38 protein-coding genes and 3 pseudogenes are annotated in these 42,896 nt (G+C 72.6%); 24 read left to right on the plus strand and 17 right to left on the minus strand.

The window, feature by feature from the left end:
- Nucleotides 1–165: 165 nt before the first annotated feature.
- Together D3105_RS06160 and D3105_RS06165 are read right to left on the minus strand one after the other, a co-directional pair.
- Entirely contained in the window at nucleotides 166–567 is a 402-nt protein-coding gene (locus D3105_RS06160) for a PPOX class F420-dependent oxidoreductase (RefSeq protein WP_118900734.1), read from the minus strand.
- A 31-nt stretch (nucleotides 568–598) separates the two neighbouring features.
- Nucleotides 599–1,411, minus strand: coding sequence for a TetR/AcrR family transcriptional regulator C-terminal domain-containing protein (locus tag D3105_RS06165; protein ID WP_118900736.1), 813 nt, complete (start codon nucleotides 1,409–1,411; stop codon nucleotides 599–601).
- A gap of 129 nt (nucleotides 1,412–1,540) precedes the next feature.
- On the opposite strand from D3105_RS06165, the gene D3105_RS06170 reads away from it, so the two are divergent.
- The 3 genes from D3105_RS06170 to D3105_RS06180 all read left to right on the plus strand — a co-directional run bounded on the left by D3105_RS06170 (nucleotide 1,541) and on the right by D3105_RS06180 (nucleotide 4,055).
- Entirely contained in the window at nucleotides 1,541–2,542 is a 1,002-nt protein-coding gene (locus tag D3105_RS06170; protein ID WP_118900738.1) for an ATP-binding cassette domain-containing protein, read from the plus strand.
- Complete coding sequence (locus tag D3105_RS06175; protein ID WP_118900740.1) at nucleotides 2,539–3,411, plus strand: ABC transporter permease; 873 nt, start codon at nucleotides 2,539–2,541, stop codon at nucleotides 3,409–3,411. Before D3105_RS06170 ends, D3105_RS06175 begins: the two co-directional genes overlap by 4 nt.
- An 86-nt stretch (nucleotides 3,412–3,497) precedes the next feature.
- The gene (locus D3105_RS06180) at nucleotides 3,498–4,055 is read left to right on the plus strand and encodes a GNAT family N-acetyltransferase (RefSeq protein WP_118900799.1); all 558 of its coding nucleotides are present in this window, start codon (nucleotides 3,498–3,500) and stop codon (nucleotides 4,053–4,055) included.
- Nucleotides 4,056–4,078: 23 nt separating this feature from the next.
- Here the strand turns inward: D3105_RS06180 and D3105_RS06185 are convergent, their stop codons facing one another.
- Nucleotides 4,079–4,543 carry a MarR family winged helix-turn-helix transcriptional regulator gene (locus D3105_RS06185; protein WP_118900742.1) on the minus strand — a complete coding sequence of 155 codons (465 nt, stop codon included), beginning with the start codon at nucleotides 4,541–4,543 and terminating at the stop codon, nucleotides 4,079–4,081.
- 151 nt (nucleotides 4,544–4,694) lie between these two features.
- Between D3105_RS06185 and D3105_RS06190 the strand changes: the two genes are divergently transcribed.
- From D3105_RS06190 to D3105_RS34470, 3 genes and pseudogenes are all read left to right on the plus strand, one after another.
- Nucleotides 4,695–5,342, plus strand: a complete 648-nt coding sequence (locus D3105_RS06190; protein WP_118900744.1) for a hydrolase — start codon at nucleotides 4,695–4,697, stop codon at nucleotides 5,340–5,342.
- Between the two features lie 44 nt (nucleotides 5,343–5,386).
- Entirely contained in the window at nucleotides 5,387–6,106 is a 720-nt protein-coding gene (locus D3105_RS06195; protein ID WP_118900746.1) for a class I SAM-dependent methyltransferase, read from the plus strand.
- Nucleotides 6,105–6,218: pseudogene (locus D3105_RS34470) on the plus strand (DUF4259 domain-containing protein); the annotation flags it as partial. The gene D3105_RS06195 and the pseudogene D3105_RS34470, both read left to right, overlap by 2 nt.
- A 13-nt stretch (nucleotides 6,219–6,231) precedes the next feature.
- Here the strand turns inward: D3105_RS34470 and D3105_RS06200 are convergent.
- From D3105_RS06200 to D3105_RS06235, 8 genes and pseudogenes are all read right to left on the minus strand, one after another.
- Nucleotides 6,232–6,604 (minus strand): annotated as a pseudogene (locus tag D3105_RS06200) (Uma2 family endonuclease); the annotation flags it as partial.
- Between the two features lie 195 nt (nucleotides 6,605–6,799).
- Entirely contained in the window at nucleotides 6,800–7,918 is a 1,119-nt protein-coding gene (gene serC / locus D3105_RS06205) for a phosphoserine transaminase (protein ID WP_118900749.1), read from the minus strand.
- 97 nt (nucleotides 7,919–8,015) lie between these two features.
- Nucleotides 8,016–9,245: a cytochrome P450 family protein gene (locus D3105_RS06210; protein ID WP_118900751.1), complete on the minus strand. Its 1,230-nt coding sequence runs from the start codon at nucleotides 9,243–9,245 to the stop codon at nucleotides 8,016–8,018.
- Nucleotides 9,242–10,504 carry a cytochrome P450 gene (locus tag D3105_RS06215; RefSeq protein ID WP_118900753.1) on the minus strand — a complete coding sequence of 421 codons (1,263 nt, stop codon included), beginning with the start codon at nucleotides 10,502–10,504 and terminating at the stop codon, nucleotides 9,242–9,244. Before D3105_RS06215 ends, D3105_RS06210 begins: the two co-directional genes overlap by 4 nt.
- The gene (locus D3105_RS06220) at nucleotides 10,501–11,175 is read right to left on the minus strand and encodes a GTP-binding protein (protein ID WP_118900755.1); all 675 of its coding nucleotides are present in this window, start codon (nucleotides 11,173–11,175) and stop codon (nucleotides 10,501–10,503) included. The genes D3105_RS06215 and D3105_RS06220 overlap by 4 nt, the downstream gene beginning before the upstream one ends.
- A complete protein-coding gene (locus D3105_RS06225; protein ID WP_006126640.1) occupies nucleotides 11,156–11,527 on the minus strand; it encodes a DUF742 domain-containing protein in 372 nt (123 codons plus the stop codon). The genes D3105_RS06220 and D3105_RS06225 overlap by 20 nt, the downstream gene beginning before the upstream one ends.
- Nucleotides 11,524–11,943, minus strand: a complete 420-nt coding sequence (locus D3105_RS06230) for a roadblock/LC7 domain-containing protein (RefSeq protein ID WP_030709614.1) — start codon at nucleotides 11,941–11,943, stop codon at nucleotides 11,524–11,526. Before D3105_RS06230 ends, D3105_RS06225 begins: the two co-directional genes overlap by 4 nt.
- Nucleotides 11,940–13,556 (minus strand): sensor histidine kinase, encoded by a 1,617-nt coding sequence (locus D3105_RS06235; RefSeq protein WP_118900757.1) that lies wholly within the window; start codon nucleotides 13,554–13,556, stop codon nucleotides 11,940–11,942. Before D3105_RS06235 ends, D3105_RS06230 begins: the two co-directional genes overlap by 4 nt.
- 262 nt (nucleotides 13,557–13,818) lie before the next feature.
- Between D3105_RS06235 and D3105_RS06240 the strand changes: the two genes are divergently transcribed.
- The gene (locus tag D3105_RS06240) at nucleotides 13,819–16,767 is read left to right on the plus strand and encodes an FAD-binding and (Fe-S)-binding domain-containing protein (protein ID WP_206272662.1); all 2,949 of its coding nucleotides are present in this window, start codon (nucleotides 13,819–13,821) and stop codon (nucleotides 16,765–16,767) included.
- A 35-nt stretch (nucleotides 16,768–16,802) separates the two neighbouring features.
- Here the strand turns inward: D3105_RS06240 and D3105_RS06245 are convergent, their stop codons facing one another.
- On the minus strand, nucleotides 16,803–17,687 hold the full coding sequence (locus D3105_RS06245) for a LysR family transcriptional regulator (RefSeq protein WP_118900761.1): 885 nt from the start codon (nucleotides 17,685–17,687) through the stop codon (nucleotides 16,803–16,805).
- 152 nt (nucleotides 17,688–17,839) lie between these two features.
- Here D3105_RS06245 and D3105_RS06250 point away from each other — a divergent pair, with 152 nt between their 5' ends.
- Nucleotides 17,840–18,796: an EamA family transporter gene (locus tag D3105_RS06250; RefSeq protein WP_118900763.1), complete on the plus strand. Its 957-nt coding sequence runs from the start codon at nucleotides 17,840–17,842 to the stop codon at nucleotides 18,794–18,796.
- A gap of 153 nt (nucleotides 18,797–18,949) precedes the next feature.
- Here the strand turns inward: D3105_RS06250 and D3105_RS06255 are convergent, their stop codons facing one another.
- Together D3105_RS06255 and D3105_RS06260 are read right to left on the minus strand one after the other, a co-directional pair.
- Entirely contained in the window at nucleotides 18,950–19,177 is a 228-nt protein-coding gene (locus D3105_RS06255; RefSeq protein WP_118900765.1) for a CopG family transcriptional regulator, read from the minus strand.
- Nucleotides 19,178–19,232: 55 nt separating this feature from the next.
- Nucleotides 19,233–19,948 (minus strand): annotated as a pseudogene (locus tag D3105_RS06260) (NUDIX domain-containing protein).
- A 191-nt stretch (nucleotides 19,949–20,139) separates the two neighbouring features.
- On the opposite strand from D3105_RS06260, the gene D3105_RS06265 reads away from it, so the two are divergent.
- The 8 genes from D3105_RS06265 to D3105_RS06295 all read left to right on the plus strand — a co-directional run bounded on the left by D3105_RS06265 (nucleotide 20,140) and on the right by D3105_RS06295 (nucleotide 29,144).
- Entirely contained in the window at nucleotides 20,140–20,361 is a 222-nt protein-coding gene (locus D3105_RS06265; RefSeq protein ID WP_006126649.1) for a mersacidin/lichenicidin family type 2 lantibiotic, read from the plus strand.
- A gap of 32 nt (nucleotides 20,362–20,393) precedes the next feature.
- Nucleotides 20,394–20,630: a mersacidin/lichenicidin family type 2 lantibiotic gene (locus tag D3105_RS06270; RefSeq protein WP_010071700.1), complete on the plus strand. Its 237-nt coding sequence runs from the start codon at nucleotides 20,394–20,396 to the stop codon at nucleotides 20,628–20,630.
- Between the two features lie 88 nt (nucleotides 20,631–20,718).
- Nucleotides 20,719–24,033 (plus strand): type 2 lanthipeptide synthetase LanM family protein, encoded by a 3,315-nt coding sequence (locus D3105_RS06275; RefSeq protein ID WP_118900770.1) that lies wholly within the window; start codon nucleotides 20,719–20,721, stop codon nucleotides 24,031–24,033.
- Complete coding sequence (locus D3105_RS34475) at nucleotides 24,027–24,539, plus strand: hypothetical protein (RefSeq protein ID WP_165890970.1); 513 nt, start codon at nucleotides 24,027–24,029, stop codon at nucleotides 24,537–24,539. The genes D3105_RS06275 and D3105_RS34475 overlap by 7 nt, the downstream gene beginning before the upstream one ends.
- Complete coding sequence (locus D3105_RS06280) at nucleotides 24,536–26,683, plus strand: peptidase domain-containing ABC transporter (protein WP_240646820.1); 2,148 nt, start codon at nucleotides 24,536–24,538, stop codon at nucleotides 26,681–26,683. Before D3105_RS34475 ends, D3105_RS06280 begins: the two co-directional genes overlap by 4 nt.
- Nucleotides 26,684–26,735: 52 nt before the next feature.
- Entirely contained in the window at nucleotides 26,736–27,239 is a 504-nt protein-coding gene (locus D3105_RS06285; RefSeq protein WP_240646821.1) for a multidrug transporter, read from the plus strand.
- Nucleotides 27,240–27,312: 73 nt separating this feature from the next.
- Nucleotides 27,313–28,266 carry an ABC transporter ATP-binding protein gene (locus D3105_RS06290; protein ID WP_118900772.1) on the plus strand — a complete coding sequence of 318 codons (954 nt, stop codon included), beginning with the start codon at nucleotides 27,313–27,315 and terminating at the stop codon, nucleotides 28,264–28,266.
- Complete coding sequence (locus D3105_RS06295) at nucleotides 28,263–29,144, plus strand: ABC transporter permease subunit (protein WP_118900774.1); 882 nt, start codon at nucleotides 28,263–28,265, stop codon at nucleotides 29,142–29,144. Before D3105_RS06290 ends, D3105_RS06295 begins: the two co-directional genes overlap by 4 nt.
- 79 nt (nucleotides 29,145–29,223) lie before the next feature.
- Here the strand turns inward: D3105_RS06295 and D3105_RS06300 are convergent, their stop codons facing one another.
- Complete coding sequence (locus D3105_RS06300; RefSeq protein ID WP_118900776.1) at nucleotides 29,224–30,015, minus strand: AfsR/SARP family transcriptional regulator; 792 nt, start codon at nucleotides 30,013–30,015, stop codon at nucleotides 29,224–29,226.
- Nucleotides 30,016–30,662: 647 nt separating this feature from the next.
- On the opposite strand from D3105_RS06300, the gene D3105_RS06305 reads away from it, so the two are divergent.
- The 8 genes from D3105_RS06305 to D3105_RS06340 all read left to right on the plus strand — a co-directional run bounded on the left by D3105_RS06305 (nucleotide 30,663) and on the right by D3105_RS06340 (nucleotide 41,049).
- Entirely contained in the window at nucleotides 30,663–31,469 is an 807-nt protein-coding gene (locus D3105_RS06305) for a TIGR03084 family metal-binding protein (RefSeq protein WP_118900779.1), read from the plus strand.
- Nucleotides 31,466–33,202, plus strand: a complete 1,737-nt coding sequence (locus tag D3105_RS06310; protein WP_118900781.1) for an acyclic terpene utilization AtuA family protein — start codon at nucleotides 31,466–31,468, stop codon at nucleotides 33,200–33,202. The genes D3105_RS06305 and D3105_RS06310 overlap by 4 nt, the downstream gene beginning before the upstream one ends.
- Nucleotides 33,199–34,797 carry an acyl-CoA carboxylase subunit beta gene (locus D3105_RS06315; RefSeq protein WP_118900783.1) on the plus strand — a complete coding sequence of 533 codons (1,599 nt, stop codon included), beginning with the start codon at nucleotides 33,199–33,201 and terminating at the stop codon, nucleotides 34,795–34,797. Before D3105_RS06310 ends, D3105_RS06315 begins: the two co-directional genes overlap by 4 nt.
- A 7-nt stretch (nucleotides 34,798–34,804) precedes the next feature.
- Nucleotides 34,805–36,817 (plus strand): biotin carboxylase N-terminal domain-containing protein, encoded by a 2,013-nt coding sequence (locus D3105_RS06320; protein WP_206272663.1) that lies wholly within the window; start codon nucleotides 34,805–34,807, stop codon nucleotides 36,815–36,817.
- Nucleotides 36,814–37,983: an acyl-CoA dehydrogenase family protein gene (locus D3105_RS06325; protein ID WP_118900787.1), complete on the plus strand. Its 1,170-nt coding sequence runs from the start codon at nucleotides 36,814–36,816 to the stop codon at nucleotides 37,981–37,983. The genes D3105_RS06320 and D3105_RS06325 overlap by 4 nt, the downstream gene beginning before the upstream one ends.
- A 146-nt stretch (nucleotides 37,984–38,129) precedes the next feature.
- Nucleotides 38,130–39,722 carry a 4-coumarate--CoA ligase family protein gene (locus D3105_RS06330; RefSeq protein ID WP_118900790.1) on the plus strand — a complete coding sequence of 531 codons (1,593 nt, stop codon included), beginning with the start codon at nucleotides 38,130–38,132 and terminating at the stop codon, nucleotides 39,720–39,722.
- Nucleotides 39,719–40,453 (plus strand): enoyl-CoA hydratase family protein, encoded by a 735-nt coding sequence (locus D3105_RS06335; protein ID WP_118900792.1) that lies wholly within the window; start codon nucleotides 39,719–39,721, stop codon nucleotides 40,451–40,453. Before D3105_RS06330 ends, D3105_RS06335 begins: the two co-directional genes overlap by 4 nt.
- Complete coding sequence (locus D3105_RS06340; protein WP_118900794.1) at nucleotides 40,441–41,049, plus strand: TetR/AcrR family transcriptional regulator; 609 nt, start codon at nucleotides 40,441–40,443, stop codon at nucleotides 41,047–41,049. Before D3105_RS06335 ends, D3105_RS06340 begins: the two co-directional genes overlap by 13 nt.
- A 42-nt stretch (nucleotides 41,050–41,091) precedes the next feature.
- Here the strand turns inward: D3105_RS06340 and D3105_RS06345 are convergent, their stop codons facing one another.
- Nucleotides 41,092–41,493 (minus strand): DUF4440 domain-containing protein, encoded by a 402-nt coding sequence (locus tag D3105_RS06345; protein WP_206272664.1) that lies wholly within the window; start codon nucleotides 41,491–41,493, stop codon nucleotides 41,092–41,094.
- 136 nt (nucleotides 41,494–41,629) lie between these two features.
- Nucleotides 41,630–42,868: a serine hydrolase domain-containing protein gene (locus D3105_RS06350; protein WP_118900797.1), complete on the minus strand. Its 1,239-nt coding sequence runs from the start codon at nucleotides 42,866–42,868 to the stop codon at nucleotides 41,630–41,632.
- Nucleotides 42,869–42,896: the final 28 nt, after the last annotated feature.

Below are 42,896 nucleotides of genomic sequence, written 5' to 3' on the forward strand. Positions count from 1 at the left end.
GCAGGGGCGGTGCCGGGCTCGGGGCGGCGATCGTCGTCGGGGCGGGCGTCCTGTGGTTCGCGCTCCGGCGGAAGCGGGGGCAGGGGCAGAGGTAGGCGGCCGGGGCGCCGGCTTCCCTCGGCCCCGGTTCACCTTGGCCCTGTTTCCCCTCGGTCCTGGTTCCCCTCAGTCCTCGTCCGTCACCGGCCACACCTCGTAGTGCAGCGTCCGGTCCCGCTTCAGCCGGTGTGCGAGCGGGACCAGTACGCCCTGCACCACCGGGTACTTGCGCGACAGCATCCGTGCCGCGTGCGTGTTCTCCTTCGTGCCCGGCCGCAGCAGCCGTGCGTGCGCCCTGATCTGCGGTCCGGTCGGGACACCCCGCACCGTGCAGGGGGCGAGCTCGACCCGCGGGTGGTTGCGCATCCGCTCGACCTTCCAGGCGGACGAGAACGTGCGGATGAACGCGTGATCGCCCTCGACGGCGATGTTCACCGGTGTGCCGACGGAGGTCCCGTCCTGCCGGTGGGTGCTCAGCAGGACGGCGTACTGCTTGACGAAAGGAGCGAGCTCCCGGCTGGCGTCCATATATCCATTGGGGCACGGTCCTGCCGCCCTGTCATGTGCGGGGCGCTTCCCGTTCCGCCGCCCGCTCCCCGACCAGCGCGTCGAAGCCGGCGATCAGCCGTTGCAGCCCGAACTCGAACTGGTCGAAGTCGGAGCTGAAGGTGTCCTCCGCCATGCCCGCCATCACCGGGTACGCGCCGCTGAGCATGGCCCGCTCCAGGTAGGGCCGCTGGTTCTCCCAGAACGCCTCGTCGCTCAGCCCGGTCTGCGCGACCGCCTCCGCCGCGTCGGCCTGGGTGCGGGCGAGGCCCTCCACGAAGCTGTTCACGGTGATGATCACGCCGATCAGTTCCGGGTCCCGCAGGCCCATGCCGCGCAGGCCCGTGAGTGCGAGCTCCAGTCCGCGCAGGGCGCTGGGGCCGAGCACCGTACGGGCCTGGTTGATCTTCAGCAGCCACGGGTGGCGCCGCAGATTGTCCAGGTGCCCCCGGGCCATCCGGTCGATCGCTGCGCGCCAGTCCGCGGGCGGCTCGTCGGGACGGACCGCGAACGGTTCGCCCTGTACCCGGTCGAGCATCAGGTCCAGCAGCTCGGCCTTGCCGGGGATGTACCGGTAGAGCGACATCGTGCCCGTGCCCAGTTCGGTGGAGAGGCGGCGCATCGAGACGGCGGCCAGCCCCTCCGCGTCCGCGACGGCGACGGCGGCGGTGACGATCCGGTCCGGGGAGAGGCCCGGCTTGGGGCCGCGGCTGGGGCGTTCGCCGGTGCCCCACAGGAGCTCCAGGCTGCGCGCGATGTCGCCGCTCCCGGTGGCCGCCCCGTCCGCCTTCGACGCTGCCCCGGCCGTCGTTCCGTCGTTCGTCATGGCCCCAGCGTAATGGGCCGCGAAGAAAGTGGGTACACCGTACTCGTAATCGGGTACGGTGTACCCAGTTCGATCGGTGGATCTGCGGTCGATCTGTCGGTCATCCAGCGGAATCAGGGGGGTTGTGCCATGTCCGCATCCGGATACGCGGTGCTCGCCGAGGGCGTCGTGAAGCGCTACAGGGGCACGAAGGAGAAGGGCGGCGGGAAGCGGGCGCTCGACGGGTTCGACCTCGCCGTCCGCCCCGGCACCGTCCACGGCCTCCTCGGCCCGAACGGGGCCGGAAAGACCACCGCCGTGCGGGTCCTCGCCACCCTGCTGCGGTACGACGCGGGCCGGGCCGAGGTCGCCGGGCTCGACGTGGCCCGCGAACCCCGCCGCGTACGGAGCCGGATCGGGCTCACCGGCCAGTACGCGGCCCTCGACGAAGGCCTCACCGGGCGGCAGAACCTGGAGATGTTCGGGCGCCTCTTCCACCTGGGCAACCGCCGGGCCCGGCAGCGCGCCGGGGAGCTGCTGGACCGGTTCGGCCTGACCGAGGCGGCCGACAAGGCCGCCAAGGAGTACAGCGGCGGCATGCGGCGCCGGCTCGACCTCGCCTCCTCGATGATCCTCCAGCCCGACGTGCTCTTCCTGGACGAGCCGACGACCGGGCTCGACCCGCGCGGCCGGGGCGAGGTCTGGGAGGCGGTCCGGGCGCTGGTGGCGGGTGGTACGACGGTGCTGCTGACCACGCAGTACCTCGAGGAGGCGGACCGGCTCGCCTCGCGCATCACCGTCATCGACCGGGGGCGGGCCATCGCCGACGACACCCCGGACGCGCTGAAGAACCGGGTCGGCGGCGACCGGATCGAGGTCGTCGCCGCCGACCCGGGGGACCTCGGCGCGGTGGCGAAGACCGTCGACCGGGTGGCCGGGGGCGGGCTCGTCGTCACCGACACCCCGGCCCGCCGGGTCCACGCCCAGGTCGCCGACCGGGTGGCCGCGATCACCGAGGTGGCCCGGAGCCTGAGGGACGACGGCATCGCGGTGGAGGACATCGGGCTGCGCCGGCCCGGCCTGGACGACGTGTTCCTGCGGCTGACGGGCCACGGCACCGAGAACCACGAGGCCCCGGAGGTGGCGGCATGACCGCACGGGAACGCAATCCCGCGACGACCGGCGTACGCCGCCCCGGAGACGGATCCGAGCGCGGCTCCGACCGCGGCCACCGCCGCGCCTACTGGGCCGTCTCCGACTGCTGGAACGTCACCCGCCGCACCCTCACCCACTACCAGCGCCGGCCCGTCGCGATCGTCTGGCAGCTCGGCTTCCCGATCCTCTCGCTCCTGCTGTACGGCTACGTCTTCGGCAGCGCGATGAAGGTGCCCGGGGGCGGGGACTACCGGGAGTTCCTGATGCCCGGCATGTTCGCCATGACCATGGCCATGGGCTTCATGAACACCGCCGTGGCCGTCGTCACCGACGCCTCGAAGGGGGTCGTCGACCGCTTCCGGTCCATGCCGATGGCCCCGTCCGCCTTCGCCTCCGGGCGCGGGGTGGCCGACCTGGCGGTGGCCGCCGCCGAACTGACCATCCTGGCCGTCACGGCCCTGCTGATCGGGTGGCGCGCGGACGGGGGTGCGCCGGGCGCGCTCGGGGCGTTCGGACTGCTCCTGCTGCTGCGGTTCAGCCTGATCTGGGTCGGCGTCTGGTTGGGCATGCTGGTCCCCACCCCGGAGGCGGCGGGCGGGCTGTACGCGGTCGCCTTCCCTCTCACCATGATCTCCAGCACCTTCGTCTCGCCGTCCCTGATGCCGGACTGGCTCGGCTTCGTCGCGGCCTGGAACCCGATCTCCTCGACCGCGACGGCGACGCGCGAACTGTTCGGCAACCCGGTGGCGGGCGGCGGGACCTGGGTCGAGGAGCACGCGCTGCTGATGGCGGTGGTGTGGCCGCTGGTGATCACACTGGTGTTCCTGCCCCTGGCGGTCCGCCGCTTCCAGGGGCTGAGCCGGTGAGGGGCTGAGCGGCTCGCGGCGGCCGGGACGGTGAGGTGCGGAAAGGGGCGGTCGGGGCGGTCGTGGGCCGCGTAGGGTCGGGCATCGTGCCGACGACCACCGCCCCGCTGCCCATCACCCCGCCGCCCTTCACCACCGCTCGCCTCGACGCGCTCCCCCTCGAACCGGCGTACGCCGAGGAGATGGCGGCCGTCCTCGCGGACCCGGCGCTGTACGGGTTCACCCGGGGCGAGCCGCCGGCCCCGGACGCGTTGCGGGCCCGGTACGAGCGCCAGTGCGCCGGGTCGCCGGACCCGGGGGAGCGGTGGTGGAACTGGGTGCTCCGGGTCCGCGCGCACGGGAACGGGGAGATGGCCGGGGAGCTCGCCGGATACGTCCAGGCGACCGTACGGGGGCCGCGCGCGGAGATCGCCTGGGTCGTCGGAACGCCGTGGCAGGGCCGGGGTTACGCGAGCGAGGCCGCGCGGGGCCTGGCGGCGCACCTGGCCTCGGCCGGGGGCGTGCGGGAGCTCGTCGCCCACATCCACCCCGACCACGCCGCGTCCGCGGCGGTGGCGGTGGCGGCGGGCCTCGGCCCGACCGAGGAGTGGGAGGACGGCGAGCGGCGGTGGGCCGCGAACGTGACGCTGCCCCCGATGCCGTAGGCGTAACCCGGGGCGGGTTCAGGTCAGTCGGGCTGCTTCTCCAGGTGGGCGAGGACGCGGTTCGAGATCCTGCCCAGGGCGTCCAGCTCCTCCTGGGTGAGCGCGTCGATGAACAGTCGGCGGACATGCTCGACGTGCACGGGCGCGGCCTCCTCGATCGCCTCGCGGCCGGCCGGTGTGGCGACGATGAACGCGCCGCGTCCGTCGTCGGGGCAGTCCTCCTTGCCCACGAGACCGCGCTTGGCCATCCGCGCGACCTGGTGGGACATGCGGCTCTTCTCCCACTCCACCAGCTTGGTCAGGTCCATGAAGCGCATCCGCCCGCCGGCCTCGGTGAGTTTGGCCAGCACGATGTAGTCGGCGGGGGACATGTGGGAGTCGGCCTGGACCCGGCGGGAGAGCCGTCCGATGAGCTTCTCCTGCATGCGGATGAAGCCGTCCCAGGCGGCCTGCTGCTCCGGGTTCAGCCAGCGAGGCGTCGCGTTCATGCGAGGAGCGTAGCGAGGCCGCCCCGGGCGTCTCCATCGGAGGCTCGGCCCGGCGTTCGCGGCAAGTCCCCCGCGCAAGGCCATGGTTGACGCATCAACCACCCGTGCCTAGGGTGGATGACACATCAACCACCTGTTGGAGGGGATTCCCGTGAGCGCCCAGAACAAGGCCGGACTCGACGCGCTGCTGACGCCCGAGGAGAGCGTCGTGGTGCTGATCGACCATCAGCCGTTCCAGATCGCCAACCTGCACAGCCACGAGCCGACGATGGTCGTGAACAACGTCGTCGGGCTCGCCAAGACCGCCAGGGCGTATGGGGTCCCGACCATCCTGACGACGGTGCTGGCGGAGCGCGGCGGCCGGCTGATCCAGGGCGTCCAGGACGTGTTCCCGGACCAGAAGCCGATCGACCGGACGCTCATCAACACCTGGGAGGACGAGCGTGTCGTCGACGCCGTCAAGGCGACCGGCCGCAAGAAGCTGATCCTCGCCGGGCTCTGGACGGAGATATGCCTGGCGATGCCGGCCATCCAGGCGGCGGGTGAGGGGTTCGAGGTCTACGCCGTCACCGACGCGTCCGGGGGCGTGTCCGCCGAGGCCCACGACATGGCGGTGCGGCGCATGGTCCAGGCGGGCGTCGTGCCGATCACCTGGCTGGCCGTGATGGCCGAGTGGCAGCGCGACTGGGCCCGCGAGGAGACGATTCAGGGGGCCATCGAGGTGCAGGCCCAGCACGGCGGCGCCTCGGGTGTGGCCTTCGCCTGGGAGACGCAGCTCCTGGCCGGGGGTGCCGCCTGACGCCGGGACAGGAGGCCTGACGACACGCCCTAGGCTGATGCGCCATGACCACCCCTGACCTGTCGCCCGGCTTTCTGCACGCCACTCGGACCTCGTACGACGCCATGGCCCCCGCCTACGTCGATTTCGCCCGCGGCGAGCTGGCTGCCAAGCCCTTGGAACGCGCGCTGTTGAGTACGTTCGCGGAACTGGCGGCGGCGGGCGGCCGCCTCCCGGTGGCCGATGTCGGCTGCGGAACGGGCCGGGTGACCGAGCACCTCCACGGACTCGGCCGGGGACTGGACGTGTTCGGGATCGACCTCTCCCCGCAGATGGTCGCGGTGGCGCGTCGGGAGCATCCCGGACTGCGCTTCGAGGAGGGCTCCATGCTCGCCCTCGACCTGCCGGACGCGTCGCTGGGCGGACTGCTCGCCTGGTACTCGACGATCCACGTCCCGGACGAGGAACTGCCGCGCGCTTTCGCGGAGTTCCACCGCGTGCTGGCCCCGGGAGGCTACGTACAGCTGGGCTTCCAGGTCGGCGACGAGCCGCTGCGGCTGACGGAGGCGTGGGGCCTGGAGGTCTCGCTCGTCTTCCACCGACGGCAGCCGGAGAGGATCGCCGAACTGCTGCGGGACGCGGGCCTGGAGGTCGTGTCCCGGGTGTGGCGGGAGCGGGAGACGGACGGGCCGTTCCCGGAGCGGGCGCCACAGGGGTTCGTCCTCGCGCGCAGGCCGGTTGTCAGTGGTGGCTGTGAGGATGGGGACATCAGCGCAACGGACTGACCGCCTCACCGCGAAGAACGCCGAACCGCTGGACCTGTGGGCGGACGCCGGGGCGGACCAGGAGTGGCTGGCGGGGATCGCCACGCTGAGGGCGGTGCTGGCGGCGGTGTGACCCCGCCCGCGCCTCAGCGTTTCGGGCTGCCCGCGCGTACGATCTCGTCGATGTCCAGGGCGACTTCGGCGCCGATGGAGGCGGGCAGGGGGGGCCTGCTGGCCGGGGGCGTAGACCTCGTGGCGGTCGTAGCCGGCGGGGAGCGGTTCGGTCAGGACGTGGACCCGGCCGTGCTTGCGGTCGACGATGACGTACACCGGGATCTTGGCCTGGGCGTAGGCGGTGACCTTGTGGCGCAGGTCGGTCTGGTAGTTCCCGGAGGTGACCTCCAGGACCAGGCGGAAGCAGGCGGGGTCGTAGCAGTTGTTCTCGATCAGGTGCTCGTCGAAGCCGGCGTCCACGATCGCCAGGTCGGGGATCACGTAGTCCGCGGGGCCACTGGGTAGATCACAGGGGTGCTCGACTGCTGATGCAGACATTGCGGGCCTCCTGGAATGGGCTGGTGTCGAGAGCATCACCGTAGGGCGGGACTGCCTGAGATCGCGCTTCCGGCATATGCCACCCGGCCGAGTGAAGCAGAAACGGCCCGGCACCCACGTGGGCGCCGGGCCGTTTCCGTACAGCCGTACAGAACCGAAGAGCTACAGCTTCTCGATCACGTAGTCGATGCACGCCGTCAGCGCCTGCACGTCCGCCGGGTCGATCGCCGGGAACATCGCCACGCGCAGCTGGTTGCGGCCCAGCTTGCGGTACGGCTCGGTGTCCACGATGCCGTTGGCGCGCAGCACCTTGGCGACGGCCGCCGCGTCGATCTCGTCGGCGAAGTCGATCGTGCCGATGACCTGCGAGCGCTTCGCCGGGTCCGTGACGAACGGGGTGGCGTACTTCGACTCGTCGGCCCAGCCGTAGAGGTGGCTCGAGGACGCGGCCGTGCGGCCCGTCGTGAAGTCCAGGCCGCCCTGGGAGTTCATCCACTTCAGCTGCTCGTTCAGCAGGAAGAGGGTGGACAGCGCCGGGGTGTTGTACGTCTGGTTCTTCAGCGAGTTGTCGATCGCCGTCGGCAGCGAGAAGAACTCCGGGACGTGCCGGCCCGTGGCGTGGATCCGGGCCGCGCGCTCCAGCGCCGCCGGGGAGAACACGCCGATCCACAGGCCGCCGTCCGAGGCGAAGGACTTCTGCGGGGCGAAGTAGTAGACGTCGGACTCGGTGATGTCGACCGGCAGGCCGCCCGCGCCCGAGGTGGCGTCCACCAGGACGAGCGCGCCCTCGTCGGCGCCCGCGACGCGCTTGACCGGCGCCGCGACACCCGTCGAGGTCTCGTTGTGGGTGAAGGCGTAGACGTCCACGCCCGCCTCGGCCCGCGGGGCCGGGTGGGTGCCCGGGTCGGAGGCGATGACGGTGGGGTCGGACAGCCAGGGCGCGAGCTTCGCGGCCTTGGCGAACTTCGACGAGAACTCGCCGAAGTTCAGGTGCTGGGACTTCGAGTCGATCAGACCGTGCGTCGCCACGTCCCAGAAGGCGGTGGAGCCGCCGTTGCCGAGGATGACCTCGTAACCCTCGGGCAGGGAGAAGAGCGCGCGCACACCGTCCCGTACCTCGCCGACCAGGTTCTTGACCGGGGCCTGGCGGTGGGACGTACCGAGGAGGGAGGTGCCGGTGGCGGCCAGCGCGTCGAGCGCCTCCGTCCGCACCTTGGAAGGACCGGCGCCGAAGCGTCCGTCGGCGGGCTTGATGTCAGCGGGAATCTGGATGTCGGCCACGGGACGGAGCGTAGTCCCTCGGTGGCACGGCTTCGTAACCGTGTCCGTCCGATGAGACGTGCGCTCCGACCCGTGGACGGGCGTCCACCACGAGCGGTCAGGCGTCGCCGCCGAACGGGCAGCCCAGCTTCACCGGCAGCTCGTGCAGGTCGTTCTGCGTCACGATCGGCTTGTTGCGCAGTTCGGATGCCGGGACCGCCAGGTCCAGCTCCGGGAAGCGCTCGTAGAGCGCCGGGAGCGCGATGCCCGCCTCCAGACGGGACAGCGCCGCGCCCGGGCAGACGTGCGGGCCGTGGCCGAAGGCGATGTGGCGGTTCGGGGTGCGCGTGGCGTCGAACTCGCCCGCCGTCGGGCCGTACTGCTCCTCGTCCCGGCCCAGGGCGCCGAACGAGATGATCAGGCCCTCGCCCTTCGGGAGGATCCGGTCGCCGACCTCGATGTCCTCCGTCGCGAAGCGGATCAGGACGTGCGAGGTCGGGGTGTTCCAGCGCAGCGTCTCCTCGATCACGCCGTCCCAGCCGATCTCGCCGCTCAGCACCTTCTTGCGCTGCTCCGGGTGGGTCTGGAGGGCTTCCACCACGTTGACGATCAGGCTGATCGTGGTCTCGTGTCCGGCGGCGATGATCAGTTGCAGCGTGTTGACGATCTCCTCGTCGGTGAGGTGGTCACCGTTCTCCGAGGCCGCGATCAGGGCGCTCGTCAGGTCGTCGCCCGGGTTCGCCCGCTTGTCGTCGACGATCTTCGTGAAGAGGGTCCCGAGGTCGGCCATCATCTGCGGGACCTCCTCCGGCGGGGTCTGCGTCGAGAAGAACTTCTCGAACAGCTCCTTCAGCCGCGGGTGGTCCGCCGCGTCCACGCCCATCAGCTCGCTGATGACGTTCATGGGGAGGGGGTAGGCGAACTCCGCCTTCAGGTCCACCGGCTCCCCGGCGGGCAGCGCCGCCAGCCTCTCCAGGCTCGCGTTCGTGAGCGCCTCGATGCCCGCCCGCAGCCGCTCCACCCGTTTCACCGTGAGCGCCTGCGCCACCAGCGTACGGAGCCGGCGGTGGTCGGCCCCGTCGACCGTCAGCATCGAGCGGCCCGGGTTGGCCAGGCCGATCAGCGGCCAGTCCATCGGTATCTCGCCGCGCTGCCAGGCGCCCCAGACGTTGATGTCCTTGACCACCCGGCTGTCGGTGAGCAGCGCGCGGGCCTCCGCGTGGCGGGTGACCGCGTAGACGTGCACCCCGCCCGGCAGCTCCACCTCGGCCAGCGGACCGGCGGCCCGCAGCGCGGCGCTCTCGCCGTCGAGGTCGGTGACGAACGGGTCCAGCGCGATGCGGGTCATGCGGGGCCTCCGAGGGTTCCGGGTCTGCCGAGGGCGGGCGTGGGCGTGAAGAGCACCGGCAGGTCCGTCAGACCGCGCAGCCACGGCGACGGGCGGCGGGTGAGCTGCTCGGCGGGGACGGCGAGGTCCACGTCCGGCAGCCGGTCGAGGAGCACCTCGATACCGGTACGGGCGATGACCTCGGCGGTCTCCTGGGCCGGGAACGGGCAGCGGTGCTCGCCGTGGCCGAAGGAGAGGAAGGCGTTGTTGCCGCCGGTCAGCGCCGAGCCGTCGGTGCGCACCTGCGGGTCGCCGTTGGCGGCGGCGAGGCCGAGGAGCAGCAGGTCGCCGGTGCGGATGTGGCGGCCGCCGAGGTGGGTGTCGCGGGCGGCCCAGCGGCCGGCCACGTTCTGCGTCGGGGTGTCCTCCCAGAGGACCTCGTTCATGGCCTCGGCGACGCTGTGCCGGCCGCCGGAGAGCGAGGCGGCGAACCGGTCGTCGGTGAGCATCAGGCGCAGCGAGTTGCCCATCCAGTCGGCGGTCGGCTGGTGGCCGGCCGCCATCATCACCATGAGATCCTGGGCGACCTCCTCGTCGGTGAAGCCGCCCGCGTCCCCGAGCATCCGGGTGGCCACGTCGTCGCCGGGTTCGGCGTGCTTGTCCGCGAGCAGCTGGAACATCGAGGTGGCCAGGTGCTGCTGTCCGGCCAGCGCCCGCTCCCGGCCGTCGATCATGTCGTTGATCGCGCCGACCAGCGGGTGGGCCTCCTCGTCGGAGAAGCCGTAGATCCTGGCCAGGACCAGGGCGGGCAGCAGCTTGGCGTACTCCGCGATGATGTCGACCGAGCCCCTGGTGCAGAACCGGTCGATCAGCTCGTCGGCGAACTCCTCCGCGTACCGCTTCAGGGAGAACGGGTCGACGCCCTCCAGCGCGTTGCTGATCATCATCGCCCGGACGCTGTGGCGTTCGCCGACCGTGTAGAGGATCGAGGGCTGCTTGCGCCCGATCATCGGCAGCAGCGGCCAGTCGTCGGGGATGCGGTCCCACTGGTTCCACAGGTCGGAGTCCCGGCTGAAGAGGACCGGGTCGCCGGTGACCTGGTGCAGTTCGCGGTAGCCGAGGACGAGCCAGGCGGGGATGTCGCCGTCGAGGACGACCGGGGCGATCGCCCCGTGGTCGCGCCGCAGGTCCCGGTAGAGCTGGACGGGGTCGCTCTGGAAGCGGGGCCCGGACAGCGGGACGGAGGTGTGGGTGACGGGGCAGCCGGAGACAGTGGTCACGGGGCGGGCTCCGGGGTCGGGCCGGCCGCCGCCAGGGCCGCTTCGGGCGCGGCCGCCGCCGGGGCGGTCGTTCCCGTGGCCTGGAGGCGGGCGGCGGAGAGCGCGGCGAGGTGCTCGACGAGCGTGATCAGCACGTACTTGCTGGAGGACCGGTCACGCGCGTCGCACTCCACCAGCGGTACGTCCTCCGAGAGGTCCAGGGCCTCCCGGATCTGCTGCTCGCTGTGGAGCGGGCCGCCGAAGTCGTTGCACGCCACGATGAACGGCGTGCCGTGGTGCTCCAGGCGGTCGATGGCGTACCAGGAGTCGGCGAGGCGGCGGGTGTCGACGAGGACGACCGCGCCGAGCGTGCCGGCGAACAGCCGGTCCCACAGGAACCAGAAGCGCTCCTGTCCGGGCGCGCCGAAGAGGTACAGCACGGAGCGCTCGTCGAGCGTGATGCGGCCGAAGTCGAACGCCACCGTGGTGGACGTCTTGGCGTGGACGCCGGCGAGGTCGTCGACGGCCTCGCCCGCGCGGGTCATGGTCTCCTCCGTGTTGAGCGGACGGATCTCGCTCACGGATCGGACCATGGTGGTCTTGCCGACGCCGAAGCCGCCCACGACAACGATCTTGAGTCCGTTGTCGGCGGTGGAGCTCAGGGTGGCGCGGTCAGAGGTTGCGGAGTCCAACGAGCACCTGTTCCAGGATGTCGGGGTCGGGGAGCCGGTCCGCGACACGGGCTGTACGGGGGTGGCGGGCGCTGATCCGGCCGGTGTCGAGCAGGTCGCAGAGCAGGATGCGGACGATGCTGACCGGCAGGTTCAGGCTCGCGGCGATCTCGACGACGGCGGTGGGGCCCTGGCACATCCGCAGGATCGCGACGTGCTCGGACTGCATCCCCGGGGACGGGTCGCACTCGGCGACGACGAGCGTCACCAGGTCGAAGGCGGCGGAGTCGGAACGGCTGCGGCCCCCGGTGAGGGTGTACAGCCGGTCCGGATCGTCGTCGCGGCCCGGTCGGGGGCGGGGCGCCGTCGTCATACGGCCGGGGCCTCGGCGGGTTCGCGCGGCGGCGCGACGAGGTGCTCGCCGAGCTGCTCGACGAGCTCGCTCATGTTGTGGCCGACGAGCCCGACGTCGGAGTCCTCGTCGGCGACGACGGCCAGGTGGGCCCCGGCCCCCGCCTCGACGATGAACAGCACGCCGCCGTAGAACTCGGCCATCGCGGACCGTACGCCGCCGGTGCCGTCGCCGAACTCGATGGACGCGCCGTGCGACAGGCTCTGGATCCCGGCGGAGATGGCGGCCAGCTGGTCGGCCTGGTCGACGGAGAGCTCGGGGGTGCGGCACAGCTTGAGGCCGTCGCGGGACAGGACGAGGGCGTGGCGGGTACCGGGGGTGCGGTCGAGCAGCCCCTCCAGCAGCCAGTTGAGCTTCTCGTCGGTGGTCGCGGTCATCGGGTGTTGCCTTCCGGGTGCGGGGAGTTGGCTCGTACCGCCTTGCTGAAGGTACTGAAGCGCGCTGCCTGGACCTTCGGGTCGGTGGTACGGGCCCGGGGGGTGTCGGCTCCGCCGGGGGCGGCGTTGCCGGTACGGGCTTCGGCGGCGGCCAGCGTCCGGCCGCGACGGCGCTTGGGCAGGCCGCTCTCGCCGAACTCGGGCACGCTGCCGGTGGACTCGGAGACCGAGTCCACGGAGGGGACCGGTGAACCCGAGGAGTCCGGGGAGTCCGCTTCCGCCGCCGGGGTCAGGGGCGTGGAGGCGTCGTCCTCGGTACGGGGCCGGGGGAGCCGGGCCGCGTCGGCGGGGTCCGTTCCGGCGGCCGAGGCGTGCGCGGGCTCGGGCTCGGCGGGAAGCGCGGCGGCCGGGGCGGTGTCCACGGGGGCCGGTGCCGGCGCCGGGGGCGTGGCTGCGGTCGCCGGTGCCGGCGTCGCCGGAGCCGGTGCGACCGCGCGGGAGATCAGCTCCTGAGGGAGCATCATCAGCGCGCCCGTGCCGCCCCGGGCGGACGGCCGGAAGGAGACGGTCAGGCCGTGCTTACGGGCCAGTCGGCCGACGACCGCGAGCCCGAGGCGGGTGCCGGAGAGGTTCGTGAGGTCCTGGTGGTCGGCGGAGACCGCCCGCTCCGCGCGGCGCAGCTGCACCTCGCTCATGACGAGCCCGCTGTCCTCGACGGTGATGACGATGCCCGCCGGGACCTCCTCCACGTACACGTGCACCTCGGCGGTGGGCGGCGAGAAGTTGGCCGCGTTGTCGAGGAGTTCGGCGAGCGCGTGCATGACGCCCTCGGCCGCGTGGCCGGCGATCGCGACATCGCTGGTGGAGTGGAGACGGACCCGCTGGTAGCTGCCGATCCGCCCCATCGCGCCGCGCAGGATCGACTCCATGACGATCGGCTTCGCCCAGCGCCGGCCGGAGCGGGCCCCGGTCAGCACGGCGATGGAGTCGGCGAGGCGGCCCGCCTGGGCGGTGCGGTGGTCCAGGTGGAGCAGGTCCCCGAGCACGGACTCGTCGGAGTGCCGGTGCTCCATCTCGCGGAGGTCGGCCAGCATGCTGGTGGACAGGGCCTGCATCCGGCCCGCCGCGTTGGCGCAGGCGGCGACGGCCGCGGAGCGCTCGGTCTCGGCGCGGGTGGCGCGGGCCGCCAGGCGGTCGACGCTGACCTGGAGCCGGGCCTGTTCGGCGGCGGCCGCCGCGACGATCCGCTCGTTCTCGGCGCGGGCCTCGGCGACGAGCCGGGCGGTCTCGGCGGAGGCGGCGCCCTTGATCCGGGCGGTCTCCGCAGTGAAGCGCTGGGCCTCGACGGCGGAGGCGGAGACCAGGCGCGAGGTCTCGGAGGTGAACCGCTGGGCGTCGGCGGCCCGCAGGGAGCGCAGCGTCCGGGCGGTCCCCAGGGTGTGGACGGTGACGGCCACGCAGGCGCTCAGCAGCACGGCGGCTGCGCCCGCGCCCCAGGCCAGCGGGGTCCGTACCGTGTCAGGGGCCGCGGCGACGGCCCACAGGGTCAGCGTGCCGGTTGCGGCTGCCGATATCAGCAGGGCGAGTGCGGTGGGCCGGTGTGAGGGGCGCAATCGGAGTCCTCGGTGGCGGACGGTGCGGGGCGGTGGGACGGTAGGGCGTTCGGGCGGTGCTGGTGCGGCGAATTCAGGACACTTCGTCACGGGTGTGGGCGATCCTGCACAACTGGAACTGATAGTTCCTGCGCAAGTCTTGGTCACTATAGGAGACTTGACGGTCTGTTTGGGAAGATCTTGTGGGCTTTTTTGCGCTACTTGTGCACTTTCATCCGTGCGCATCCCAAGAGTTCATCTGTACCGGCGGCATGCTGAAGGAATGGCCGAACAACATCGACCGCATACCGGACCGCCCGTCCCGGCTTCCGCGGCTTCCCCGGATTTCGTCGCGGCGCTCCGCTCCGCCGTGCGCGGCGCGAGCGACTTCGGGTCCACCGCCCGGGCGTTGACGACGATGGACGCGTCCAACTACCGCCGCGTCCCCCTCGGTGTGCTCGCCCCGCGCGACGCCGACGACATCGCGGCCGCGCTGACGGTCTGCCGGGAGTACGGGGTGCCGGTCGTCCCGCGCGGCGGCGGCACGTCCATCGCCGGACAGGCCACCGGCACCGGCCTCGTCCTCGACCTCACCCGCCATCTGCGGACGATCCTCGACCTGGACCCCGCCGCCCGCACCGCCGTCGTCCAGCCGGGCGTCATCCTGGACGACCTGCGGGCCGCCGCCGCACCCCACGGACTGACCTTCGGCCCCGACCCGTCCACCCACAGCCGCTGCACCCTCGGCGGGATGATCGGCAACAACTCCTGCGGCGCGCACTCGGTCGCCTGGGGCACGACGGCGGACAACGTGCGGGGGCTCTCGGTGGTCCGGTACGGGGGCCAGGCGCTGCGCCTGGAGCAGGGGAGCGGTACGGGCCCGGCGGGTGTCGACGCACGCGGGGCGGGGGCGTCCCACGGCCCCCGAGGCGTGAGCGAACTCGTCGCCTCCCACCTCGCCCTCCTGCGCACCGGCTACCCCGACCTCCCGCGCCGCATCTCCGGGTACGCCATCGACGCGCTGCTCCCCGAACACCCCGGCGGCCCGGACCCGGTCCGGGCGTTCTGCGGCAGCGAGGGCACCCTCGGCGTCGTCACCGAGGCCACCGTTCGCCTGGTCGAAGCGCCGCGCGCCCGCGCCCTGGCCGCCCTCGGGTACGCCGACGAGTCCGCCGCCGCCGAGGCTGCCCCGGGCCTCCTCCCGTACGGCCCGCTCACCGTCGAGGGCATGGCCGCCGACCTCGTACGCGAACCGGCCGGGATGCTGCCGCGCGGGGCCGCCTGGTTGTTCGTCGAGACCGGCGGGGCCACCCCGGCGGAGGCTCGCGCCCACGCCGAGCGCGTGCTGCGGGCGGCCGACGCGGTGGACGGGGCCGTCGTCACCGATCCGGCCGGGCAGCGGGCCCTGTGGCGGATCCGCGAGGACGCCGCCGGGACCGCGACCCGGATGCCCGACGGCAGTGAGGCCTGGCCCGGCTGGGAGGACTGCGCGGTGCCGCCCGCCCGACTCGGCGCGTATCTCAGCGACTTCCGCGCCCTCCTCGCCGAACACGGCCTGCGCGGCACCCCGTACGGTCACTTCGGCGACGGCTGCATCCACGTCCGCATCGACTTCGACCTGATGACCGACGCCGGCGTGGCTCGCTTCCGCCGGTTCTCCGAAAAGGCGGCGGACCTGGTCGTCGCGCACGGCGGCTCCCTCAGTGGCGAGCACGGCGACGGGCAGGCGCGCGCGGAGTTGCTGCCCCGGATGTACGGCGACGAACTCGTCTCCCTCTTCGGCCGGTTCAAGGACCTGTGGGACCCGGACGGCGGCCTGAACCCGGGGATGCTGGCCCGCCCGGACCGCCTGGACGAGAACCTCCGCTTCTCCGTCCTCCCGAAGCGCCCGGTGGACGTGGAGTTCGGCTATCCGCGGGACGGCGGGGACTTCGCGGGCGCGGTCCGCCGCTGCGTCGGCGTCGCCAAGTGCCGTACGACGGAGGCAGGCGGCGCGGGCGTCATGTGCCCGTCCTTCCGCGCGACCGGCGAGGAGGCCCACTCCACCCGGGGCCGGGCCCGGCTCCTCCACGAGATGCTGGCGGGCGAGGTCATCACGGACGGCTGGCGCAGCACGGAGGTCCGGGACGCGCTCGACCTCTGCCTCTCCTGCAAGGGCTGCCGCAGCGACTGCCCGGTGGGCGTCGACATGGCCACGTACAAGGCGGAGTTCCTGCACCACCACTATCGGGGCCGCCTCCGGCCCGCCGCCCACTACGCGATGGGCCGCCTGCCGCAGTGGCTGCGCCTGGCGCGCCCCTTCGCCCGCCCGCTCAACGCCCTCACCCGGCTGCGCCCGCTCGCCGCGCTCGCGAAGCGGCTGGCGGGGATCGCGCCCGAGCGGACGATCCCGGTGCTGGCGACACAGACGTACAGCCGGTGGCTGCGCGCCCGGCAGGGCACGGGGACGCACGTCCTGTCGACGGACCGGGTGGTGCACCTCTGGGCGGACACCTTCACCGAGCATCTGTCCCCGCAGGTGGGCAGGGCGGCGGTGCGGGTGCTGGAGGAGGCCACGGGGCGTACGGTGCTGCCGCCTCCGCGCGGGGTGTGCTGCGGGCTCACGTACGTATCGACCGGGCAGCTCGACGCGGCCCGCCGGATGATGCGCCGCACCCTGGACCGGCTGGACCTCCTCCCCGGGCAGCCGCTCGTCGTCCTGGAGCCGAGCTGCGCCGCGACCCTGCGCACCGATCTGCCCGAACTGCTCCCCGAGGACCCGCGCGCCGCCGAACTGGCCGCGGCCGTGCGGACGTTCGCCCAGTACCTGGAGGAGTACGCCCCCGACTGGACGCTGCCCCGCCTGGACCGCCCGGCCGCCGGACAGACGCACTGCCACCAGCACGCGGTGCTCGGCGACGCGGCGGAACGGAGGCTGCGCGAACGGCTCGGTCTGACCGGCGAACTCAGCGGCGGCTGCTGCGGGCTCGCCGGGAACTTCGGCTTCGAGAAGGGGCACTGGGAGGTGTCCGTCGCCTGCGCGGAGGAGCGGCTGCTCCCCGCCGTACGGGAGGCGGAACCCGGGACGGAACTCCTCGCGGACGGCTTCTCCTGCCGCACGCAGCTCGACCAGTTGGCCGGCCGCCGGGCCCGGCACCTCGCGGAGGTCATCGCGGAGGACATCGGGGAGGCGTCGGAGCGTCCGCCGATGCCCGGCGCGGGGCGGAGGCCCGGACGGCGGCGACGGCGGTGAGGACGACCGTGACGGCCGGTTGGCGACCGTCCGGGTCATGAACTCCGCGCGACGATCTCCCGGGCCAGCGCCGCCAGCTTCGGCAGGGCGGGGTGGCCCGGGGCGTCGCGGCGGGCGAGGAGGACCGGGACGGCCGGGGCGTCGGTGAGCGGGACGTAGGCGACCCCCGCGTGCGGGTGCAGGTCCGCGGTCGACGTGGTGGACACCCCGCTGCCGCGGCCGGCGGCGATGGCGGTGAGCCAGTCGTCGGTGTTGCCGACGGTGAGGGTTGCGGCCGGGCGGGCGTGCGGCGGCCACAGGTCCACCGTGGTGGTGCCGGAGACGGTGTTCAGGACGACCGGGCCGTCCGCGAGATCGGCGAGGGTGAGCGAGGTGCGCGCCGCGAGCGGCCCGTCCGCGGTCACCGCCGCCACCCGTACCTCGGTGAACAGCACCTCGGCGACCAGCCCCGGCGCGTCCACCGGCCCGCGCAGCAGTGCCGCGTCGACCTCGCCCCGGGTCAGCCCGGCCGTGCGGTCGTCGATCCGGAGCAGCTCCAGCGGGGTCCCCGGGAAGCGTTCCTGCCAGGTTCGCAGCAGCGGTGTCGTGTACGGCCCGAACGCGGACCAGGCGTGCCCGAGCCGCAGCGGCCAGGTGCGCAGCCGTCCGGCGTCGAGCGCCTCGTCGAAGGCGGCGACCGCTGCGGCGGCCTTGTCGCGGAAGGCGACGCCGTCGGAGGTGAGGGCGAGGTGGTGGGTGGAGCGGTCGACGAGCCGGACCCCGAGGTGCCGCTCCAGCGCGGCGAGGGTGCGGGACACGGCGGGCTGGGTCAGCCGGAGGCGGGCGGCGGCGCGCGTGATGTTGAGCTCGTCGGCGACCGCGAGGAAGGCCCGCAGATGCCGGAGTTCCACGGGGCGGCCTGTGGTGGGTTCCTCGCTCATGCGCCGGAAGCATAACGAGAGCGTGATCGGCATTTCATGGAACGCGCGGCCGTCCCTACGGTGAAAGGAAACCCGTGGCGGCCGCAGTTCTTCATCCTGTACCGTCCAGTGCATTGCAGTGCACTTGCCCGCTCGCCCCCGGAAGGCCTCCCGTGAACGACCAGCGCAGCGCCGCCGAACCGGCCGCCGCAGCCGTCGCCGTACCCGAAGCGGTGACGGCACTCGAAGGCGCCGGACGGCCCTGGGCCGACCGCCGGGCGGCCCTCGCGCCGATCGCGCTGGTGGTCGCCGGCGGCCTGTCCGTCCAGTTCGGCTCGGCGGTCGCGGCGCTGCTGATGCCGAAGGCGGGCGCGCTGGGTGTCGTCACTCTGCGGCTGGCGGCGGCCGCGCTGATCCTGCTGGTGATCTGCCGCCCGAAGCTGCGCGGCCACTCGCGTGCCGACTGGGGCACGGTGCTGGCCTTCGGCGTCGCGATGGGCGGCATGAACACGCTCTTCTACCTGGCGCTGGACCGGATCCCGCTCGGGATCGCCGTCACCCTGGAGGTGCTCGGCCCGCTCGCCCTCTCGGTGTTCGCCTCCCGCCGCCTGATCAACGTCCTGTGGGCCGGGCTCGCCCTCGTCGGCGTCGTCCTGCTGGGCGGCGGCGGCTTCGACCGCCTCGACCCGGTCGGCGCGGCCTTCGCTCTGGGGGCCGGGGCGATGTGGGCGGCGTACATCGTCTTCAGCGCCCGCACCGGCCGCCGCTTCCCGCAGGCGGACGGGCTCGCGCTGGCGATGGTGGTCGCCGCGGTCCTCTCCTTGCCGCTCGGCATCATCGAGTCCGGGGCGAAGCTCACGGTCCCGTCCACGGTGGCGCTCGGCGCGGCGGTGGCGGTCCTCAGCTCGGTCCTCCCGTACACCCTGGAACTGATGGCCCTGCGCCGCCTGCCCGCGCCCACGTTCGCGGTCATGATGAGCCTGGAACCGGCCATCGCCGCCGGTGCGGGCTTCCTCATCCTTAACCAGGCCCTCTCCACGACGGACGCCCTGGCCATCGCCCTGGTCATCGGGGCGAGCATCGGCGCGGTGCGCAGCCGGTCGGGGTCGGCGCCGCGACGCGAGCCCTGAGGGGCGGCCGCCGGCCCGGGAAGGGCCTCAGCAGTCGGCCGACGGGATCCGGAAGGAGTCCAGCTCGGAAGTCAGCGGTGACATGGCGCGGAAGTAGCCGGCCCCACCTGATCCGAACAACACGGCCGGGAGCCGAGGTGCCGGCGACGGTGCTCAACGGCGTGCGGCTCGTTCCTTGATGCGTCGGCGGACGGAGTTGTCCATCTCGCCGGAAGCGCGGGAGTTTTCGCTGTCGACGACTGGCGGTCCACGGCTGCACTTCGGCCGCTCCACACTGTCCAGCAGCACGGCGATGCCGCGCCGGACGAGCTCGGCCTTGCTGACGCCGGTCGCGGACGAGACGGCGTTCAGCCGTACTTCCCATTCACCGGGAAGGTGCACGGTCGCCTGTTTCCTGCCGCGAATCCGCGCTTCTCCCTGTGCGCGCGGTCTGCCCTCACCACCCGCACGCCGGCCCCAGCTCCGTGATGGAGTCGGCCGGCTCGGCAGGGCGCCCGGGCCACCCCGTGCGGTGCCAGCGCTCGATGCGCCAGGACAGCCGTCGCGGCCACAGCGGGGTGAGGGGCAGGCGCCCCACCGGCACCCGGACCGGGGCGCCGCCGTAGTTGTCCAGCGTCTCGGGCGGGCCGACCTCGCCGGTTGCGGACACGAGGAAGTAGTGCTCGTGCCGGCCGTCCTTCCAGACCCGGGCGAGCTCGAGCCCGACGGTCCCGGTCTGGCCGGTCTCCTCGCCCAGTTCCCGCAGGACGGCCGCTTCCAGCGTCTCGCCCGCCTCGACCCCGCTACCCGGAATCTCGTAGTGCGACCCGCCGCCCACCTCGGCGAACCGGATCAGCAGCACGGCCCCGTCACGGATGGCGACCGCCCCGGCCCGCACCCGTACCGGCGGAACCGCCGCGGGGTCGACCAGGGCCACCGGGCCTTGCGGCGCCGCGCCCTGCGCCCAGGCGCGCAGGACCGTTTCCGCCGTCCCGGTGGGCCGGATGCGGGCGTGCAGGGCCTCCTCCAGGGACAGCGCGACGCGCGGTGCGCCAGCAGCCCCGGAGTGCCGCCGGGAAAGGCGTGGTACGCGCCCTCCGCGTCGTGGTGCAGCTCAAGAATCAGCTTGTCCGCGTCGAACAGGACGGTCACCGGGCGGGTTTCGGCAGTCATCGACGGAGGCTGACGCGCACCAGGGCCGGGCCGCGCCCGGAATACCTTCGTCCGGCCGCCCGGCGTATGCGCCGCATGTGCGGGCCGCCGCGCCCGCCCCATATTCCGGCTGCATGAGGGCCGTTGAGTATGGCATTCGGAAGCGGCCCCCAGGGCCGGTTCCCATCCTCAGCGAAGGGAGGTGAAGACAAATGAACCTTGTTCGCGCATGGAAGGACCCCGAGTACCGGGCCACCCTCAGCGAGGCTCCCGCCAACCCGGCCGGCCTCGTCGAGCTGGCCGACGATCAGCTCGACGGTGTTGCGGGCGGGACCACGTGGGCCTGCGCCACGGTCACTCTGACCGTGACGGTGTGCTCCCCGACCGGGACCCTCTGCGGCAGCTGCAGCATGGGCACGCGCGGCTGTTGCTGAGCCTGCCCCATTCCTGACAAGGAGTTGTGTACATGGACATAGTCCGGTCCTGGAAGGACGCCGACTACCGGCTGTCCCTCGGGAGTGAGGCCCCCGCCCATCCGTCGGGCGAAGGCCTCACCGCAATCACCGACGAGGAGCTGACCGAGATCAACGGAGCGGGCTCCGGCGTTCTCGGCACTCTCGGGTGCTGCTCGTGCCTGCCGTGGTATTCGGGTTGGACCGTCTGCGGTCTCGCCTGCAACCCCGGTAAGCCCTGCAAGAACTAGCAGCGTAGCGAAGAAACGGCGTGACCGGCAGGGGCGGGCGTTCGTGCGCCCCCGCCGGTCATGTTCATGCCCCAGGAGGAAGAGCGGAATGCCTGACGACGCAAGCGAGCACCCCACCGTCCGGCCGGCCGGGGCCCACCTCCCCTGGCGCCGGGCCGCCACCCTGAGCGAAAGACTCGCCGGGACTCCGTCGCAGTCCGACCCGGTACGGGGCGAGAAGCGCCTGGCCATGTGGCGGGAGCTGGCGCCCCTGACCGGCGAGCTGTCCACCCTGGACACACGGCTGGAACCGCTGGGCGTCGATACGGACCGGCTGACCGCGCTGCTCGGCGAGGACGACGCGTCCCTCGCCGCCCGCATGGCGGACGAACCCGAGTGGCACCGCACCTTCCGGCGCTGGTGGGCCGAGGGCATGGCCACGACCGACGCCACCCGCCGCCTCGACCCCGACATGGGCCTCCTGGAAGTGATCCGCCCCCTCGTGGAGGGCGCCGTCCACGAACTTGACGCGCTCGTCGAGGAAGCCGTACGGGCCAGTGACGACCCCGTCATGGCCGACCCCGGGCACATCCTCGACGTCGTCCGCGCGACCGCCCCGGCCGCCGACCTGCTCAGTCATGTCCAGCGGACCCTTGTCCTGGAACTCAACATCGCCCGCGTCGAGGACCGCCTGGTCGGCGAGACCCCCGAGGAGCGCTTCGCCTCCTACGTCGAACTGCTGCGCTCGGAGGGCAACGCCCTCGCCATCTGGGACGAATACCCGGTTCTGGCACGGCTGATCGTGGGCCAGCTGCGCTTCTGGATCGACACCCGGGCCGAGCTGATCACTGCCCTCGCCGCCGATCTGCCCGTCCTGCGCGAGACCCTGCTCGCCGCCCGGCCGCCCCAGCGGCTCGACCGCCTGGAGTTCGGCGCCGGCGACAAGCACCGGCGCGGCCGGTCCGTCGCCATGGTCGAGTTCGACACCTGCACCCTGGTCTTCAAGCCCCGTTCGCTGGCCATGGACACCGCGTTCGACGGACTCCTGGCCTGGGTGAGCCGGCAGAATCCCACCCACGACCTGGCCCGGATCGGCATCCTGGAGCGCGGCGACCACGGCTGGGTCGAGGAGGTCGACACCACCGCGACCACCGACGCCGCCGGTGGCGACCGCTACGCCTGGAGGCTGGGCGCCCTCACCGCGCTCCTCTACCTCCTGCACGCCACGGACTTCCACTTCGAGAACGTGCTGGCCGCGGGCGAGTACCCGGTCCTCGTCGACCTGGAAGCACTGCTCCACAACGACAAGACCGCCGCCGTCGTCAAGATCGACGGCGAGACCGACATCGCCGCGGTCACCCTGGCCGACTCCGTGCAGTCCGTGGGTATCCTGCCCAACCACCTGCTGGTGCGGGGCGAGGACGGCACCTTCGGTCTGGACGTCAGCGGACTCGCCGGCCACGGCGGCCAGTTGACCCCCATGCCGGTGCCGATCTGGGAGGACAGCGGAACCGACCGCATGCGGCTGGTCAAACGCCGCATGGAGATGGACGCCGAGCGCAACCACCCGATGACCGCCGACGGTGAACCGATCGACCTGGTCGGCCGGGTCGACGCGTTCGTCGAGGGGTTCACCCACGTCTACCGGCTGCTGGAAACAGGACGCGAGGAACTGCTGTCGCCCGAAGGCCCGTTGGCCGCCTTCGGTGCCGTCCGGACCCGGCTCATCGCCCGGCCGACCCACATCTACGGGCGCCTTCTGCTGGAGAGCACCCACCCGGACTTCCTGCGCGACGGCCTCGACCACGCGCGCTCGCTCGCCCGACTGGCCGGCGGCCACGTCGAGATGCCCGAGTCCCGCAACGCCATGGTCCTGGACGAGGTTGCCGAGCTCACCCTCGGCGACATCCCCATGTTCACCGTCGACGCGGACTCCGGAACCCTGCGCGGCGGACTGGACGGTGAGCCGATCGGCACCCGCTACCCGCCCCTCACCGCCGTACGGGAACGCCTCATCGCCCTGGACGACGCGGACCTCGCCTTCCAGGAGAGGGTCATCCGCTCGTGCGTCGCGGCCACCGCCATGGGTGAGAGCGACGCCCGCTGGCCCAACTGGCACCGGCCCCGGATGGACGGCGCCGCCGACCCCGGCGACTTCGCGGACGAGGCCCTGCGCCTGGCCCACCGGCTGTCGGACCTGTGCGTCCGCGACGCACACGGTCTCGGCTGGATCGGTCTCGACCTGGTCGACGAGAAGTACTGGCAGTACGCGCCGGCCCCGATCGGCCTCTACACCGGAACGGCAGGCATCGCGCACGCCCTGGACGCCGTCGCGGCCGTCACCGGCGACGAGCGGACCGGCGAGCTCGCCCAAGCCGCCTTCGACCAGGTGGCGAAACGCTCGGTCCTCATCGCCGAGACACTGGCGGGCCTGGCGAAGAAGCCGGGAGCCGACGAGTTCGGCATCGGCGCGTTCGGCCCGTTCGGCGGGGCGATCTACGCCCTGGCGCACGCCGCCGTACGCCACGACCGCCCCGAATACGCCGAGGCCGCCGCCACACTGCTGCCCGCCATCGACGAACTCGTCGAGGAGGACCCGCTCCTCGACATCGTCTCCGGGTCCGCGGGCGCGATCCTCGCCCTCCTCGCCCTGGAGACCGCCCGGCCCGGCACCGGAGCGGCCCGGATCGCGGAACGCTGCGCCGAGCGGCTGCTGGCCACCCGGCAGGAGAGCGCCGACGGCTGGGGCTGGGCGACTCCGATCAACCCCGAGCAGCCGCTCGCCGGCTTCTCGCACGGGGCCTCCGGCATCGCGTACGCGTTCGCGCGCCTCGACCGGGTCACGCCGCGCGCGGAGTACAAGGAAGCCGTCCGGCACGCGCTGACGTACGAGCGGACCGTCTTCGACCCGGAGCTGCGCACCTGGCGCGACCTGCGGCCGGCCAACCTCGGCGGACGTACGGTCATGAACGCGTGGTGCCACGGGGCCCCGGGCATCGCGATGGCCCGCAACGCCTTCCAGGAGCTGGGCACCGCACCGGAGCTGGCCGACCTCATCGAGAGGGACCGGCACACGGCGGTCCTCGCCGCCATCTCGACGGGTCTGGACCTCGACCCGGTGTCGGGCCTCGGCAACCACAGCCTGTGCCACGGAGACATCGGCAACCTCCTCATCATCGACGCGGGCACCCGGGCCGACCAGGAGCCGGAAGTCGCCGGGCTGCTGCCCAAGGTGTGGAAGACACTGCTGCACGAGGGCCGGGAGAACGGCTGGCTGTGCGGCGTCCCCAAGGGGGTGGAGACGCCCGGGCTCATGACCGGCCTGGCCGGCATCGCCTGGGGCCTGGCGCGCAAGGCCGCCCCCGAGCGGGTGCCGGACCTGCTGACGCTGGCCGCTCCGGACACCGGGAGGACGACGTGCTGAACGGGGGGCCCAGGCCGGCGGCCCCGCCGGACGGCGCCATCGCGGACGGCGTCTACCGGCCGAGCATGGTCGCCGCCTACCGCGCCAACCCGCGCGGCGCCGCCCGCACCGGCTTCCGGCCCGAAGCGATGCGCCCCCGTTGGCGGTGGGCGCTGGCCGGAGCCTTGCTGCTGGCCGCCACGGTGTTCGCGGGCCTCGTGGTGCGGGTGCCGGTCGGGCCGACCGGCACCCTGGCCGGCACCAACGGACGCCAAGGGGTGCTCGCCTTCCCCGACTTCCGCCCCCCGGCGAAGGACAGCGACGTCCGGCTGAGCGTGGACGGCCGACGGGTGGAGGGCCGGGTGAAGGACTTCCAGACAGGCCAGGGCGGGGCCCGGGTCACCATGGTCCTCGTCGAACTCCCCGGCGGCGTCGCCGAGGAACTGGAGGAGGGCGCGTCCGTGGTCCTCGACCAGGGCACCCGCCCCCTGCTCATGGATCTCTGGGACGAAAGGGGCGACCAGTGAGCATCATCCGCCGCCGTGTGCCCGTGCGGTTGCAGTCCACCTCGGTCGAGTGCGGCGTCGCCGCCCTCGCCATGGTGCTCGGCTACCACGGCCGCTCCACCGCCGTCGCCGAGCTGCGCGACCGGATGGTGCTGTCCCGCGACGGGGCCAGCGCCGCGGCCATCGCCCGCCAGGCGCGCGAACTGGGCATGAAGGTACGGGCCTTCCGCGCGGAACCGGATGCGCTGCGCGATCTGGCCCTGCCCCTGATCGCCCACTGGGGCATGAACCACTTTGTCGTCATCGAGCGGTTCACCCGGCGCGGGGTCGACATCGTCGACCCCGCGTCCGGGCGGCGGCGCATCAGCCACGCAGAGCTGGACGCCTCCTTCACCGGGGTGACGCTGGAGCTGGAACCGACCGGGGAACTCGAACGCCGCGACGGCGCCGAGACGGGACTGTGGTCCTTCGTCCGCCCCTTCCTGCCCCGCTCCGTGCCCATCGTCTCCGCCATCATCGGCGCCTCCGCCACGCTCACCCTGCTCGGGCTGCTTCCGGCCTTCCTGACGGCGTACGTCGTCGACCGCGTCCTGCCCGGGCGCAGCGAGGACACCCTGCTGGTCCTGGCGGCCGGTCTCGTCGCCTACACCGTCAGCCACGCCCTGATGACGCTGGCCCGGGCGGAGCTGCTGCTGTGGCTGCAGACCCGGATGGACTGGTCGATGATGGGGACGTTCCTCAGACATCTGATGTCCCTGCCGTACAAGTTCTTCCAGCTCCGCACCGGCGGCGACCTGCTCGTGCGGGTGTCGAGCATGACGTACGTCCGGGACGCCGTCTCCAGCCAGCTCCTGGCGGTCTTCCTCGACGTGGCCCTGCTGGGTGTCTACCTCGTGGTGATCGGCTTCAAGTCTCTTTTGTTCGTTGCCGCGATCCTCGCGGTCGCCGCCGTCCAGCTCGGGGTCATGTTCGCTTCCGCCCGGGCCGCCCAGCGGCTGACCGAACGCGAACTGCAGGCGCTCGGAGAGGCCCAGAGCACCCTGCTCGAATCGGTGACCGGCGCCGAGACGGTCAAGTCCTCCGGGGCCGAACACGTCGTGGTGCGCCGGTGGTCGCGGAAGTTCTCCGAGCAGCTGGACGCCTCCGTACGCCGGAGCAGACTGGACAACGGGATCGACAGCGTCCTCGGCATGCTGGGCACGGCGTCGCCGCTCCTCATGCTGATCCTCGGCGCCTCGCTCGTGTTCAGCGACAACCTGTCGCTGGGAACGATGCTCGCACTCATCGCCCTGGCCGGCGCGGCGCTCGCCCCGGTCGCCCAACTGGGCCGCAGCATCAAGACGTTCCAGACCATTCGGGTCCACCTCGACCGGCTCCGCGATGTGCTGAACGAGCCGGCGGAGTCCGTGGGCCAGGGGGACGCCAAGGTGGACCTGAGCGAACCGATCACCCTGACCGACGTCGGCTTCCGCTACTCCGGGGACGGGCCGGAGGCCCTGTCGGGGATCTCCCTCACCGTCCGGCCCGGCGAGAAGATCGCCATCGTCGGCAGCAGCGGCTCGGGGAAGTCCACCCTGGCCCGCCTCATCCTCGGGCTCTACGACCCGACGGACGGGGAGATCACCTACGGCTCCACCCCGCTGACCGACCTCGACCTCGGCCATCTGCGCCGCCAGTGCGGCGTCGTCACCCAGGACGCGGACATCTTCAGCGGCTCGGTACTGACCAACATCGCGCTGGTCATGCCGGAGGCCACCCTCGACGACGTCGTCGAGGCCGCCCGGCTCGCCGCGGTCCACGAGGACATCACCCACATGCCGATGGGGTACGAGACGATCCTCGGCGAGGGCGGCAACGGTCTCTCCGGCGGGCAGCGCCAGCGCGTGGCCCTGGCCCGCGCCGTCGTGCACCGGCCGCGGGTCCTGCTGCTCGACGAGGCCACCAGCCACCTGGACGCCACCACGGAGGCGATCGTGCACGAGAACCTCTCGGAGCTCGACTGCACCCGCATCGTCATCGCGCACCGCCTGAGCACCGTGCGGGACGCGGATCGCATCCTGGTCATCGACCGTGGCCGGATCGTCGAGCAGGGAAACCACGACGAACTGGTCGCCAGGAACGGCGCGTACGCGGCGCTCGTCGGCCAACAACTGGTCCATGACTGAGGTTTCGCGCCGACGCGCCCACCGGACGGCCGGGGTGCGCGATGCTGGTGGCGTGACCCCTACGACACGCCCCCGGACAGCGCTCCTCGGCCGGTTGCGGACCCTGGCCGTGCTGGAAGTGCTGAACATCGCCCTGATCGGCTGGGCCGTCTTCGTGGCCATCGGAGCACCGTTCAGCACGGCCAACACGGTCGGCTTCGCCCTGGTCGCCGTACTCCTGCTGATCGGGGCCGCGTACTGGGCGCTGAAACTCCGCCAACTGCGCACCGCCGCAAGGCGGCCGCCCTTGCTCGGACTGTTCCGTGCGCTCCGGCCGCTGTGCGCGGCCGCCCTGGCGGCCGGACTCGTGGCCGTCGCCGCGGCCGTGCCGGACCGGCCGGCGTCCGAGTGGGCCGCCGGCCTGGCGCTGTACGGCCTGGCCCTGGCGGAGTACGTCAACTACTTCCACCGGCAGCTGATGCACGACACCCGGGCGGACTGGCGCCGCCTGCTGCGCACCCGGCGGCTGCGCAGCTCGCACCTGGCGGAGGACCTGCGCGTCCACCGCGCCACGTAATTCCAGCGGCCCCCACGGCCGTGCCCCGGGACGCCCGGCACGGCAGCCGCGCGAAGGTAAGGAAGCAGAGCTCATGACCTCTCCGGAAGTGAAGGACGCGCCGGCCCCGGCCGGCGGGCGGACCCTGGAGTTCCGCGGCCTGTCGAAGCGGTACCGCGACAGAAGCGCCGTGGAGGACCTGTCCTTTACGGTCGGCCCCGGACGCGTCACCGGCTTCCTCGGCCCGAACGGGGCGGGCAAGACGACGACGCTCCGGATGCTCCTCGGTCTGTCCGCCCCGACCTCCGGGACCGCGACCATCGACGGACAGCTCTACCGGGACCTGGAACAACCGCTCAGAACCGTCGGGGCGATGCTCGACGAGTCCGGCACGCACCGCAGGCGGACGGGCCGTGACCATCTGCGCGTGCAGTGCGCGGCGACGGGTCTGCCGGCCCGTCGCGCCGACGAGGTGCTCGACCACGTCGGACTGGCCAGGGCGGGCGGGCGACGCTACGAGGAGTACTCGCTCGGCATGCGGCAACGCCTCAACCTCGCCCAGGCGCTGCTCGGCGACCCGCCCGTCCTCATCCTGGACGAACCCTCCAACGGGCTTGACCCCGAGGGGATCGCCTGGATGCGTTCCCTCCTGAGGAAGCTGGCTGCCGAAGGCCGCACGGTGCTCGTTTCCAGCCACCTCATCTCCGAGATCGAGCAGACCGCCGATGATCTCGTGATCATCAGCCAGGGCCGGCTGGTCGCCGAGGGGCCGAGCCGCGAGATCGCCGCGCGGGTCCGGGGCGAGTCCCGGGTACGGGTCCGCTGCGCCCGGCCGGCGGAACTGGCGGCGGCGCTCGTGGCGGCGGGGGCGACCGTGGCGGACCCGCCCGCCGAGGACGGACTGCTGTTCGTCGGCGGTCTCGGGACGGGGGCGGTGGCCGCACTCGCGGCCGCCCACGGCGGGGAACTGTACGAACTGGCCGAGGACGCGCCCGATCTTGAACAGGCGTTCCTGCGGCTCACGCAGGGAAAGGCGGAGATCCGGTGAAGGCTCTCGTCAACAGCGAGCTGCTCAAGCTCCGCACGCTGCCCACCTGGTGGATCGCCGGCCTGGCGATGGCCGCCGTCGCGTTGCTCCTGGCGGTATGGAACAGCTGGCAGGCCCATACCTTCATGCAGCCGTTCGAGGACTATCTGGCGGGCGCGGTCCTGACTCCCCGCGAGGACATGTCGGCCGAACAGGTCGCCTCGATGCGCGACCTCTGGGAGACGCAGGGATCCCCGGGGCGCATCGCCGCCACGCTCTACACCTCGGGGCAGACCTTCGGCCTGCTGCTGGCCGGTGTGCTGGCCGTCCTCCTGGTGACGAACGAGTACCACTACCGGACCCTGACGGCCACGTTCCTCGCGGCGCCCCGCCGGGGCCGCGTCATCACGGCCAAGCTCGTCGCCGTGCTCATCACCTCGGCCGGGCTCTGGCTGGCGGCGACCTCGGCCGGCCTCGTCGTCGGCGTGGTCTTCCTGTCCTCCCAGGACGCCGCTCTCGGGCTGGGGAGCGGGGACGTGCTCGGCGCGGTCCTGCTGAACCTGGCCGCCTACATGGTGTGGGGCGTCTTCGGCTTCGGCCTGGGCGTGCTCATCCGCAGCCAGACCGCCGCCACCGTCACAGCGGCCGCGCTGTACTTCCTGTCCACGGTCGTCGTCGCCTTCGCCTTCCAGGCGGTCCACGACCTCCTCATCGAGGAGGACTGGGTGCTCCAGGCCCAGGTGCTGCTGCCGGGCGTCGCGTCCCAGATCATGACGACGCCGGGTGAGCTCTTCGCCGGGGCTCCCGCCGCCTGGACCGGAGCCGTCGTGCTCCTCGCCTACAGCCTGATCGGCGGCCTCACGGGAACGCTGCTCCTGCTCCGGCGCGACGTGACCTGAGTCCGGTGGCCTGCCGCCGGACCCGCGACGTGACCTGGGTCCGGTGGCCTTCCACCGGACCCAGGTCACGGCCTCCGCATCAGTGTGAGGAAGGGGGCGGAGGTCTTCGGCACCGGCACCCCTCCGCGGATGCCCGGGTCCGGGAGGCGACGAGCCGCATGGCCTCCTCGCGGTCCCAGTTGAGCGCCGCGGTCCGCATGGCCTCGATCCCCGGAGGCAGGTCGAGCCCCAGGTCCTCCGCGAACAGGTTCTGGCAGCGCCTGACCGCCGACAGCGTGCTGGCGGTGTCACCGTGCAGGCAGTGCACGGCGGCGAGCAGCTCCCACAGGTGCTGCCGGTAGGGGGCCTCGGCGATCAGACTCTCTATGCGGTAGGACAGCATGCTGGTGCGGCCGGCGAGGACGGACGCGGTGAAGAGGTCCTGATAGGCGTCCAGCCGGAGGTTGTTGAGCCCCGCCGTGTGGGAACTGAACCACCGCGTGGGCGGAAGATCCTGCCCGAAGGGCCCGCTCCACAGTCCCACGGCCAGCTCCAGGGCGTCGACCGCCGACTCGTGGGATCCGTTCGTCAGCGATTTCCGGCCACGCTCGACGGCTGAGGTGAACCGGGGAAGGTCGAATTCCTCGGCGGTGATCTCCAGTCCGTATCCGCACTGGCCGCCCCGGTAGGTCCTCACCCGCTCGCCGAGCCCCGGTTCGACCTCGTCGAGGTCCCTCCGTAACCCCGTCACATGGCTGCGGAGGTTCGCCGTGGCCGATACGGGCGGGTTGTCCCAGAGGATCTCGCTGAACTCCGTGATGCCGATGGGCCGTCCGAACCGGAGCAGGCACGCGGTGAGGACGGCCCGCCGGACCGGTGAGGTGACGGACATGGTCCTGCCCCGGACCGAGAGCTGCCCGAGGATGCCGAAGCAGGGAGCGGGTGGCTGGTCGGGGCCGTCGTGCGGTGTCGCCCGGGTGGGGAGGGAGGCGTGCCCTGGTTCGCTTCCAGCGGTGGGGGGGACGGAGCCGTCGGGAAGACCGGCTCGTGCGCTGTGGATCAACAGGTGCCCTTCCCCTGGTCCGGCGTGAGGGGCGCGCCGAAGACGGGCCGAAACAGCTCGGCTGTCCGGTTCCCGTCGCCGGGCGGAGCGGTGGGAGGGACCCTTCGTGCGGAGTCCGGAGAGATTCTGCGCAAGTGCGTCATGGCGTCTCCTGCTTGGTCAGGGCAGGGGGGAACGCACACAAATGTTCCTCAGTCGTTCCCCCGTTGGAACGTGGCTCACGCTGTCAGAGGGAATGTGATCCGGCTAGCGGCTGGGTGTGATTGACCTGAATCTTTCGATCAGGAAGCTTCCGATCCGTTCTACTGGGAGGTAAGGTCCGCCGTTTCCCTCGGGGAAGAGACGCGACCGATCCGCCGATCCGTTCCCTGTCCGCGAGGGGTCTTCCGAGCAGAAAATCATGCAAGCGTGCTTGATTGTTTCCTGGCGCGCTGCCATGCTCCTGGGCACCACACCCGGTCCCGAGGGGAGCGCACGTGTCCGCTGTCGTAGCCGTGATCGACGATCTGCGCGAAGAGAGCGACGAACTCGACGCACTTGTGCGGGAGTTGGACGACCGGCGCTGGCGCGGCCCGACGCCCGCCGACCGGTGGACCGTCGCCCATCAGATCGCCCATCTCAGCTGGACCGACGAGGTCGCCCTCCTGGCCGCCACCGAGCCCGACCGGTTCGGCGACGAGGTCGCCAAGGCCCTGGCCGCCCCCGAGGCATTCGTCGACGAGGCGACCGAGGCCCTCGTCGCCGCCCACGCCCCGGACGCCCTGCTCGCCCGCTGGCGCGAGGGCCGGGCGCGGCTCGACAGGGTCCTCCGCGACGCCCCGGCCGGCACCCGGATCCCCTGGTACGGGCCGCCCATGAGCGTCGCGTCCATGGCGACCGCCCGGCTCATGGAGACCTGGGCCCACGGGCAGGACATCGCCGACGCCCTGGGCGTGACCCGGACCCCGACCGCCCGGCTCCGGCATGTGGCGCGGATCGGCGTACGGGCCCGGAACTACGCCTACGCGGTACGCGGGATCACCGCGCCCGAGGAGGAGTTCCGCGTCGAACTCCACGCGCCGGACGGCGAGATGATCGCGTACGGGCCCGAGGGCGCCGCCCAGCGGATCACCGGCCCGCTCCTCGACTTCTGCCTCCTGGTCACCCAGCGCGCCCACCGCTCCGACCTCGCGGTCACCGCCGAGGGCCGCCAGGCCGACCAGTGGCTCTCCATCGCCCAGGCCTTCGCCGGCCCGCCGGGGCCGGGCCGGCTGCCGCGCGCGGAACGGGGCGGCCACCGGTGAACGCCGCCCCCACCCCCGTCCTCCGCATCGGCAACGCATCCGGCTTCTACGGTGACCGCTTCGACGCCCTGCGCGAGATGCTCACCGGCGGCCCCCTCGACGTCCTCACCGGTGACTATCTGGCCGAGCTGACCATGCTCATCCTCGGCCGCAGCCGCCTCAAGGATCCGCAGAAGGGCTACGCCACCACCTTCCTCCGTCAGTTGGAGGAAGGGCTCGGCCTCGCCCACGAGCGCGGGGTGAGGATCGTCGCCAACGCGGGCGGCCTCAACCCGGCCGGACTCGCCCACGCGGTGCGGCAGTTGGCGGACAAGGTCGGCGTGCCCGTCACCGTCGCGCACGTCGAGGGGGACAGCCTGCCCGTCCCGGACGGGTTCCTCACCGCCAACGCCTACCTCGGCGGCTCCGGGATCGCCGCCTGTCTGCGGGCAGGCGCCGATGTCGTCGTCACCGGCCGGGTCACCGACGCGGCGCTGGTCACCGGGCCCGCCGCCGCCCACTTCGGCTGGGGCCCGGACGATCTGGACGCGCTGGCGGGGGCCGTGGTCGCCGGGCACGTCCTGGAGTGCGGTACGCAGGCGACCGGCGGGAACCACGCCTTCTTCGGCGAGCACGACCCCGCCCGCCTCCGCCGCCCCGGCTTCCCGCTCGCCGAGATCCACGCCGACGGCTCGTCCGTCATCACCAAGCACGACGGTACGGGCGGGGTCGTCGACCTCTCCACCGTCACGGCCCAACTCCTGTACGAGACCGGCGGAGCCCGGTACGCGGGCCCCGACGTCACCGCCCGCCTCGACACCGTGCGGCTCCTGCCCGACGGCCCGGACCGGGTCCGGATCGACGGCGTACGCGGCGAGGCACCGCCGCCCACCCTCAAGGCCGGGCTGACCCGGCTCGGCGGCTGGCGCAACGAGGTCGTCTTCGTCCTCACCGGACTTGACATCGAGGCCAAGGCGGCGCTGGTGAAGGACCAGTTCGCCGACGCCCTGCAGCGGGGCGGCGCCCGCCCGCCCGCCGAGGTGCGCTGGGAGCTGGCCCGTACCGACCACGCCGACGCCGACACCGAGGAACGGGCCAGCGCCCTGCTCCGGCTCGTCGTCCGCGACCAGGACGCCGATGCGGTCAGCCGCACCGTCTCCGGGGCCGCCATCGAGCTGGCCCTCGGCAGCTACCCGGGCTTCCACGTCACCGCCCCGCCCGGAAAGGGCGCGCCCTACGGGGTGTTCGAGGCCCGGCCCGTACCGGCGGCGGAGGTCGAGCACATCGCCGTGCTGCCGGACGGGGCCCGGGAGGTGATCGAACCGGCTCTCCTCACCCAGGATGTGGCCGACGTCGATGAGCCGCCGCTCCCCGACCCGTACCCCTCCGGCCCCACCCGCAGCGCCCCCCTCGGTCTGATCGCCGGCGCGCGCAGCGGCGACAAGGGCGGCGACGCCAACGTGGGCGTCTGGGTACGCGACGACGACGCCTGGCGGTGGCTGGCGCACGAGCTGAGCGTCGAGCGGTTCAAGGAACTGCTACCGGAGACCGCTGACTTGGCCGTCGTCCGTCATGTCCTGCCCAACCTCCGCGCCCTGAACTTCACCGTCCACGGCCTCCTGGGCGAAGGCGTCGCCGCCCAGGCCCGGTTCGACCCGCAGGCCAAGGCGCTGGGGGAGTGGCTGAGGTCCCGGTGGCTGCCCATCCCCGTCTCCCTGCCGGCGGACGTCCCCCTCCCGGAGGTGACCGCATGACCGTCCTGCCCACCGCACTCGAAACCAACAGCCCCGAGTACGCCGCGAATCGGGCCACCATGGTCGAGAAGCTCGCCGAGTTGGAGACCGAGCACGCCAAGGCCCTCGCGGGCGGCGGCGAGAAGTACGTGACCCGGCACCGCAAGCGCGGCAAGCTCCCGGCCCGGGAGCGGATCGAGCTGCTCGTCGACCCCGACACCCCGTTCCTGGAGCTGTCGCCACTCGCCGCCTGGGGCAGCGACTACGCCGTCGGGGCCTCGCTCGTCACCGGGATCGGGGTGGTCGAGGGCGTCGAATGCCTGATCACCGCCAACGACCCGACCGTACGCGGCGGGGCGTCGAACCCCTGGACGCTGAAGAAGGCCCTGCGCGCCAACGAGATCGCCTTCGCCAACCGGCTCCCCGTCATCAGCCTGGTGGAGTCGGGCGGGGCGGACCTGCCGTCGCAGAAGGAGATCTTCATCCCCGGCGGGGCGCTCTTCCGGGACCTCACCCGGCTCTCCGCCGCCGGAATCCCCACCGTGGCCGTCGTGTTCGGCAACTCGACCGCCGGAGGCGCGTACGTCCCCGGCATGTCCGACCACACCGTGATGATCAAGGAGCAGTCCAAGGTCTTCCTCGGCGGCCCGCCCCTGGTGAAGATGGCCACCGGCGAGGAGAGCGACGACGAGTCGCTCGGCGGAGCCGAGATGCACGCCCGTACGTCGGGACTCGCCGACCACTTCGCCGTGGACGAGCACGACGCGATCCGCCAGGCCCGCCGCATCGTCGCCCGCCTCAACTGGCGGAAGGCGACAGCCGATCCGGGCCCCGCCGAGCCGCCGAAGTACGACGAGGACGAACTGCTCGGCATCGTGCCGGGCGACCTCAAGGCCCCGTTCGACCCTCGCGAGGTCATCGCCCGCCTGGTCGACGGCTCGGACTTCGACACCTTCAAGCCGCTGTACGGGCCGAGCCTGGTCACCGGCTGGGCGCGGCTCCACGGCTACCCCGTCGGCGTCCTCGCCAACGCACAGGGGGTGCTGTTCAGCGAGGAGTCACAGAAGGCCGCGCAGTTCATCCAGCTCGCCAACCAGCGCGACATCCCGCTCCTCTTCCTCCACAACACCACCGGCTACATGGTCGGCAAGGAGTACGAGCAGGGCGGCATCATCAAGCACGGCGCGATGATGATCAACGCGGTGGCGAACTCGAAGGTCCCGCATCTGTCAGTCCTGATGGGCGCGTCCTACGGGGCCGGCCACTACGGCATGTGCGGCCGCGCCTACGACCCGCGCTTCCTCTTCGCCTGGCCCAGCAGCAAGTCCGCCGTCATGGGCCCGCAGCAGCTCGCGGGCGTCCTCTCCATCGTCGCCCGCGCCTCGGCCGCCGCGAAGGGGCAGCCGTACGACGACGAGGCGGACGCCGGGCTGCGCGCCATGGTGGAGCAGCAGATCGAGGCGGAGTCGCTGCCGATGTTCCTGTCCGGGCGGCTGTACGACGACGGGGTCATCGACCCGCGCGACACCCGGACCGTCCTCGGGATGTGCCTGTCCGCGATCCACACCGCACCGGTCGAGGGCGCCCGTGGCGGCTTCGGCGTCTTCCGGATGTGACCCACCCATGAGGAGTGACGTGATCCATACCCTGCTCGTCGCCAACCGGGGCGAGATCGCCTGCCGGATCTTCCGCACCTGCCGCGACCTGGGCATCACCACGGTCGCCGTGTACTCCGACGCGGACGCCGGCGCCCTGCACGTACGGGAGGCGGACCTCGCCGTACGGCTGCCGGGCGCGGCCCCCGCCGACACCTATCTGCGCGGCGACCTCGTCGTGGCCGCCGCGCGGGCCGCGGGGGCGGACGCCGTGCACCCCGGCTACGGCTTCCTCTCCGAGAACGCCGCCTTCGCCGCCACCGTGCAGGACGCGGGGCTCGTGTGGGTGGGCCCGCCGGTGAAGGCGATCGAGCTGATGGCCTCCAAGACCCGGGCCAAGGAGCTGATGGCGGGGGCGGGGGTGCCGCTGCTGGCCCCGGTGGACCCGGCGACGGCGGGCCCCGCCGACCTGCCGCTGCTGCTGAAGGCGGCGGCGGGCGGTGGTGGACGAGGGATGCGGGTCGTCCGCGAACTCAACTTCCTGCCAGGTGAGTTGCTGGCGGCCGCCGCCGAGGCCGCCTCCGCCTTCGGGGACGGGGAGGTGTTCGCCGAGCCGTACGTGGAGCGCGGCCGGCACGTCGAGGTCCAGGTGATGGCGGACGCGCACGGCAGCGTGTGGGCGCTCGGCACCCGGGACTGCTCGCTCCAGCGCCGCCACCAGAAGGTCATCGAGGAGGCCCCCGCGCCCGCCCTGGACGACGCCCTGCGCGACCGGCTGCACGAGGCGGCCGTGGCCGCCGCCCGGGCGGTCGACTACCGGGGCGCCGGCACCGTGGAGTTCCTGGTCTCCGCCGAGGGCCGCCCGTACTTCCTGGAGATGAACACCCGCCTCCAGGTCGAACACCCGGTGACGGAAGCCGTGTTCGGGCTCGACCTCGTCGCCCTCCAACTCCGGGTGGCGGAGGGTGAACCGCTGCCGGCCCCCGAGCCCCCGCAGCCCACCGGCCATGCGGTGGAGGCCCGGCTCTACGCCGAGGACCCGGCACAGGACTGGCAGCCGCAGACCGGCGCGCTGCTGACCCTGGAACTGCCGGAGGCCCCCGGCCTGCGCCTGGACACCGGATACACCGGCGGCGACACCATCGGCGTGCACTACGACCCGATGATCGCCAAGGTGATCGCCCACGCCCCGACCCGCCCCGAGGCCGTCCGTCTGCTGGCCCGCGCGCTGGAGCGGGCCCGCATCCACGGCCCGGTCACCAACCGCGACCTGCTCGTACGCTCGCTGCGCCACCCGGACTTCGCGGAGGCCCGCCTGGACACCGGGTTCTACGACCGGCACCTGGCGGAGCTGACCGGCCCGGGAGCCGGTGACCCCGCCACGGCCGCCCTCGCCGCGACCCTGGCGGAAGCCGTACGGGGTCCGGAAGCCGTACGTCCCACGCACCCCGGTGGCCCCGCCCCGGCCCGCTTCGGAGCCTGGCGCAACGTGCCCTCGCAGCCCCAGCGCAAGCGCTACCGCAGCGAACCCGACGGCACGGAACACGAGGTCGCCTACCGCACCCCGCGCACCGCTGTACCGGTACCGCACGAGACCCCCGGCACCCGGGTCCTGACCGCGAAGCCCGACCACGTGACGCTCGAAGTGAACGGCGTGACACGGCACTTCGCCATCACCACGCACGGCGACCGGGTCCACGTCGACGCCGCCGACGCCTCGTACACGTTCACCGCCCTGCCCCGGTTCACCGACCCCGCCACGCACACCGCCCCCGGCTCCCTGCTCGCCCCGATGCCCGGGACCGTCGTCCGCCTCGCTGAGGGCCTGGCCGCCGGGGCGACCGTCGAGGCCGGGCAGCCGCTGATCTGGCTGGAGGCGATGAAGATGGAACACCGCATCCTCGCGCCCGCCTCCGGCACGCTCACCGCCCTGCACGCCGCGCCCGGCCACCAGGTCGAGGTCGGCGCGCTGCTCGCCGTGGTCCAGGAGGACCCGGCCGCCACCCCCGTACCCCTTTCCGTACCGGAGGAGACCGCATGAGCACCGCACGCACCGCCCTCGAAACCGAAGAGCACCAGGCCCTGCGCGCAGCCGTCGCCGCCCTCGGAAAGCGGTACGGGCGCGACTACATGACCACCGTGATCCGCGAGGGCGGGCACACCGACGAGCTGTGGGCGGAGGCCGCCAAGCTCGGCTACCTGGGGGTGAACCTCCCCGAGGAGTACGGCGGCGGTGGCGGCGGTATGGCCGAACTCTCGATCGTGCTGGAGGAGTTGGGGGCGGCCGGATCGCCGCTCCTGATGATGATCGTGTCGCCCGCGATCTGCGGCACGGTCATCGCCCGCTTCGGTACGCAGGAGCAGAAGCGGACATGGCTGCCGGGCCTCGCCGACGGCAGTCTCACCATGGCCTTCGGCATCACCGAGCCCGACGCCGGATCGAACTCCCACCGCATCACGACCACCGCCCGCCGAGACGGCGACGCCTGGGTCCTCACGGGCCGCAAGGTCTTCGTCTCCGGTGTCGACATGGCCGACGCCACGCTGATCGTCGGCCGGACCGAGGATGCCCGCTCGGGGAAGCTGAAGCCCTGTCTGTTCATCGTCCCGCGCGAGGCCCCCGGCTTCGGGCGGAATCAGATCGACATGGAACTCCACGCCCCGGAGAAGCAGTTCGAGCTGGTCCTCGACGACGTACGGCTGCCGGCGGACGCCTTGGTCGGCGACGAGGACGCGGGCCTGCTCCAGCTCTTCGCCGGGCTCAACCCCGAGCGGATCATGACGGCGGCGTTCGGCATCGGGATGGGCCGTTTCGCTCTGGGGAGGGCCGTCGAATACGCCCGTACCCGCCAGGTCTGGAAGGACCCCATCGGCGCCCACCAGGCCATCGCCCACCCGCTCGCCACCGCGCACATCGACCTGGAGCTGTCGCGCCTGATGATGCAGAAGGCGGCCCGGCTGTACGACGAGGGCGACGACATCGGGGCCGGAGAGGCGGCCAACATGGCGAAGTACGCGGCCGGGGAGGCGTGTGTGAAGGCCGTCGACCAGGCGGTGCACACGCTCGGCGGCAACGGTCTGACGCGGGAGTACGGCCTCGCGTCCCTGATCACCGCGTCACGGGTGGCCCGGATAGCCCCGGTCAGCCGGGAGATGATCCTGAACTACGTCTCGCACCAGTCGCTGGGCCTGCCGAAGTCGTACTAGTCCCCGTTCTCCTTGATCTGGTCCCGTCCGACCCCTCCCCCTGCCTCCCCCACAGGGGTAATTCTGACCCTCCACACTCCACACCCGCACGGCGTCCCGCGCCGCCACCCGGGCGGCGCGGGCGACCGCGACGACAGGGGACCGCCATGGTGTTCCGCAGCGAGTACGCAGACGTAACGGCCCTCGACACACCCATCCACGACGCGGTTCTCGGCGGGGCCGCCGGGTTCGGTGACACCGTCGCCCTGATCGACGGGACGAACGGCATGTCCCTCACGTACGCCCAACTCGACGGCTTCCACCGGCGGATCGCCGCCGCGCTCGCCGAGGCGGGGCTCAGGAAGGGCGACGTCCTCGCCCTGCACAGCCCGAACACCATCGCCTACCCCGCCGTCTTCTACGGGGCCACCCGGGCCGGAGCCTCGGTCACCACGGTCCACCCGCTGGCCACGCCCGAGGAGTTCGCCAAGCAGCTCGCGGACAGCGGGGCGAAGTGGATCGTCACGGTCTCCCCGCTCCTGGCCACCGCTCGCCGCGCGGCCGAACTGACGGGCGGGGTGCGGGAGATCTACGTCTGCGACCAGGCGGAGGGTCACACCTCCATCCTGGACATGCTGTCCTCCGCGGCCCCCGAACCGGAGGTCGCGATCGACCCCGGCGAGGACGTGGCGGCCCTCCCGTACAGCTCCGGCACGACGGGCACGCCCAAGGGCGTGATGCTCACGCACCGGTCGATCGCGACCAACCTGGAGCAGCTGCGACCGTTCATCCCCATGGGCGAGGGCGACCGCATCCTGGCGGTCCTCCCCTTCTTCCACATCTACGGCCTCACGGCGCTGATGAACGTGCCCCTGCGCTGCGGCTCGACGGTCGTCGTGCTGCCCCGCTTCGATCTGGCGCAGTTCCTGGAGGCCATCCAGACGCACCGCATCTCGGGGCTGTACGTGGCTCCGCCGATCGTGCTGGCGCTGGCGAAGCACCCGCTGGTGGGGGAGTACGACCTGTCGTCGCTCCAGTACATCGTCAGCGCGGCCGCCCCGCTGGACGCCGAGCTGGCGGAGGCGTGTTCGGCCCGGCTGGGGGTGCCGCCGGTGCGGCAGGCGTACGGGATGACGGAGCTGTCGCCCGGTACGCACGTGGTGCCGCTCTCCGTCGAGCAGCCCCCGCCGGGCACGGTCGGCAAGCTGCTGCCGGGCACCGAGATGCGGATCGTGTCGCTGGAGGACCCGGCGAAGGACGCGGAGCCGGGGGCGGACGGCGAGATCCTGATCCGGGGCCCGCAGGTGATGAAGGGCTACCTGGGCCGCGCGGACGCCACGGCCGCGATGATCGACGAGGACGGCTGGGTGCACACGGGCGATGTCGGCCGGGTGGACGAGGACGGCTGGCTGTACGTCGTCGACCGGGTGAAGGAGCTGATCAAGTACAAGGGCTACCAGGTGGCCCCCGCCGAGCTGGAGGCGCTGCTCCTCACCCACGAGGAGGTCGCGGACGCGGCGGTGATCGGGGTGTACGACGCGGAGGGCAACGAGGTCCCGAAGGCGTTCCTGGTCCGGGGACCGGGGGCGGGCGGGCTGACGACGGAGGACGTCATGGCGTACGTCGCCGAGCGCGTCTCCCCGTACAAGAAGGTGCGCCGGGCCGAGTTCATCGAGGCGGTGCCCCGGGCAGCCTCCGGCAAGATCCTCCGGCGCGAGCTGCGCGACCGCGAGAAGACGGAGAGGACCGACGAGAAGTGACCCTGATCGCCACATCCCGGGACCGGGGCATCGCGACCCTGACGCTGGACTCCCCGGCCAACCGCAACGCGCTGTCGGCGCAGCTGGTGGCGGAGTTGCGCGACGCCCTGGCGGACTGTGCGGGCGACGACACCGTACGGGCGGTGATGCTGGCCCACACGGGGTCGACGTTCTGCGCCGGGGCGGATCTGAAGGCTCCGCCGGACCCGGAGGCGTTCGTGGGCCTGATGCGGGAGATCGTGGGGCTGCCGAAGCCGGTGGTGGCCCGGGTGACCGGGCATGTCCGGGCGGGCGGCCTGGGGCTGTTGGCGGCGTGCGACATCGCGGTGGCGGGCGAGGGATCGTCCTTCGCCCTCACCGAGTCCCGCCTGGGCCTGGCCCCGGCGGTCATCTCCCTCACGCTGCTCCCGCGGGTGGACCGCACGGCGGCGAACCGCTACTACCTCACCGGCGAGCGGTTCGACGCGGCGGAGGCGGCGAGGATCTCGCTGGTCACGCTGGCCGCCGAGGACGTGGACAAAGCCCTCGTACCGGTCCTGGACGGTCTGCGCCGGGCCTCGCCCCAGGGGCTGGCCGCATCGAAGGAGCTGGTCACGGCTACGGTGCTGAGGAGCTTCGACCAGTACGCCGAAGACCTCATCGCCCGATCCGCCGCGTTGTTCGCCTCCGACGAGGCGAGGGAGGGGATGACGGCCTTCCTCGAACGACGGGACCCGGCATGGGTGCGGTGACCTCTTCCTCCTCTGCTTCGCGGGCCGCTCACGCGCCCAAGCAGGACCGCAGCCGGGCGACGCGGCGACGGCTCCTGGAGGCGGCGGTGGCCTGCCTGGCCGAACACGGCTGGGCGGGCTCCACCGTCTCCGTCGTCGCCGAACGGGCCGGCGTCTCGCGCGGCGCGGCCCAGCACCACTTCCCGACCCGCGAGGACCTGTTCACCGGCGCGGTGGAGTACGTCGCCGAGGAACGCTCCGCCGCCCTGCGCGCGCTCCCCGTCCAGGGCCGCGCCGAGGTGGTCGCGGCCCTGGTCGACCTCTACACGGGCCCGCTGTTCCGGGCGGCGCTCCAGCTCTGTGTGGCCGCCTCCAACGAGGCCCAGCTCCGCCCGCGGGTCACGGAACTGGAGGCGCGGGTGGGCCGCGAGACGCACCGCATCGCGGTGGAACTCCTCGGTGCGGACGAGTCCCGCCCCGGCACCCGGGAGACGGTCCAGGGCCTCCTGGACATGGCCCGCGGCCTCGGCCTCGCCAACCTCCTCACCGACGACACGGCCCGCCGGGAGCGGGTGGTGGCGCAGTGGGCGGCGCTGGTGGAGGAGGGGCTGGGCTGACCCTTCGCGGGGGCCTTTCAGACCACCCGGCCGCCGCGCCGGTCAGTCGCCGGCCGGGACGGGCGTCCCCTGGTGGTAGTACATCCGCCAGGCAGTCTCCCCGTCCCGCCTGCGCCACAGCGAACTGCGGCGGGCCCGGCGGCCGTCGATGACGGTCTCGTACGTGAGGTGCACGATCCCGGGGGCCAGGAGGACCCCGCCCATCCCGGACGTCTCGAACCGAGGCCCGCCCCCGCTTTCGTCACCCCCGCCCTCCAGCTCGGGGAGAGCGGCGAGCATCTCGTCGTACGTCCACCGCCGCCCCGAGGCCCCGACCTCGACGAACTCCGGGTCGAGGAGGCGCGCGGCGAGCGACCGCGAGGCACGCACCGTGGGGTCCAGCAGCTGGAGCTCGGCGTCGATGGCCGCGTTCACGTCGGCAGTTTCCTGGCTGATCGGGCTCATCGGGTCATGATCGCCGAAGGGGCCCGGGCCGCGCACGCCCCTGGGCTCCGGGGCCGGCCTTCCCTGCGCGTTGAGTGTCCGGAGCTCGGGCCCCGGCTCTCAGGTCTCGGGAGGGTGCCGCCTCGGGTGCGTGAACTCAGGGAGTGTTACGCCCCTGCGTCGCGCTGCCGTCGTACACGTTCTCCGGCGTGGCGATCCGTGTCACCGCACGGGCGAGCAGCGTGGACGGCTCCTGGCCCCCGCTGAGCGAGTCCGTGTTGATGATGATGACCAGGGTGGCCTTCTGTGCGGGCAGGTAGACGGTGACGGTCTCGTACCCCGGCAGGGACCCGTTGTGCCCGATCCAGCCGCCGGTCTCGAAGATGCCGAGGCCGTAGCCGAGCCCCGGGAATCCGGTCGGCCGGGTCGTGAGCCGCTGCGCCTGGGTCCTGGGGCTCAGCAGTTCCCCCGTGGCGACGACCTTGGCCCAGCGGCGCAGGTCGTGCAGGTCGGAGATCATCGCACCGGCGGCCCAGGCCCAGCTGGGGTTCCAGTCCGTGGAGTCCTCGGTCTCGCCGCTGAGCGTCTGGTCGGTGTAGCCGTGGGCGTGCGGCTCGGGGAACTCGGCCCCGGTCGGGAAGAGCGTGTTGTGCAGCCCGGCGGGGCGGAGCACCCGTTCGTGGATGACGCGGTCGAGGCGCTGACCGGTGACCTTCTCGATCACCAGACCGAGCAGGACGAGGTTGGAGTTGGAGTACTGGAACTGCGCGTCCGGCTTGAAGGTGTTCTTGTGCTTCATGCCGTACGCGAGCACTTCTCGCGGGGTGAAGGAGCGGTACGGGTCGCTCAGCAGGTCGTTCACGAACCCCGCGTCGGCGGTGTACGGGAACAGACCACTGCGCATCCCGGCGAGCTGGCGCAACGTGATCCGGTCGCCGTTGCGCACGCCGGAGACGTAGCGGGAGATCGGGTCGTCCAGCTTGACGAGCTTGTCGTCGACGAGTTGGAGCAGCGCGGTGACGGTGAACGTCTTGGTCTCGCTGCCGATCCGGATCCGGGTGTCGGCCGGCATCGGCTCGCGGGTGACCGTGTCGGCGACGCCGCTCGTGTGGACGTAACTCCCCTTCCCCGGCATCCACAGCCCGACGACGGCGCCGGGGATCCCGGCCTGCTCGCGGACGTCGTCGATGGTCCGGTCCAGCTCGGCGGTCAGCGCGGGATCGAGGCGGCCCGGCGGGCAGTCGTCCCCGCCGTTCTCTCCGTGCGCGTGCCGGCTGTGCTGGTCGAAGCCCGCGGCGTGTACCGCAGGGGCGGGTGCCACGGCCATCGGGGCCAGGACGGACGCCGCGAGCAGCGTCGCGGCGAGGAGGCGTCGGGTGGGGGAGCGGCGTCGCATGGCGGCAGGCCTTTCCAGGCGGGGGAGG

Source organism: Streptomyces globisporus, from assembly GCF_003501885.1.
Lineage (GTDB): Bacteria > Actinomycetota > Actinomycetes > Streptomycetales > Streptomycetaceae > Streptomyces > Streptomyces globisporus_D.

Excerpts from the sequence above, each read along its gene's own strand:
- D3105_RS06320 (WP_206272663.1), top strand. The coding sequence starts at position 34,805 with ATGAGGAGTGACGTGATCCATACCCTGCTCGTCGCCAACCGGGGCGAG.
- D3105_RS06185 (WP_118900742.1), bottom strand. The coding sequence starts at position 4,543 with ATGAACGCGACGCCTCGCTGGCTGAACCCGGAGCAGCAGGCCGCCTGG.
- D3105_RS06195 (WP_118900746.1), top strand. The coding sequence starts at position 5,387 with ATGACCACCCCTGACCTGTCGCCCGGCTTTCTGCACGCCACTCGGACC.
- D3105_RS06300 (WP_118900776.1), bottom strand. The coding sequence starts at position 30,015 with ATGTCCGTCACCTCACCGGTCCGGCGGGCCGTCCTCACCGCGTGCCTG.
- D3105_RS06290 (WP_118900772.1), top strand. The coding sequence starts at position 27,313 with ATGACCTCTCCGGAAGTGAAGGACGCGCCGGCCCCGGCCGGCGGGCGG.
- D3105_RS06240 (WP_206272662.1), top strand. The coding sequence starts at position 13,819 with ATGGCCGAACAACATCGACCGCATACCGGACCGCCCGTCCCGGCTTCC.
- D3105_RS06175 (WP_118900740.1), top strand. The coding sequence starts at position 2,539 with ATGACCGCACGGGAACGCAATCCCGCGACGACCGGCGTACGCCGCCCC.
- D3105_RS06160 (WP_118900734.1), bottom strand. The coding sequence starts at position 567 with ATGGACGCCAGCCGGGAGCTCGCTCCTTTCGTCAAGCAGTACGCCGTC.
- D3105_RS06210 (WP_118900751.1), bottom strand. The coding sequence starts at position 9,245 with ATGACCCGCATCGCGCTGGACCCGTTCGTCACCGACCTCGACGGCGAG.
- D3105_RS06225 (WP_006126640.1), bottom strand. The coding sequence starts at position 11,527 with ATGACGACGGCGCCCCGCCCCCGACCGGGCCGCGACGACGATCCGGAC.
- D3105_RS06165 (WP_118900736.1), bottom strand. The coding sequence starts at position 1,411 with ATGACGAACGACGGAACGACGGCCGGGGCAGCGTCGAAGGCGGACGGG.
- D3105_RS06340 (WP_118900794.1), top strand. The coding sequence starts at position 40,441 with ATGGGTGCGGTGACCTCTTCCTCCTCTGCTTCGCGGGCCGCTCACGCG.
- D3105_RS06230 (WP_030709614.1), bottom strand. The coding sequence starts at position 11,943 with ATGACCGCGACCACCGACGAGAAGCTCAACTGGCTGCTGGAGGGGCTG.
- D3105_RS06265 (WP_006126649.1), top strand. The coding sequence starts at position 20,140 with ATGAACCTTGTTCGCGCATGGAAGGACCCCGAGTACCGGGCCACCCTC.
- D3105_RS06315 (WP_118900783.1), top strand. The coding sequence starts at position 33,199 with ATGACCGTCCTGCCCACCGCACTCGAAACCAACAGCCCCGAGTACGCC.
- D3105_RS06330 (WP_118900790.1), top strand. The coding sequence starts at position 38,130 with ATGGTGTTCCGCAGCGAGTACGCAGACGTAACGGCCCTCGACACACCC.
- D3105_RS06275 (WP_118900770.1), top strand. The coding sequence starts at position 20,719 with ATGCCTGACGACGCAAGCGAGCACCCCACCGTCCGGCCGGCCGGGGCC.
- D3105_RS06245 (WP_118900761.1), bottom strand. The coding sequence starts at position 17,687 with ATGAGCGAGGAACCCACCACAGGCCGCCCCGTGGAACTCCGGCATCTG.
- D3105_RS06270 (WP_010071700.1), top strand. The coding sequence starts at position 20,394 with ATGGACATAGTCCGGTCCTGGAAGGACGCCGACTACCGGCTGTCCCTC.
- D3105_RS06170 (WP_118900738.1), top strand. The coding sequence starts at position 1,541 with ATGTCCGCATCCGGATACGCGGTGCTCGCCGAGGGCGTCGTGAAGCGC.
- D3105_RS06325 (WP_118900787.1), top strand. The coding sequence starts at position 36,814 with ATGAGCACCGCACGCACCGCCCTCGAAACCGAAGAGCACCAGGCCCTG.
- D3105_RS06350 (WP_118900797.1), bottom strand. The coding sequence starts at position 42,868 with ATGCGACGCCGCTCCCCCACCCGACGCCTCCTCGCCGCGACGCTGCTC.
- D3105_RS06345 (WP_206272664.1), bottom strand. The coding sequence starts at position 41,493 with ATGAGCCCGATCAGCCAGGAAACTGCCGACGTGAACGCGGCCATCGAC.